General features: G+C 62.5%; 46 protein-coding genes, 1 tRNA gene and 4 pseudogenes (1 of these 51 running past the window's edge). 37 read left to right on the top strand and 14 right to left on the bottom strand.

Features of this window, described 5'->3' with window-relative positions; all coding sequences use genetic code 11:
* Together GWG65_RS33365 and GWG65_RS33360 are read left to right on the top strand one after the other, a co-directional pair.
* Positions 1 to 758: the 3' portion of a shikimate dehydrogenase gene (locus GWG65_RS33365; protein ID WP_275199736.1), read on the top strand. 82 nt of this gene lie to the left of the window's left edge; 758 of the gene's 840 nt are visible here — the last part of the coding sequence; its start codon lies beyond the left edge, outside the window; it ends in the stop codon at positions 756 to 758.
* A gap of 57 nt (positions 759 to 815) precedes the next feature.
* A complete protein-coding gene (locus GWG65_RS33360) occupies positions 816 to 1,442 on the top strand; it encodes a hypothetical protein (protein WP_275199735.1) in 627 nt (208 codons plus the stop codon).
* Between the two features lie 280 nt (positions 1,443 to 1,722).
* On the opposite strand, the gene GWG65_RS33355 is transcribed toward GWG65_RS33360, so the two are convergent.
* On the bottom strand, positions 1,723 to 2,859 hold the full coding sequence (locus GWG65_RS33355) for an alpha-hydroxy acid oxidase (RefSeq protein WP_275199734.1): 1,137 nt from the start codon (positions 2,857 to 2,859) through the stop codon (positions 1,723 to 1,725).
* A 101-nt stretch (positions 2,860 to 2,960) separates the two neighbouring features.
* Here GWG65_RS33355 and GWG65_RS33350 point away from each other — a divergent pair, with 101 nt between their 5' ends.
* The 11 genes and pseudogenes from GWG65_RS33350 (at position 2,961) to GWG65_RS33300 (ending at position 14,268) form a co-directional block, all read left to right on the top strand.
* Positions 2,961 to 3,128, top strand: a complete 168-nt coding sequence (locus tag GWG65_RS33350) for a hypothetical protein (protein WP_275199733.1) — start codon at positions 2,961 to 2,963, stop codon at positions 3,126 to 3,128.
* 225 nt (positions 3,129 to 3,353) lie between these two features.
* Positions 3,354 to 4,697, top strand: coding sequence for a phosphoglucosamine mutase (gene glmM, locus GWG65_RS33345; protein WP_275199732.1), 1,344 nt, complete (start codon positions 3,354 to 3,356; stop codon positions 4,695 to 4,697).
* 265 nt (positions 4,698 to 4,962) lie between these two features.
* Complete coding sequence (locus GWG65_RS33340) at positions 4,963 to 6,213, top strand: MFS transporter (RefSeq protein ID WP_275199731.1); 1,251 nt, start codon at positions 4,963 to 4,965, stop codon at positions 6,211 to 6,213.
* 225 nt (positions 6,214 to 6,438) lie between these two features.
* Positions 6,439 to 7,314 (top strand): outer membrane beta-barrel protein, encoded by an 876-nt coding sequence (locus GWG65_RS33335; protein ID WP_275199730.1) that lies wholly within the window; start codon positions 6,439 to 6,441, stop codon positions 7,312 to 7,314.
* A 169-nt stretch (positions 7,315 to 7,483) separates the two neighbouring features.
* Positions 7,484 to 8,245, top strand: a complete 762-nt coding sequence (locus GWG65_RS33330) for a porin family protein (protein WP_275199729.1) — start codon at positions 7,484 to 7,486, stop codon at positions 8,243 to 8,245.
* Between the two features lie 74 nt (positions 8,246 to 8,319).
* The gene (locus GWG65_RS33325; protein ID WP_275199728.1) at positions 8,320 to 8,910 is read left to right on the top strand and encodes a glutathione S-transferase family protein; all 591 of its coding nucleotides are present in this window, start codon (positions 8,320 to 8,322) and stop codon (positions 8,908 to 8,910) included.
* Between the two features lie 16 nt (positions 8,911 to 8,926).
* Positions 8,927 to 9,390 (top strand): annotated as a pseudogene (locus GWG65_RS33320) (GNAT family N-acetyltransferase).
* Between the two features lie 173 nt (positions 9,391 to 9,563).
* On the top strand, positions 9,564 to 9,755 hold the full coding sequence (locus GWG65_RS33315; protein ID WP_275199727.1) for a hypothetical protein: 192 nt from the start codon (positions 9,564 to 9,566) through the stop codon (positions 9,753 to 9,755).
* A 79-nt stretch (positions 9,756 to 9,834) separates the two neighbouring features.
* A complete protein-coding gene (locus tag GWG65_RS33310) occupies positions 9,835 to 11,007 on the top strand; it encodes a phosphoserine transaminase (RefSeq protein ID WP_275199726.1) in 1,173 nt (390 codons plus the stop codon).
* 170 nt (positions 11,008 to 11,177) lie between these two features.
* Complete coding sequence (gene serA / locus GWG65_RS33305; RefSeq protein WP_275199725.1) at positions 11,178 to 12,767, top strand: phosphoglycerate dehydrogenase; 1,590 nt, start codon at positions 11,178 to 11,180, stop codon at positions 12,765 to 12,767.
* A gap of 328 nt (positions 12,768 to 13,095) precedes the next feature.
* Positions 13,096 to 14,268 carry an acetyl-CoA C-acyltransferase gene (locus tag GWG65_RS33300; protein WP_275199724.1) on the top strand — a complete coding sequence of 391 codons (1,173 nt, stop codon included), beginning with the start codon at positions 13,096 to 13,098 and terminating at the stop codon, positions 14,266 to 14,268.
* Between the two features lie 282 nt (positions 14,269 to 14,550).
* On the opposite strand, the gene GWG65_RS33295 is transcribed toward GWG65_RS33300, so the two are convergent.
* The gene (locus GWG65_RS33295) at positions 14,551 to 17,979 is read right to left on the bottom strand and encodes a PAS domain-containing protein (RefSeq protein ID WP_275199723.1); all 3,429 of its coding nucleotides are present in this window, start codon (positions 17,977 to 17,979) and stop codon (positions 14,551 to 14,553) included.
* 658 nt (positions 17,980 to 18,637) lie between these two features.
* Here GWG65_RS33295 and GWG65_RS33290 point away from each other — a divergent pair.
* The 5 genes from GWG65_RS33290 (at position 18,638) to GWG65_RS33270 (ending at position 23,701) form a co-directional block, all read left to right on the top strand.
* Positions 18,638 to 19,072: a phasin gene (locus tag GWG65_RS33290; protein ID WP_275199722.1), complete on the top strand. Its 435-nt coding sequence runs from the start codon at positions 18,638 to 18,640 to the stop codon at positions 19,070 to 19,072.
* Between the two features lie 270 nt (positions 19,073 to 19,342).
* Positions 19,343 to 19,419: transfer RNA gene (locus GWG65_RS33285), tRNA-His, on the top strand.
* Between the two features lie 718 nt (positions 19,420 to 20,137).
* Complete coding sequence (locus tag GWG65_RS33280; protein ID WP_275199721.1) at positions 20,138 to 21,487, top strand: adenylate/guanylate cyclase domain-containing protein; 1,350 nt, start codon at positions 20,138 to 20,140, stop codon at positions 21,485 to 21,487.
* Positions 21,484 to 23,229, top strand: coding sequence for a ThiF family adenylyltransferase (locus tag GWG65_RS33275; protein ID WP_275199720.1), 1,746 nt, complete (start codon positions 21,484 to 21,486; stop codon positions 23,227 to 23,229). Before GWG65_RS33280 ends, GWG65_RS33275 begins: the two co-directional genes overlap by 4 nt.
* Complete coding sequence (locus GWG65_RS33270) at positions 23,183 to 23,701, top strand: Mov34/MPN/PAD-1 family protein (RefSeq protein WP_275199719.1); 519 nt, start codon at positions 23,183 to 23,185, stop codon at positions 23,699 to 23,701. The genes GWG65_RS33275 and GWG65_RS33270 overlap by 47 nt, the downstream gene beginning before the upstream one ends.
* Positions 23,702 to 23,824: 123 nt before the next feature.
* On the opposite strand, the gene GWG65_RS33265 is transcribed toward GWG65_RS33270, so the two are convergent.
* Both GWG65_RS33265 and GWG65_RS33260 read right to left on the bottom strand, forming a co-directional pair.
* Positions 23,825 to 24,706 (bottom strand): ImmA/IrrE family metallo-endopeptidase, encoded by an 882-nt coding sequence (locus tag GWG65_RS33265; protein ID WP_275199718.1) that lies wholly within the window; start codon positions 24,704 to 24,706, stop codon positions 23,825 to 23,827.
* A gap of 3 nt (positions 24,707 to 24,709) precedes the next feature.
* Positions 24,710 to 25,027 carry a helix-turn-helix transcriptional regulator gene (locus tag GWG65_RS33260; RefSeq protein WP_275199717.1) on the bottom strand — a complete coding sequence of 106 codons (318 nt, stop codon included), beginning with the start codon at positions 25,025 to 25,027 and terminating at the stop codon, positions 24,710 to 24,712.
* Between the two features lie 85 nt (positions 25,028 to 25,112).
* Here GWG65_RS33260 and GWG65_RS33255 point away from each other — a divergent pair, with 85 nt between their 5' ends.
* The 4 genes from GWG65_RS33255 (at position 25,113) to GWG65_RS33240 (ending at position 33,363) form a co-directional block, all read left to right on the top strand.
* Positions 25,113 to 26,282 (top strand): adenylate/guanylate cyclase domain-containing protein, encoded by a 1,170-nt coding sequence (locus GWG65_RS33255; RefSeq protein ID WP_275199716.1) that lies wholly within the window; start codon positions 25,113 to 25,115, stop codon positions 26,280 to 26,282.
* Positions 26,283 to 26,293: 11 nt separating this feature from the next.
* Positions 26,294 to 27,778 (top strand): adenylate/guanylate cyclase domain-containing protein, encoded by a 1,485-nt coding sequence (locus GWG65_RS33250; RefSeq protein ID WP_275199715.1) that lies wholly within the window; start codon positions 26,294 to 26,296, stop codon positions 27,776 to 27,778.
* 9 nt (positions 27,779 to 27,787) lie between these two features.
* Positions 27,788 to 28,501 (top strand): E2 domain-containing protein, encoded by a 714-nt coding sequence (locus tag GWG65_RS33245; protein WP_275199714.1) that lies wholly within the window; start codon positions 27,788 to 27,790, stop codon positions 28,499 to 28,501.
* 188 nt (positions 28,502 to 28,689) lie between these two features.
* Entirely contained in the window at positions 28,690 to 33,363 is a 4,674-nt protein-coding gene (locus tag GWG65_RS33240) for a hypothetical protein (RefSeq protein ID WP_275199713.1), read from the top strand.
* A 79-nt stretch (positions 33,364 to 33,442) separates the two neighbouring features.
* Here the strand turns inward: GWG65_RS33240 and GWG65_RS33235 are convergent, their stop codons facing one another.
* Positions 33,443 to 33,958, bottom strand: coding sequence for a hypothetical protein (locus tag GWG65_RS33235; protein WP_275199712.1), 516 nt, complete (start codon positions 33,956 to 33,958; stop codon positions 33,443 to 33,445).
* A 174-nt stretch (positions 33,959 to 34,132) separates the two neighbouring features.
* Between GWG65_RS33235 and GWG65_RS33230 the strand changes: the two genes are divergently transcribed.
* Positions 34,133 to 35,206 carry a hypothetical protein gene (locus GWG65_RS33230; RefSeq protein ID WP_275199711.1) on the top strand — a complete coding sequence of 358 codons (1,074 nt, stop codon included), beginning with the start codon at positions 34,133 to 34,135 and terminating at the stop codon, positions 35,204 to 35,206.
* 122 nt (positions 35,207 to 35,328) lie between these two features.
* Here GWG65_RS33230 and GWG65_RS33225 read toward each other — a convergent pair.
* A pseudogene (locus tag GWG65_RS33225) lies at positions 35,329 to 36,039 on the bottom strand (DNA polymerase IV); the annotation flags it as partial.
* A gap of 99 nt (positions 36,040 to 36,138) precedes the next feature.
* On the opposite strand from GWG65_RS33225, the gene GWG65_RS33220 reads away from it, so the two are divergent.
* A complete protein-coding gene (locus GWG65_RS33220; protein ID WP_275199710.1) occupies positions 36,139 to 37,257 on the top strand; it encodes an IS110 family transposase in 1,119 nt (372 codons plus the stop codon).
* Positions 37,258 to 37,627: 370 nt separating this feature from the next.
* Here GWG65_RS33220 and GWG65_RS33215 read toward each other — a convergent pair.
* The 4 genes and pseudogenes from GWG65_RS33215 to GWG65_RS33200 all read right to left on the bottom strand — a co-directional run.
* Positions 37,628 to 37,950: pseudogene (locus GWG65_RS33215) on the bottom strand (DNA polymerase IV); the annotation flags it as partial.
* The gene (locus GWG65_RS33210) at positions 37,950 to 38,675 is read right to left on the bottom strand and encodes an SOS response-associated peptidase family protein (RefSeq protein WP_275199709.1); all 726 of its coding nucleotides are present in this window, start codon (positions 38,673 to 38,675) and stop codon (positions 37,950 to 37,952) included. The pseudogene GWG65_RS33215 and the gene GWG65_RS33210, both read right to left, overlap by 1 nt.
* Before the next feature lie 3 nt (positions 38,676 to 38,678).
* Positions 38,679 to 39,128 (bottom strand): hypothetical protein, encoded by a 450-nt coding sequence (locus GWG65_RS33205; protein WP_275199708.1) that lies wholly within the window; start codon positions 39,126 to 39,128, stop codon positions 38,679 to 38,681.
* A gap of 46 nt (positions 39,129 to 39,174) precedes the next feature.
* Positions 39,175 to 39,570, bottom strand: a complete 396-nt coding sequence (locus tag GWG65_RS33200; RefSeq protein WP_275199707.1) for a hypothetical protein — start codon at positions 39,568 to 39,570, stop codon at positions 39,175 to 39,177.
* A 144-nt stretch (positions 39,571 to 39,714) separates the two neighbouring features.
* Here GWG65_RS33200 and GWG65_RS33195 point away from each other — a divergent pair, with 144 nt between their 5' ends.
* The 3 genes from GWG65_RS33195 to GWG65_RS33185 all read left to right on the top strand — a co-directional run bounded on the left by GWG65_RS33195 (position 39,715) and on the right by GWG65_RS33185 (position 41,676).
* Positions 39,715 to 40,647 (top strand): Ku protein, encoded by a 933-nt coding sequence (locus tag GWG65_RS33195; RefSeq protein WP_275199706.1) that lies wholly within the window; start codon positions 39,715 to 39,717, stop codon positions 40,645 to 40,647.
* Positions 40,648 to 40,711: 64 nt separating this feature from the next.
* On the top strand, positions 40,712 to 41,215 hold the full coding sequence (locus tag GWG65_RS33190; RefSeq protein ID WP_275199705.1) for an NUDIX domain-containing protein: 504 nt from the start codon (positions 40,712 to 40,714) through the stop codon (positions 41,213 to 41,215).
* Positions 41,212 to 41,676: a metallophosphoesterase family protein gene (locus GWG65_RS33185; protein ID WP_275199704.1), complete on the top strand. Its 465-nt coding sequence runs from the start codon at positions 41,212 to 41,214 to the stop codon at positions 41,674 to 41,676. Before GWG65_RS33190 ends, GWG65_RS33185 begins: the two co-directional genes overlap by 4 nt.
* A gap of 79 nt (positions 41,677 to 41,755) precedes the next feature.
* Here the strand turns inward: GWG65_RS33185 and ligD (GWG65_RS33180) are convergent, their stop codons facing one another.
* Positions 41,756 to 42,703: a non-homologous end-joining DNA ligase gene (gene ligD / locus GWG65_RS33180; protein ID WP_275199703.1), complete on the bottom strand. Its 948-nt coding sequence runs from the start codon at positions 42,701 to 42,703 to the stop codon at positions 41,756 to 41,758.
* 143 nt (positions 42,704 to 42,846) lie between these two features.
* Here ligD (GWG65_RS33180) and GWG65_RS33175 point away from each other — a divergent pair.
* Positions 42,847 to 43,460 (top strand): annotated as a pseudogene (locus GWG65_RS33175) (cell envelope biogenesis protein TolA).
* A 48-nt stretch (positions 43,461 to 43,508) separates the two neighbouring features.
* On the opposite strand, the gene GWG65_RS33170 reads toward GWG65_RS33175, so the two are convergent.
* Both GWG65_RS33170 and ligD (GWG65_RS33165) read right to left on the bottom strand, forming a co-directional pair.
* The gene (locus GWG65_RS33170) at positions 43,509 to 43,676 is read right to left on the bottom strand and encodes a hypothetical protein (protein ID WP_275199702.1); all 168 of its coding nucleotides are present in this window, start codon (positions 43,674 to 43,676) and stop codon (positions 43,509 to 43,511) included.
* Positions 43,676 to 44,596: a non-homologous end-joining DNA ligase gene (gene ligD / locus GWG65_RS33165; RefSeq protein ID WP_275199701.1), complete on the bottom strand. Its 921-nt coding sequence runs from the start codon at positions 44,594 to 44,596 to the stop codon at positions 43,676 to 43,678. Before ligD (GWG65_RS33165) ends, GWG65_RS33170 begins: the two co-directional genes overlap by 1 nt.
* 109 nt (positions 44,597 to 44,705) lie before the next feature.
* Between ligD (GWG65_RS33165) and GWG65_RS33160 the strand changes: the two genes are divergently transcribed.
* A complete protein-coding gene (locus tag GWG65_RS33160; protein ID WP_275199700.1) occupies positions 44,706 to 44,891 on the top strand; it encodes a DUF3606 domain-containing protein in 186 nt (61 codons plus the stop codon).
* A gap of 31 nt (positions 44,892 to 44,922) precedes the next feature.
* On the opposite strand, the gene GWG65_RS33155 is transcribed toward GWG65_RS33160, so the two are convergent.
* Positions 44,923 to 45,189 (bottom strand): hypothetical protein, encoded by a 267-nt coding sequence (locus GWG65_RS33155; protein ID WP_275199699.1) that lies wholly within the window; start codon positions 45,187 to 45,189, stop codon positions 44,923 to 44,925.
* A 272-nt stretch (positions 45,190 to 45,461) separates the two neighbouring features.
* On the opposite strand from GWG65_RS33155, the gene GWG65_RS33150 reads away from it, so the two are divergent.
* From GWG65_RS33150 to GWG65_RS33115, 8 genes are all read left to right on the top strand, one after another.
* Entirely contained in the window at positions 45,462 to 45,983 is a 522-nt protein-coding gene (locus tag GWG65_RS33150; protein WP_275199698.1) for a thermonuclease family protein, read from the top strand.
* 29 nt (positions 45,984 to 46,012) lie between these two features.
* On the top strand, positions 46,013 to 46,297 hold the full coding sequence (locus tag GWG65_RS33145; RefSeq protein WP_275199697.1) for a hypothetical protein: 285 nt from the start codon (positions 46,013 to 46,015) through the stop codon (positions 46,295 to 46,297).
* Between the two features lie 501 nt (positions 46,298 to 46,798).
* Positions 46,799 to 47,755: a zincin-like metallopeptidase domain-containing protein gene (locus GWG65_RS33140; protein ID WP_275199696.1), complete on the top strand. Its 957-nt coding sequence runs from the start codon at positions 46,799 to 46,801 to the stop codon at positions 47,753 to 47,755.
* A 107-nt stretch (positions 47,756 to 47,862) separates the two neighbouring features.
* Positions 47,863 to 49,980 (top strand): ParB/RepB/Spo0J family partition protein, encoded by a 2,118-nt coding sequence (locus GWG65_RS33135; protein WP_275199695.1) that lies wholly within the window; start codon positions 47,863 to 47,865, stop codon positions 49,978 to 49,980.
* A gap of 184 nt (positions 49,981 to 50,164) precedes the next feature.
* Positions 50,165 to 54,484, top strand: coding sequence for a strawberry notch-like NTP hydrolase domain-containing protein (locus GWG65_RS33130; RefSeq protein WP_275199694.1), 4,320 nt, complete (start codon positions 50,165 to 50,167; stop codon positions 54,482 to 54,484).
* Entirely contained in the window at positions 54,484 to 55,545 is a 1,062-nt protein-coding gene (locus tag GWG65_RS33125; protein WP_275199693.1) for a toprim domain-containing protein, read from the top strand. The genes GWG65_RS33130 and GWG65_RS33125 overlap by 1 nt, the downstream gene beginning before the upstream one ends.
* 330 nt (positions 55,546 to 55,875) lie before the next feature.
* Positions 55,876 to 56,799 (top strand): DUF2493 domain-containing protein, encoded by a 924-nt coding sequence (locus tag GWG65_RS33120; protein WP_275199692.1) that lies wholly within the window; start codon positions 55,876 to 55,878, stop codon positions 56,797 to 56,799.
* Positions 56,800 to 56,941: 142 nt separating this feature from the next.
* The gene (locus GWG65_RS33115) at positions 56,942 to 57,421 is read left to right on the top strand and encodes a hypothetical protein (RefSeq protein ID WP_275199754.1); all 480 of its coding nucleotides are present in this window, start codon (positions 56,942 to 56,944) and stop codon (positions 57,419 to 57,421) included.
* The last annotated feature ends 250 nt before the right edge of the window (positions 57,422 to 57,671 follow it).

Raw genomic sequence — 57,671 nt, 5'->3', positions numbered from 1 at the left:
GGCTGCGCACGCTTGGGATCGAAGGCGGCTACGTCATCGAGGCGGTGCCGCCCGACGACTTACGCGATTTCGTGCTGCGGCTGTCGCTGCGCGGCTTCGTCGGCGCCAATGTCACCATCCCGCACAAGGAAGCTGTGCTCGCGCTGTCGACACCCGATGCGCGCGCACAGGCCGTAGGCGCCGCCAACACGCTGTGGTTCGAGGGCGGCGAATTGCGCTCGACCAACACCGACGTCGAGGGCTTCATCAACAATCTCGACGCCAGCGCACCCGGCTGGGATCGGGCCGAAGAGGCGCTGGTGCTGGGGGCGGGCGGCTCCTCGCGCGCGGTCGTGTTCGGCCTGCTCGAACGCGGCGTCAGCCGCGTCCATCTCGCCAATCGAGCGATCGCCCGGGCCGAAGCGCTCGCAAGACAGTTCGGGCCGAACGTGCAGCCCGTGACGTGGGACGGAATCAATGACGTACTGCCGCGCGCAAAACTTCTCGTGAACACGACCTCGCTTGGCATGCACGGCCAGCCTCCACTCGATGTCGATGTGGCGCGCCTGGCGCAAGCGTCCGTCGTCGCCGATCTCGTCTATGTCCCCTTGGTCACGCCGCTGCTTGCGGCCGCAACGGGGCGCGGATTGCAGACCGCCGATGGGCTCGGCATGCTGCTGCATCAGGCCGTGCGCGGCTTCGAGCTGTGGTTCGGCCAGCGGCCAGAGGTCACGGCGGAACTGCGCGCGCTGGTCGAGGCCGATCTCACAAAGACTTGAGCGAATAGCGCGCAGTCTCCGGAGTTCTATGTCCGTAGGGACAATCCGGAGACCGACATGTCTGTTCAACGTGCAACGTTTACACGTCCGCTCATCGCTGTCGCGATGGTGGCCGTTTCCACCCTCTATGCACTCGCGCAAAGGGCGCCGGTGCCGACGCGCGTGCGCGGCACGATCGAAACCGTCGATGGCGACACGATGCAGGTCAAGTCGCGCAGCGGTGAAGACGTCAAGCTCCGCATCGCACCCGACATAAGCGTATCCGGTATTGCGAAGACTTCGCTTGCCGACATCAAGCCGGGTTCGTTCATCGGTGCGACCACTGTGCCGGGCCCGGACGGCGGCCAGAATGCCGTCGAGGTCCATGTGTTTCCCGAGAGCATGCGCGGCACCGGCGAAGGCTCGCGGCCCTATGACCTCAAGCCCAACTCCAGCATGACCAACGCGACGGTGGCCGAGAGTGTCGTCGGCAATGACGGCCACACCCTGCTCGTCAAATACAAGGACGGCGAGAAGAAGGTGTTCGTCGCCGACAACACGCCGGTGGTGACTTTCGTGCCCGGCGACAAATCCGACCTGAAGACCGGCGCCAAGGTTATCGCCTTCGTCAAGCCGCTGCCGGACGGCTCACTCGAAGCCAATCGCGTCAGCGTCGGCCGCGAGGGCCTGACGCCGCCGATGTGAGGGATGAACGGCCACCACTCGGAGGTCAGGGACGCACGGCTTCTCGCTCCCTCGCCCCGTTCTTACGGGGAGAGGGTGGGGTGAGGGGCCGTCTCCGCGAGTCGGCTTTGACTTGTGAGATGACTATCTAGTTCAGAGGTCATCACACGAGTCGAATGGACCTTCATTTCGGCAACCAGTCTGCCCTGCCCCTCACCCGGATGCGCCGGACGATGCTTCGCATCGCCGAGGCGATCCGACCTCTCCCCGCTGAAGAGCGGGGAGAGGTTAAGTACGGCCGTCACTCCGCAATGATGTGCTCGTCGATCTCGTCGATCCGGTTGACGCCGCACAGGCCCATGGTCGTGAGCAGTTCCTTCTGGATGATGTCGATCGCCTTGGCGACGCCGGCCTGGCCGCCGGCACCCAGGCCGTAGGCATAGGCGCGGCCGATCATGCAGGACTTTGCTCCGAGCGCGAGCGCGCGCATCACGTCCTGGCCGGAGCGGATGCCGCCGTCGAACATGATCTCCATCCTCTCACCGACGGCGTCGACGATCTCGGGCAGCACCTCGATCGAGGACGGCGCGCCGTCGAGTTGGCGGCCGCCATGGTTGGACACGACCAGCGCCTGCGCGCCGGTCTTGGCGGCAAGTTCGGCGTCCTCGACGTCGAGGATGCCCTTCAAAATCAGCTTGCCCGGCCAGATGCTGCGGATCCAGTCGATGTCCTTCCAGTTCAGCGAGGTGTCGAACTGCGAGTTGATCCAGGTCGACAGCGATGTGATGTCGTCGCTGATCTTCAGATGACCGGCGAGATTGCCGAAGGTGCGGCGCTTGCCCTGCAGCACGCCGGACACCCAGGCCGGCTTGGTCGCGAAATCGACCAGCTTCGACAGTGACCATTCCGGCGGCACCGTCATGCCGTTCTTGATGTCCTGATGACGTTGCCCGATCACCTGGAGGTCGACGGTGAGCACGAGCGCGCTGCACTTGGCCGCGATCGCGCGCTGGATCAGCTCCTTGATGAAACCGCGGTCCTTCATCACGTAGAGCTGGAACCAGAACGGCTTCTCGACACTGGCCGCGATGTCTTCGATCGAGCAGATCGACATCGTCGACTGCGTGAACGGGATGCCGGCGGCTTGCGCGGCGCGGCAGGCGTGGATCTCGCCGTCGCCATGCTGCATGCCCAGCAGGCCCACCGGCGCAAGTATCAGCGGCATGGTCGAGGGCTCGCCGAGAATGGTGGTCGCGGTATCGCGCTTGGAGACATCGACCAGGATGCGCTGGCGAAACTTGATGGCCTGCATGTCCTCGCGGTTGGCGCGCAGCGTTTCCTCGGCATACGAGCCGCGGTCGCAATAATCGAAGAACGCCTTCGGCACGCGGCGCTGATGCAGGGTGCGAAGATCGTCGATACAGGTGATGTGCTTCATGAACGTTTCCCCGCCCGTCTTGCATCGGAAGATTTAGGGGTCATCTAGCATGGTTGGACGCACAGCCAAATCGTTTGCAGATCCTCTGCAGGGAGGGCGCCATGACCAGACCGCGCAGCCAGCCGACGCCGGAAGAGATCAAGGAGAAGCTCCGGCTCGAAGAAGCGCTGGAAGAGGGACTGGAAGAGACCTTCCCCGGCTCCGATCCCGTCAGCGTCACCCAGCCGTCGCCAAGCCTTGGGGACAGCCACATCAAGCGCACCGACTAGGCGGCGGGTTCCGCTCCGTTCCGACCCCGGCGAGCCGTAACCATAATATTAACAACAAGTTATCAGGGCCGCGGCGACCCCGGTTCCGTAATGATTCATCATATTTTTTGAAGCCAAGTTAGCCGCAATGGCCTTATAAGACCTCAGCAAATCAGGGATGCGGGGCCCGTTCGGGCATCCGCGGGTTGTACAACGGGATTCCCTGGTTGTTGCCTGGGGGACGAGATGAGCCGCAAATATTTCGGGACGGACGGGATTCGGGGCCGCGCCAACGGACTGATCACGCCGGAGCTCGCGCTCAAGGTCGGCCAGGCCGCTGGCCTGGCGTTTCAGCGCGGTGATCATCGCCATCGGGTCGTGATCGGCAAGGACACGCGCCTGTCGGGCTACATGATCGAATATGCGATGGTCGCGGGCTTCACTTCGGTCGGCATGGACGTGCTGCTGGTCGGCCCGATGCCGACGCCGGCGGTCGCGATGCTGACCAAGTCGATGCGCGCCGACCTCGGCGTGATGATCTCGGCCTCGCACAATCTGTTCGAGGATAACGGCATCAAGCTGTTCGGCCCGCAAGGCTTCAAGCTCTCCGACGACGTCGAGAAGCAGATCGAGCTGCTGCTCGACGAATCGCTGGACAAGCGGCTGGCGCAGAGCGCCAGCCTGGGGCGCGCCCGCCGCATCGACGGCGTCCACGACCGCTACATCGAATTCGCCAAGCGCACGCTGCCGCGCGATCTGTCGCTCGACGGCCTGCGCGTCGTGGTCGATTGCGCCAATGGCGCCGCCTACAAGGTGGTGCCGGAGGCGCTGTGGGAGCTCGGCGCCGACGTGGTGCCGATCGGAGTGGAGCCGGACGGCTTCAACATCAACAAGGAATGCGGCTCGACCTCGCCGGAAGCGCTGTCCAGGAAGGTGCGCGAGATGCGCGCCGACATCGGCATCGCGCTCGACGGGGACGCCGATCGCGTCATCCTGGTCGACGAGCGCGGCCATCTCGTCGACGGCGACCAGTTGCTCGCGGTGATCGCGCAGAGCTGGAAGGAAGACGGGCGACTGTCGCGGCCCGGCATCGTCGCGACCGTGATGTCCAATCTCGGGCTGGAGCGTTTTCTGAACGGGCAGGGGCTCGAACTCGTGCGCACGCCGGTCGGCGACCGCTACGTGCTCGAGCAGATGCTGAGCGGCGGCTACAATCTTGGCGGCGAGCAGTCCGGCCACATTATCCTGTCCGATTATGCCACCACCGGCGATGGCTTCGTTGCTGCCTTGCAGGTGCTGGCAGTGGTGCAGAGGCTGCGCCGGCCCGTGTCCGAGGTCTGCCACCGCTTCGATCCGCTGCCGCAGATCCTCAAGAACGTCCGCCACAAGGGCGGCAAGCCGCTCGACGATAAGGACGTCAAATCGGCGATCTCCGACGGCGAGAACCGGCTCAACGGCCACGGCCGGCTCTTGATCCGCTCCTCCGGCACCGAGCCCGTGATCCGTGTCATGGGCGAGGGCGAGGATCGCGTCCTGGTCGAGGACGTCGTCGACACCATCGTCTCCGCGCTCGGCCACGCGGCGGCTTGAACTTCTTCCTTCTCCCCTTGTGGGAGAAGGTGGCGCGAAGCGCCGGATGAGGGGTTCTATCCGCGCATACCAATTGCAAGATGAGTTCGCGGAGGCAACCCCTCACCCGTCTCGCCGCTGCGCGGCGATCCACCCTCTCCCACAAGGGGAGAGGGACGAAGACACACGCGCATTCCAGCCATCGAGGATTGGCGGTGGTTCGGCCACAGCTTGCATCGTAACTAGCCGGATGCGGCGGTTCGCCGCGTCTGCCGGGATCGAGCCTTTGAACAAGCCTGTGGTGGTCTCCGAGGAAACGCTGACCGAGCCGGTCGTCGTCAGCGACATCGCGCCCGCTGCCAAGCCGGGCGCGGGGCCGGCCTATGTCGTGCTCGCCGGCATCAGCTTCTCGCACTTCCTCAACGACACCATGCAGTCGCTGATCGCATCGGTGTATCCGATCCTGAAGGACACCTACGCGCTGGACTTCGCGCAAATCGGCATGATCACGCTGGCCTTCCAATTTACCGCTTCGCTGCTCCAGCCGGTGGTCGGGCACTACACCGACAAGAAGGCGCAGCCTTATTCGCTGTCGATCGGCATGGCCTCGACCTTCTGCGGCCTGCTGCTGCTCAGCGCCGCGCACCAGTATCTCGTCATCCTCGTTGCAGCCGCGTTGGTCGGTCTCGGCTCGGCGGTGTTTCATCCCGAATCCGCGCGCATCGCGCGGCTTGCATCGGGCGGCCGCTACGGTTTTGCGCAGTCGGTGTTCCAGCTCGGCGGCAGCTTCGGCACGTCGATGGGACCGTTGCTGGCCGCGCTCATCGTCGTGCCATTCGGACAGGGCAGCATCGCCTGGTTCTCCTCGATTGCGTTCCTCGCAATTGTCATCCTCTGGCGCATCGGCCGCTGGTACGCGCCGCAGATCACGACAAGGAAGGCGGCACCGGTTCACACCCAGCCGGGCGGGCCGAGCTCGCGCCGCGTCGCGGTCGCGCTGGCCGTGCTGGTGGCGCTGCTGTTCTCAAAGCAGCTCTACGTCTCCAGCCTGTCGAGCTACTACATCTTCTACCTGATCGACCGCTTCGGCGTGTCGACGCAGACCGCCCAGATCTATCTCTTCATCTTCCTCGCGGCGAACGCGGTCGGCGCGTTTCTCGGGGGTCCCTTGGGCGATCGTTTCGGCCGCAAGATCGTGATCTGGATCTCTATTCTCGGCGCGCTGCCGTTCACGCTGGCGCTGCCCTATGCCGGGCTTGCCGGCAGTGCGGTGCTGTCCGTGATCGTCGGCCTGATCATCTCCTCGACGACGTCGTCGATCATCGTGTTCGCTCAGGAACTGGTGCCGCATCGCTTCGGCATGATCTCGGGCGTGTTCTTCGGCGTCGCGTTCGGCATCGGGGGCCTGGGCGCCGCCGCGCTCGGCAAGCTTGCCGACCACACCTCGATCGCGTTCGTCTACCAGGTCTGCGCCTGGCTGCCGGCGATCGGGCTGCTTGCAGTGTTCCTGCCCAGCCTGCCGCGGCACCCGCGTTAACGCATTCTTTCTTGCCGCAATGCGGCTTCATCAATCGTTAGCAATTGCGGCGCGCGGGCGCAGCAGTTTTGCAACGCTCGCGCCGCATCCGCGTGTGCGGTCAGAAAAAATCAACCTTAAAAATTAGGGTTAAGCGGCGCTTAAACATTTGGTGCCAACGTCCGGGCCGTGAGTTTCCAGAAAGTGAGGCGCCGTATTGCCTCACCGGCCAAAAGGACGAAGCCAATGCGTAGCGTTAAGTCTCTCCTTGCCGCGGGTGCGGCAACCCTGATCTCGTCGATGGCGTTCGCCGCCGATATGCCGATCGCGGCGCCCCCTCCCATGTACGCGCCGCCGGCCCCGCCCGCCGACTTCGGCGGCTGGTATCTCCGCGGCGATATCGGCATGACCAACCAGAGCATGAAGAGCCTGCACAGCGTGAGCATTGACAGGGTCAACACCAGCTTCCCTGGCTCGCTACAGGACAATGGTTTCGGCTTCGACAGCTCTCCCCTCTACAAGCTTGGCGTCGGCTATCAGTTTAACAACTGGTTCCGCGCTGATCTCACCGGCGAATATCGCGGCAAGGCGAACCTTCACGGTTCGCAGAACATCCCTGCGAACTCTGCCTATGCGGTCGCCAACAACCAGTTCCTTGTCGACAATTATTCCGGCAGCAAGTCGGAATGGGTGGTGATGGCCAACGCATATGTAGATCTCGGTACCTGGTGGTGCGTGACGCCCTATATCGGTGCCGGCATCGGCGGCGCATATAATCGCCTCAGCGGCTTCCGCGATGACGGCGTGATCTCGACCGGTGGCGTTCAGAGCAGCAGCGTCACCTATGCGGGTGACTCCGGAAAATGGAATCTCGCATGGGCCGTGCACGCTGGTCTTGCTTACAAGGTTACGCCGAACGTGACGCTGGACCTGGCTTACCGCTACATCAACCTGGGGGATGCAGTGACAGGGCCCACCCACTCCTTCGACGGCGTCACCGTGGTGAACGGCAGCCCATTTACGGTCAAGGACATCACCTCGCATGACCTGATGCTCGGCGTGCGCTGGAACCTTGATCAGCCGACGCCGGTCTACCATACGCCGCTCGTCACAAAAGGCTGATCGTTCGCCTTATCGCTTAAGACCTCTTAACGGCGCGGGATCATCCCGCGCCGTTTTCCTTTGCGGATTTTTCATGGCTCCACGGTGATGAAGGCGCCGCCGCAACCATTGGTTAAGGTTAACGGGCGATGATCATCGCAACAGTTCGAGTCCGATTTGGAGCGTTGTGATGCGTAGGCTTTTGTTGGCGGCGGCGATGTTGGGGACGGTGTCTACCGCGCACGCGGCCGATATGCCGGACCTGCCGATCCTGCGCGGCGGATTTACCGACGGCCTGAGCACCACCGCGGTCAACTGGCAGGGTTATTATGTCGGCGGCCAGGGCGACTATGGCACGATCACATCGAAGATCGCGTCAACCATCAACAGCGATATTCAGTCGACCTTCGTCACGCCGGGCCCGCCCTACAATTGGCAGCCGCTCGCCGCCGCACACAGCAACAGCGCCGGCTACGGCGCGTTCGCTGGATACAATGGGCAATGGGACGACGTCGTCCTCGGCCTCGAGGCGAACTACATTCACGGCGGCTTCAAGTCGACGTCGAGTTCGACGGGACAGACCTACAACAGCAGCAATGTTCTCGTTGCCACCACCGGTACATCCGCGGTTGTGGGTGTGTCCGACTTCGGATCGTTGCGCGTGCGTGCTGGCTATGCCTGGGGATGCTTCCTGCCCTATGCCTTCATCGGCGGTGGGGTGGGTAGCCAGACCGTCGACCGCTACGCCTCGGCGTCCCCGACTTCGGTGCTGCCGGCGACGACGTTCGCGAGCAAGAGTAAGCTGGTCTATGGATATTCCGGTGGCCTCGGCTTCGACGTCATGCTGGTCGGCGGCCTCTTTGTGCGTGCCGAATACGAGTTTCAGCGGGTGACGTCGGACATCGAGTCGAACATCAACACCGTTCGTGCCGGCCTTGGCTACAAGTTCTGATCCTGCGCGCCGCAGGCGGATTGACAGGTTCCCTTCGTCCTGATGCTCTGTCGCTCCAGAGCAGGGCGGCAGCGATGAAGATCTACGGCGACAGCAATTCCGGCAATTGTCTCAAGGTGAAGTGGGTCTGCGACAAGCTCGCGCTGCCCTACCAGTGGATCGAGATCGACACGCGCAAGGGCGAGACGCGCACACCGCAATTCCTGAAGATGAACGGCGCCGGCCAGGTGCCGACGGTCGAGCTCGACGACGGCCGCACGCTGGCGCAGTCCAATGCCATCATCCGCTACCTCGCCCGCGACAGCGCGCTCATTCCGCGCGACGCATATGCTGCCGCCAAGATGGACGAATGGCTGTTCTGGGAACAGTACAGCCACGAACCCTATATCGCGGTGTGCCGCTTCCAGCTGGTCTATCTCGGCAAGGGCGCCTCCGAACTCGATCCGGACAAGGTCAAGCGCGGCTATGCGGCGCTCGATCGTATGGAACAGCATCTTGCGACGAACCGCTTCTTTGCCGGCGAGCAGGTTTCGCTCGCCGACGTGTCGCTGCTCGCCTATACGCGTGTGGCACATGAAGGCGGCTTCGATCTCGGTCGCTTTGCTGCCGTTCGTCACTGGATCAGCGAGGCCGAAGCCTATCTCGGCCTTCCGCCGGCACGTTGAATTCGAGAGCATCCGCATGAACGCCGAGCGTATCTCCATTCGTCCCGCGCGCCGCGACGACGTTGCCGCGATCGTGGCGATGCTCGCCGACGATCATCTCGGGCGCGCCCGCGAGCGGGTCGAGGATCCGCTGCCTGCCTCCTATTTCGAGGCCTTCGAGCGGATCGAGCGCGATTCGAATCTCCAGCTCGTGGTTGCCGAGAGCGAGGGCAGGGTGGTCGGCTGCCTGCAACTGGCGATCCTGCCCGGTATCAGCTCGCAAGGCGGCTCGCGGGGCCTGCTCGAAGATGTCCGCGTTGCTTCCGATTGCCGCAGCCGCGGCATCGGCGAGCAATTGGTGCAATGGGCGGTCGCGGAAGCCAGAGCGCGAGGCTGCAATCTGGTCGAGCTGCTGACGCATGCAAGCCGCGTCGATGCGCAGCGTTCTACAAGCGGCTTGGATTCGCTGCGAGTCATGTCGGCATGACTGTTCGCTTTTGATGCAGCCCGGCGCGACCGTTGCGCCGTCAGCACAATTGGATCGCGCGTTCGTTCATCTTAATGGCTGGTAAACTACCCAGCCGTCGTTCACGTTGATCTCGGAACCAACGGTGCTACGGCAGCGTCGGACACCGAGCTCGGTCGGTTCGGGGATTTTCATGACAAGCTATTCGATGATCAAGGTCGGCAACGATTACGTTGTGCAGGCCAACGACAAATGCATTTTGAAAGTCGGCAGCCGCCGCAGAGCCGCGCAATTGATCAGCGAAGCCACGGACTTGCTGAATGCGCTTGCCGTGGTCGAATCCCCAAAAATCGCGCCGGAGGCGCCATCACTGGCGCGCGAGGCTCCGGAACTTCCTTGACGACCCGACCCGATTCCCGTATCAGCCGCGGCGGGACACCTCCCCCCAACGGGAGGCTTACTATCTGGAAGGGTAGACGATGACTGTAGCGAAGCCCGCGTCGCGGCCGACCGTGCCGCATTTCTCCTCCGGCCCCTGCGCCAAGCGCCCCGGCTGGAACGCCCAAAATCTCAAAGACGCAGCGCTCGGCCGTTCGCATCGCGCGAAGGTCGGCAAGACCAAGCTCAAGCTCGCGATCGATTTGACGCGCGAAGTGCTTGAAGTGCCCGCCGATTATCGCATCGGCATCGTGCCGGCCTCCGATACCGGCGCGGTCGAAATGGCGCTGTGGTCGCTGCTGGGAGCAAAGCCCGTCACCACGCTCGCCTGGGAATCCTTCGGCGAGGGCTGGGTCAGCGACATCGTCAAGGAATTGAAGCTCAAGGACGTCACCAAGCTCAACGCAGCTTACGGTGAAATCCCGGACCTTTCGAAGGTCGATCCCAAGTCCGATGTGGTCTTCACCTGGAACGGCACCACTTCGGGCGTGCGCGTGCCGAACGCCGACTGGATCAGCTCTGCCCGCGAAGGCCTGACCATTTGCGACGCGACCTCGGCGGCGTTCGCGCAAGCCCTCGACTGGGCCAAGCTCGATGTCGTCACCTTCTCCTGGCAGAAGGCGCTCGGCGGCGAAGCCGCGCACGGCATGCTGATCCTGTCGCCCCGCGCGGTGGAGCGGCTCGAGACCTACAAGCCGGCCTGGCCGCTGCCGAAAATCTTCCGCATGACCAAGGGCGGCAAGATCAACGAGGGCATCTTCGTCGGCGAGACCATCAACACGCCGTCGATGCTTTGCGTCGAGGATTATCTCGATGCGCTGAACTGGGCCAAATCGATCGGCGGCCTCAAGGCGCTGATCGCGCGCGCCGACGCCAACACCAAGGCGCTCGCCGACTGGAAAGCGAAGACGCCCTGGATCGATTTCCTGGCCAAGGACGCCTCGATCCGCTCCAACACCTCGGTGTGCCTGAAGTTCACCGATCCCGCGATCACCTCGCTGCCGGTGGATGCACAGGCCGACTTCTGCAAGAAGCTGGTCGCGCTGGTCGAGAAGGAAGGCGCAGGATACGACTTCGCGTATTACCGCGATGCCCCGGCCGGCCTGCGCATCTGGTGCGGCGCCACCGTCGAGGCCAGGGACGTCGAGCTTCTCACGCAGTGGATCGACTGGGCCTTTGCCGAGACCAAGGCCGCGTTGCCCAAGGCGGCGTGAGGTTCTGACTCTCCCCTGGAGGGGGAGGGTCGACGCACCGTCAGGTGCGTCGGGGTGGGGTGATCTCTCCACGCGGCGCACTGTTGAATTTCGCATTGATAGCTTCACCCCACCCCGGCGCTACGCGCCGACCCTCCCCCTCCAGGGGAGGGTGTGAAGGAAACGCTCCCATGACCAAGCCCAAAGTTCTCATTTCCGACGCGCTCTCTCCCGCCGCCGTGCAGATCTTCAAAGACCGCGGTGTCGAGGTCGACTTCCAGCCCAATCTCGGCAAGGACAAGGACAAGCTCGCCGAGATCATCGGCAATTACGATGGCCTCGCGATCCGCTCCGCGACCAAGGCCACGGCCAAGATCCTGGAGAAGGCGACCAACCTCAAGGTGATCGGCCGCGCCGGCATCGGTGTCGACAATGTCGAAATTCCCGCTGCTACGGCAAAAGGCATCATCGTGATGAACACGCCGTTCGGCAATTCGATCACGACCGCCGAGCACGCCATCACCCTGATGCTGGCGCTGGCGCGCGAAATCCCGCAGGCCGACGCCTCGACCCAGGCCGGCAAGTGGGAGAAGAACCGCTTCATGGGCGTCGAGATTACCGGCAAGGTGCTCGGCGTTGTCGGCTGCGGCAACATCGGCTCGATCGTCGCCGACCGCGCGCTCGGCCTGCGCATGAAGGTGATCGCCTTCGATCCGTTCCTGTCGCCGGAGCGCGCCAAGGACATCGGCGTCGAGAAGGTCGAGCTCGACGAGCTCTTGAAGCGCGCCGATTTCATCACGCTCCACACCCCGCTCACCGACAAGACCAGGAACATCATCGATGCGGCCGCGATCGCCAAGATGAAGAAGGGCGTGCGCCTGATCAATTGCGCCCGCGGCGGTCTGGTCGACGAGCAGGCGGTGGTCGATGCGCTCAATTCCAAGCATATCGCCGGCGCCGCCTTCGACGTTTTCGTCGAGGAGCCGGCAACCGAGAACGTGCTGTTCGGCCATCCCAACGTGATCTGCACGCCGCATCTCGGCGCCTCCACCACCGAAGCGCAGGAGAACGTCGCGCTTCAGGTCGCCGAGCAGATGTCTGACTATCTGCTCACCGGCGCGATCTCGAACGCCGTCAACTTCCCCTCGATCACCGCGGAAGAGGCGCCGAAGCTGAAGCCGTTCATCGCACTTGCCGAGAAGCTCGGCTCGTTCGCCGGCCAGCTCACCGAATCCGGCATCCTCAAGGTGCAGATCACCTATGAGGGCCATGTCGCCGAGATGAAGATCAAGGCGATCACCTCCGCCGTGCTGTCGGGCCTGCTGCGTCCGATGCTGGGCGAGGTCAACGTGGTGTCCGCGCCGGTCGTCGCCAAGGAGCGCGGCATGGTGGTGGACGAGATCGTGCGCGCCGCGCAAAGCGACTATGAGAGCCTGATCACCGTCACGGTGGCGACGGAGCGCCAGGAGCGCTCGGTCTCCGGCACCGTGTACCATGACGGCAAGCCGCGATTGGTTGACGTCAAGGGCATCCGCGTCGACGCCGAGTTCGGCAGATCGATGATCTACGTCACCAACGAGGACAAGCCCGGCTTCATCGGCAGGTTCGCGAGCCTCCTGGGCGATGCCAAGCTCAACATCGCCACTTTCCATCTCGGCCGCGTCGCGCCCGGCAGCGACGCCATCGCGCTGGTCGAGGTCGACGGCGCGGTGCCGGCCGACGTGCTCGCCAAGGTGCAGGCCCTGCCGCAGGTCAAGCAGGTCAAGGCCCTGAGGTTCTAGATCAACGATCTCGCCTCTTGCGTCATGGCCAGGCATAGCCGTCCAAAGGACGGCGTCGCTTCCGCTCGCCTATGTCCCGGCCATCCACGCGTCTCCGCACATGCGGAGCCAAAGACGTGGATGCCCGGGTCAAGCCCGGGCATGACGAGTGGATGGATCGAAAGACGCTCGCAGGATATTCCGACATGCGGAACAACGCCGCCCTTTTGCGAGGGCGGCGTTTTTGTTGAGGCTTCGCCACGCTTTATTTCTCCCGCCGCCGCCCAACTTTGTGTACCAATGGCGCGAGGACGCTCCGTTCAAAATCGTTTCGAAAAGGGAGAAAACAATGCGTGAAGCCGTCATCGTTTCCTATGCGCGCACAGGGCTGGCGAAGTCCGGCCGCGGCGGGTTCAACATCACGGCGCCGATGAGCCTCGCGGCGCACGCCATCCAACATGCGGTCGACCGCGCCGGCGTCGAGAAGGACTATGTCGAGGACAGCTATCTCGGCAATTGCGCCCATGGCGCGCCGAACATCGGCCGCCAGGCGGCGCTGCTCGCGGGTCTGCCGAAGACCACCGCGGGCGTGTCGGTGAACCGCTTCTGTTCCTCGGGCCTGCAGACCATCGCCATGGCCGCGAACTCGATCCGCTCCGACGGCGCCGATTGCATCGTCGCGGGCGGCGTCGAGAGCATCTCGATTCCGGGCGGCCCTCTGCCCAAGGAAGCGGTGGATCCGGAGCTGTTGAAGGTTGCGCCCGACATCTTCATGGCGATGATCGACACCGCCGACATTGTCGCGGAGCGCTACAAGGTCAGCCGCGAATATCAGGACGAGTTCTCGCTGGAATCGCAGCGCCGCATGGCCGCGGCCCAGCAGGCGAACAAGTACAAGGACGAGATCGTCCCGATGAAGACCAAGATGAAAGTGGTCGACAAAGCGACCAAGGCGGAGTCGATCGTCGACTACGTCGTCGATCGTGACGAGTGCAACCGGCCCGAGACCACGATGGAAGGCCTCGCCAAGCTCGAGCCGGTGAAAGGCCCCGGCAAGTCCGTCACCGCCGGCAATGCCAGCCAGCTCTCCGACGGCGCCGCTGCCGTGGTGCTGATGGAAGCCAAGGATGCCGAGAAGCGCGGCCTCAAGCCGCTCGGCCGCTTCGTCGCCTGGGCCACCGCCGGCTGCGAGCCGGACGAGATGGGCATCGGCCCGGTGTTTGCGATCCCGAAGCTGTTGAAGCGCACCGGCCTGAAGATCGACGACATCGATCTGTGGGAGCTCAACGAGGCCTTCGCCAGCCAGTGCCTGTATTGCCGCGACAAGCTCGGCATCGATCCCGAGAAGTACAACGTCAACGGCGGCTCGATCGCGATCGGCCATCCCTTCGGCATGACCGGCGCACGTCTCACCGGCCACATCCTCCTGGAAGGAGCGCGCCGCAAGGCCAAGTGGGGCGTGGTGACCATGTGCATCGGCGGCGGCCAGGGCGGCGCCGGCCTGTTCGAGATCTATAGCTGAGCAGCCCAGTGTGAATGCGAAAGGGCACGGCGCGAGCCGTGCCCTTTTTGTTTGCGCTGCTTCTAGCTGGCGAGCTCTCTCAACGCGGGTCGTCCCGGCGAAGGCCGGGACCCATAACCACCGAATTGAATTTGGCGAAGACACGTCGTTGCGGGACTAACACCGTGCGCAATCGATAGATTCCGCGGTATGGGTCCCGGCCTTCGCCGGGACGACGATGTGGTGGAAGCTATGCGCCACACACTCAAGCGTCATCGCCCGACTTGATACCGCATTTCGTGCTTACGCCCGTTCCAGCGTCGGTGCGAACACCACTTCGATCAGCGTGCCGGTGTTGGCCGCGCTCTTGATGTTGAACCGGGCGCGGTTGGCTTCGACCAGCGCCTTGGTCAGCGACAGGCTGAGGGCCGAACTGTCCGAGGCATCGCCGGGCGGCGGCGTGCGGAACGGCTCCATCGCGGCCGCGACTTCCCGCTCGGAGAGGCCATGACCGGTGTCGCGGATGCGCAGCGCAACCTCGCCGCGGTCATTCAGGGCGGTCGAGACGATGACCTGGCCGCCGGCACTGGCGAGCCTGATCGAGTTGGAGATCAGGTTGATGGTGACCTGCCGCAACGCGCGCGCGTCCGCCGTCACCTGCGGCAGCGCATGGGCGAGCGAGGTGCGGATGATGATGCGTTCGCGGTTGGCCTGCGGCTGCATCACCACGACGCAGGCTTCGACCAGGTCGTTGAGGTTGAGGTTGGCGAAGGTGAGGTCGAGCTTGCCGGTCTCGATGCGCGAGAGCTCGAGCAAATCGTCGATGATGGTGATCACGCGCTCGCCGGAGGCGCGGATGTCCTTCATGTATTCGCCGTAGCGCTCGTTGCCGAGCGTGCCGAAGCGCTCGGAGATCATCACTTCGGCAAAACCAATGATGGCGTTGAGCGGCGTGCGGATCTCGTGGCTGATCCGCGCCAGCATGTCGGCCTTGGCGTTGGCCGCGCCGTCGACGAGATGGCGTGCCCGCGTCAGCTCGCTCTCGCCCTGCTTGCTCTGCGACAGGTCGCGGAACACTGCGAAGAAGTTCGGGCCGTCGGGCCGGGTGCGGCCCATGATCATTGCGAGCGGAATGACGCCGCCGTTCTTCTCGCGTCCGAGCACCTCGCGGCCATGGTCGAGCAGGCTCGATATGTCCTGATTCTTCAGGCTGTCGAGATAGTCGACGACGATTTGCTGACTCTCGGGCGCGAACAGCGTCACCAGATTCGTTTGCAGCAAGGCTTCGCCGTCATGGCCGAACAGCGCCTCGGCGCTGCGGTTGCAGGCGTGGATGTTGCCTTCGGCATCGAACATGACGATGCCTTCGGCCGTGGTGTCGAGGATCGCGGCGAGATCTTCTGCTTCTGCATCGCCGGCCTCGAGCTCCGGCTCGGGAGCGACGGGGGCCGTTGCAACCGGTTCGGCGATGACAGGTGCGGCGACAACGGGCGCAGCCTGCGGCAGCGCGCAGATCAGCGCATGTGCGGATAGGCCATCCCAGTCGATCGTGTGCAGATGCGCCTCGGTGGTCGCGAGCGGCGCTTCACCGTTCGCCACCGTCGCGCTGATCGTCACCGGGGTGCCTGCTTGCGACGTGCTGCTGGCGGCGGACACGCCGGGCTCGACATAGAGCGCATCGAGCCCGCCGGCATCCTCCAGCGCGCTCAAATCGGCATAGCCCATGCGCGCGAGGAAGGCGGGGTTGGCGTAGAGCAGGCGGTCGAGCCGGTAGATCAAGATTCCCGTGGGCAGCAGGTCGAGCAGTGCGCGGTCGCGCGGGCTGTGGCCGCGTGCGGGCGGTGTAGGTTCGCTCAGCCATTCGGCCGGTCGTTGCGGCGCTTCCCGCGCCGGCATCGGCGGTTCGGACGCAATCGCCGTCGCCAGCGGCTCGGACGTTTCCGCCGCGATCGTCTCTCGGTCGCGTTCGAGGCGCTCGGACAATTGCCGCGCGAGCTCGTTGAACGCGCTGTTCTCGACCGGCGTCAGCGTCGGCGATCTCGTATCGCCGGGCGCTCGGAACGGCACGACATTGGGAGGCGTTTCCACGGATGTTTCCAGACCGGTTGGGTGTGAATTCGCTGCGGTGACGGGTTCGGGCAGTTCAGCTTCAGGCTCAGGCTTAGGTGCCGGCGGCTCGATCGGTGGAGGCGGCGCCTCCGGCTCGGGATCCGGCTCGATCACTTCGGCAGACAAGCTCTGCGGCACCTCCGGCTCGGTGAGCAGCTCGAAGCGCCGCAGCGCATCGAGCCGGTTGAGGCCGTCGAGATCGCGGCAGACGCCAAAACCCTTGAAGCCTGCGAAATTGCGCATCCCGTCATAGACGGGAAGCCCCGCGAGCTCGACCGGCAGGTGCTCGCCGCCGTCGGCCGGCCAGTTCACGGTGATGCCGGCCCAGGTGTCGTGGCTGGCCAGCGCCGCCGCGACTTGCCCCTCCGGATCGAGGCCGAACGCGTCGGCGATCTCGCGCCAGGGGCGGCCGAAGCCGGCGGCCGTGCGCGGGCCGATCAGGCCGATGAACTCGCCCGAGAGAAGCACAAAGCGGCCCTCCGCATCCATCTGCCACAGGAAGCGCAGCGGATGCTGACGCGGTGCGGACGGCTCCGCATGGCCCGACGGCGGCTCGACCATGCCCGCTGTATTCGGCTCAGCTTGGGGCGGCACGATGGCCTCGGCCAGGTTTTCAACCGGAGTTTTGGGCGCAGCTTCGATCGGGTCTTCGATCGCTTCTTGGACAGGCTCTTGAACAGTTTCTTGGACGGCGTCCTGGACCGGCGCGACGTCGGGCGCTGCGTCGCTTGCGGGCGGCGCGGGCACTTCCGCGATCGTCTCGGTCGGCGCCGGCGCGTCGGCCGGCTCGGCGAACGCATCGAACAGTGCGATACCGAACGGCATCTCGTTCGCCTGCGCCGGCTGTTCGTTATCTGGCGGCGCGGATGAAGCAGCTTGCATTGCGACGTCTTGCTGTGGCGCGGCCTGCACGATCTCTTCTGCAGTCTCGGGTGCAGCCTCGCGCGCGGCTTGCACAGGGGCGGGCTCGATCAGCGCGACGAGACCGATATCTGCACCAACTCCGACCCGTTGCAGCACCATCTGGCCGATGCCGATGGGGATCCGGGCGCTGCCCTGGGCCAACGCATCGCGTCGCGCCTGCTCGAGGCCGGCCTCGACGAGATCACGAAAGCCGAGCAGCGGGCGGGCGGCATCGCTTGCGCCGGCGAACAGGCCGTCGGGCGCGAACGCCGCCATCGGCACCGCAGCGCCCTCGACCAGCCGGTGCAGGCGTTCGACCAGCGGCATGGTGCGGCCGGCCGGATCCATCGCGGTGACCAGCACGCCATATCTTTCGGCAAAATGGCCGCCGTCGGCGAATGCGAGCCGCGCGCAGGCGCAGGTCATCAGGGTGCCGAGCGGGGCGCCGAAGCCGCGCAGCCGCTCGAGCCGCACCGTGCCGTTGGCAGCCAGCTGGCGCGCGAGGCGGACAATCTGGCGGCGATGGACGTCCGCCGGTCCGAAGGGCTTTTGCGCCAGCGCTGCGGCATGGGCCGCGCCGAAGAACTTTGCGCCGACTGGATTGGCCCAGAGCACGCGCGCGCCGTCGATCGACCAGAGCCAGGCGGGCAGCGCAGAGGTCGCGTGCACGGCCAGCCGCGGATCGCCCACGCCTCGCACCTGGAAATCAGAACTAGTCATCCAACCGGCTTGTATCTCGCTGTCACGCTTCAGGTGGGGCGGCTGCCGGGAATGACAGCCTTAAGAAAGGGTTAGTATCGCCCGCAGGCGCCGGCAGGTCCACGGTCCGGCCTAGAGGCAAAGACCTAAAGCCGCGATAACCTTAATGCTGCCGAACCCGCAAGCGGCAGCCCGGGTCGCATCCGCAGGATTCGCGGGGGCAAGCACTAGAGCTGGATGATTTTGGCTTGAACCGGTTGGGCCGCGGGCGGTCACCTCTCCCGCTTGCGGGAGAGGTCGACGCGCTCGAAGAGCGCGTCGGGTGAGGGCTCTCTCCCCACCGGGATTGTCCCGCTGCGGACGCACCCTCTCCCCAGCCCTCTCCCGCAAGCGGGAGAGGGAGCGGATCGCCCTCTGGTTCACGCTATGCGCGCCCTCAACCTCGGGTTCACCTCCCTAGGAACTTCATCCTCTCCGAGATTAAATTTTCGCAGGCGCCCTCCAATCACATTGCGGTGCACAATGTTGACATATTAGGCAGAGATGGTTGCGTCGCTGGGCGAGCCATCTCGTTTGTTTCGTGTTTCCAGTCTCCGTACCCGCCAACTTATGGCCCCGATCGGGCCGGCGGGCGCGCCAGAAGGCTCACTCCGTTTTTTCATTATCGTGAGGGACAACCATGACAGGTGCGACTGATCCGTTTTCTGCCTCGATCATTCCGTTCGAGGTCCCCGAGCAGATGCGTGCGTTCGCCGAAAAGGGCGTTTCGCAGGCCCGCGAGAGCTACGCCAAGTTCAAGGACGCTGCCGAAACCCACAACGGCACCGTCGAGGCCGTATTCACCACCGCCAGCAAGGGCGCGAGCGAGTACAGCGCCAAGCTGGTGGAGTTCATGAAGGCCAACACCACGGCCCAGCTGGACTTCGCCCAGGAGCTGTTCAGCCTCAAGTCGCCGTCGGAAGCGCTGGAGCTGTGGACCGGCCACACCCGCAAGCAGATCGAGACCTTCCAGGCCCAGGCCAAGGAGCTCGCTGAGATCGGCCAGCGGGTTGCCACCGCGACCGCCGAGCCGATCAAGGCCTCTGCCTCGAAGTTCTACCCGCCCGCGGCTTAAGCGAAGCGGCCTTGAATTGACGCCGCATGATCCGGACCGAAGAGCCGCGTGAGCGCAAAGTGCGAAGCGGTTTTCCGATAAGACCATGCCCAAGAACAAGAAACCCGGGCCGTGAGGTCCGGGTTTTCCTTTGGAAATAACGTTGTTTGAGGGGCGATTCTGCCCGTTTGCGGCCTTGCCAAAAACGGCCGTTGCACCTAGTTTCCGCCCCGTTCAGCCCCCTTGGTTCTCGGCCCGTTCAAGGCGCTCCCCGAGGCGGCTCGCAAGGATGCAGTTGTAGCTCAGTTGGTTAGAGCGCCTGTCTGTGGAACAGGAGGTCGGTGGTTCGAGCCCACCCAACTGTACCAAACAAATCAAATATTTAGAGAAAACACCGGAAGGCGGCGGGCTCTCGTAGCTACCCGATAGCTACCACAAGGTGATGGTGCGTTGCGCTCGCTCGTGCGCAACCGAATTTCACATGCCTGGCAGGTTATTCAGATGCCGCTTAGCCCGGCCTGAGACTCGACGATCCCAGCTTTCAGGAAGTCTCGCCGGTGAAGGTTGACGACGACGTGGAGTAAACCTTGATTTTTTCACGCCGCGCCGACGACCAACTAGGATCTCGGATGCCTTCGCGGCCGAAGCCGCGAAGAGGCAGCGTTCGGCCGGCGCTTAGTGGATCCGATCCCGACCGCGGGTGTCGGATGCTGAGCTTATGCCGAATACGCACTTGAGCCGGCGCCCGAAAAGTCAAAACATTTTCGCCAAAAAAGTGCGATAGCGCGCGGCTCTGGAAATTGCCTTTTTGCTACTTACTTATTCTCGATGGCCAATGGGTGAAGGCAACCACGGGCGATATCTGTCGAGAAAGCAGCTGAAGGCATGGGGACCTGGAATAAGGATCGTGCGACCAAGCGCATCGACGCGAAGATCGACGCACTACCGCTCAAGGACATCGAGATCAAGGAGTATGTCCGCGAGACGGACCTGTCGGGGCTTTCCGGCTCGACCGCCTACCGCGTCGATGGCGTCCATGTCTATGCCGACATTCTCAACCTGCGTGATCTGCTGAATGTCACCGGTGTGGAAGGCGAGGTCTGCCACAAGCGGACCCTTCGCTTTCTGAACATGCATTACCGCGCTGCGCACCGCATCATCGGCGCTGTCGGGTCGATCTTCGTCGATTTCCACAATCAACGTCTCCATACGGTCTTCCCCAAGCCGTATGACGATGCGGCCAAGCGCGTGCATCGGGCAGTCGCCACCGCGCAACTGATCATCGATGTCCTGGCGCGCACGGGCGAGGATGCGGATCACCCGGCAGCCAAGGTGCGGGTCGGCATCGACACGGGCAAGGCGCTCGCCGTCAACAATGGTCGAAGAGGTCACCGCGAACCGTTGTTTCTGGGGCCGCCCGCCAACTACGCCGCCAAGCGGTCAGGCGGCGGGTCGGCACCCGGCATCTTCCTGACCAACGAAGCTCGGAAGGCCATCGGTCTGCCAGAAGCGCGTGATGTTGATACGACGCCGCTGACCGCCGACGAAATCGCGGCGAGTAAGGCCGCGGCCAAGCTGGACGTGACCGTCGACAGCATCGTGAAGGAATGGGCCGAGGACCTGAAGAACAATCCCATCGGCGATTTCGTCTTTTCCGGACACACGCCTCCTTTCTCGACCCTTGATATCGAGGCTCTATCCGTCAAGAATTCGCGACGTCAGGATGCGGCATCGATCTACGGCGACCTGGACGGCTTCACGGCGTACGTCGGCGCCAACATCGGTACGGACGCGGGTGCCAAACACGTCGTCAGAGCGCTGCATGTGCTGCGGTCGGAACTCGACGCCGTTCTTCACGAAGATTTTCAGGGACGCAAGGTCAGATATATCGGCGACTGCATCCACGGCCTTTTGGCCGAGGGAACTGCCCAAACCACGGACGCGGTCGAAACCATCAGCAACATGACGCTCTGCGCCGCCGCGATGCGCAGCAGCTTCGACCTCGCATTGAAGAGGTTGAAGGAGAAGGGCACCGATGCGTCGAGCTTGGGCCTTCAGATCGGTTTCGAGTACGGGCCCGTAACAGTCACGCGTCTTGGAATGAAGGGTGCCCTGGTGCGCTGTTCGGTGAGTCGCGGAATTCTGGAAGCCGAACGCGAACAAGGGCGCTGCAAGGCCAATCAGACCGCGATCGGCAAAAACGCATATTCAAAGTGCAGCCATGGCGTGCATGCCATATTCGGCGACATGCGCATCCGCGGTAGCCTCGACTACGACACTGCGCTGAACGAGATGTCGGGGAAGGACGACAAGACCGCTCGGGCAATCAAGGCAGCAGCGGCAGTGCCGCTCCTGAAGCCGGCTTCGTCCGCTTCTACGCCGCTAAGTTTCCCCGACCGCCCGACCGGGCCCACCAAGCCTGGCGGATTTGCGTGACGTGGTACCTTACCGACGTGGCTAGATTCCGAGCCGAGCGGCAGGTAATCGAAATTCTCGCTCAGACGGTCGACTGGTTTTCCACCACGACTTGGCGGTTCGACGATCGGCTTCGGCTGGTGCTGGATGCGGAGATCGAGGCCGGCGGGCGGATCTATCCGATCTATCTGCAGTATCCGGACATGTTTCCGCATACCCCGCCGTCGGTGTTTCCGCGCGGCGATGGTACCAGGTGGTCGTCACATCAGTTCGGCGCCGGCGGCGAGCTCTGTCTCGAATATGGACCTGACACCTGGACACCTGACCTCGGGGGAAAGGACCTGATCGAGAGCTGTCATAGGCTTCTTCAGCTCGAGCGTCCTACCGGAGGCGAAAGGAGATTTGCGCCATCACGGCACGCGGAAACGCTCGGTCAGCAACTTCGCTCCCGATACAGCCGGTTTGTCGTTACGCGAGCTTTCCAAGCCTTCATCGAACAGCTTCCGCTGCGCATTCCACTGACCGCAAGTCTGGTCTCGATCTACCACAAGGAGGCCGTCGTTCACGTGGTCGAGAGTGTGAAGTTCTCGGAGGAGACGTCTTGGGCGGATCAAAGCGTGCCGAGCCAGCTGGCAAGCGAATACATGCAGCGCGAAATCCCGATTTGCCGCTGGCCCGCAAGCGATGGACCGCCTTCGACCGTGAGCCTCGATGCTTTCGGGAGCTGTTTCGCTGCCTTGGGCGCGCCACTGAAAGGAAGCCATGCGCTCGTCGTCCATGGGACCCAATTGAGCGTCTATTTCCTAGATCATGAACATAATGCCGTCATAGAGGTCGCCATCCTTCAGGCCGAGCCCGATCTGGCACGCCTGGACGCGGACCATGCTGCTCTCGTTGACAAGAAAGTAGGGTTGATTGGCTGCGGCTCATTGGGCAGCAAGGTCGGCAGTATGCTCGCGCGAGCCGGCGTCGCGCAGTTTCTTCTCATCGACGACGACATTCTTCTCCCCGACAACTTCGTACGCAACGACCTGGATTGGCGGGATGCGGGAGCCCATAAGGTACCGGCGCTGGCTAGGCGCCTGCAAATGGTAAATCCTTCGGCCGACGTGATCCAGTGGCGTGCCAGGCTGGCGGCGCAAGAGGCGAACGAAAGCGCCGAGGCAATGCTGAGCAGAATCTCGCAATGTGACCTGATCATCGACGCGACTGCAGATCCTAACGTACTGAACCTGGTCTCGGCGGTGGGCGCCGCGGCGAATAAGCCTATCCTGTGGGCCGAGGTTTTCGGCGGCGGGATCGGCGGGTTGATCGCCAGATCTCGGCCAGGTCTGGAACCTTCTCCACCATACATGCGGCGAGCCATCGAGAATTGGTTCGGTGAGCGCGGCGCGCCGCCCGCAAGGCCTGCCAGGCCCTATGAGGCCAACCCTGACGGGGCCGAGCCATTGATCGCCGACGATGCGGATGTATCGGCAATCGCTGCGCACGCCGCTAGGTTCGCCTTGGATCTTCTGATCGGTCGAACGCCATCAATGTTTCCGTATTCCGTCTATGCTATCGGCCTCGGCGTCGGCTCCGTATTTTCGCAACCCTTTGAAACTTTTCCGATCGACGTTGGTCCGCCTCCACCCGAACCGCCGACGAAAGAACTGTCGAGCGAGGAGACTGCCGCCGAATTCGCTGCGCTGGTTGCGCTGCTCAAGGATAAACTCGATGGAACTACTTCTGCCCCGCCAGGTCGTGGACCTGCTCAAATGTGAAATGCGTGGTAGGCGGAACGAGATTGGCGGTGTTCTCGTCGGGGAGCATGTTGAAGGAGAAACATTCCGAATCGTCGAAGCATCGGTGCAGCGGACCGGTGGCTCGGCCGTCCATTTCGTTCGTGATCCGAAGCATAGTCGGGAATTCCTGGACGATTTTTTCGTGCGAACCGGCAACGACTATCGTCGCTTCAACTACATCGGCGAATGGCATTCCCATCCATCCTTCGAGCCCGTTCCCAGCACTTCCGACATCAAGTCCATGTATGACATCGTCGAAGATCATGATGTGGGCGTGAATTTCGTCGTGCTCATCGTGGCGCGACTTCTACTGCGCAGCTCCCTGCAGTTGTCTGCGACCTTGTTTAGAGCTGGCGAGCCGCCCGAGGTGGTCAACGTCGTGATCGAAGCCGGCGCATCGAAGAAGGGGCGAACACTGATTTCGCGCATCTGCGACTTTTTCAGAACGTGAACGTGCGCACGCGCCGCATCCCGGCAAGATCGCAGATCTGGCTGCGGACCGGCTGGAGGCGCTCCTTGAGCGTTATTTCAAGGCCAATTCGGCGCAAGGCGCGTTACCTAGTCGTCGCACCTCCTAGGGGTTTCTCATAAAGCGTTCGTAAGTATCCTCGAGATGGGTCTCATCGCCGAACCAGCGCCGCGGCTCCGCGTCGCCCAAGTGGAGCAATGTGTAAGTGGTATCGTACTTCTCGCTCCGGAACGTGAGCTCGCGCACTCGCTCGTTGAACCAGACGCCGGCTTCATGCTGTATGCCCGCGCGCGCTTCCGGCGTAAAATAATCCTGACCCGCCGCAGATCCCGGGGGCAGAGGGACAGGTCCGCGGCTAGTGCGGATAACGGCGCCGCTAACGAGCGCAGGATTGCTGGACCAGGACCACTTCACGAACCCATCGACCGATGCAACGAGAAGCGCCCGTATCTCGGTGAAGCGCAGCCATCGCAAAACGGCAGCGACGAGCGACACCTCGTAGCGATCGGCGCATCGTCCCAAGACCTCGAAGTCCGGCTTGTCCTTGGGCAAGACCTGTTCTCTGAAATCGTCGAGCGGCATCAGCAGCCACGAAGCAAATTCGTTGGCTTCCCGTTCGACCTCGAATTTGGTCCGACCGTCGATATCGGCTTCGCTGGAGTGGATACCGTTCCGATATTTCCTTCGATGAAGCAGATAGTGGCCGAATTCGTGGGCCAATGTGAATCTACGCCGGCCGGAAGACTGTCCGGTCCCGTAAACGATGCCCCATCTGCTGCGAGACTCCGCCGGAATCAATGCGCCGACGAAACCGTCGAGTTCCTCTTCCGACACCTGCGTGATGGGATCGGCCGGAAACAAGGATCTCGATGTCTCGATAGCGAGCTTGCCGACGTCGAAACGATACCGGCCTGGCGGGTTCACCAAATTCAGCATCTGATTGAAGTGGTTCGCCCACCGCTGCGGACCCCAGTTCTCGAAGTCCATTGCCTACTCGTCCAGCGCCTTGGCCAGCCGTCGCAACCGGGCACGCGCTTCCGGCGACATCGCCTGATATTCCCTGAAGAAGGCCTTGTCTTCGGCGGCTTCCAGCTTCTCTGCCGGGTCTCCGCCCAGCAGGTAGTCGACAGTCACGTCCAACGCCTTCGCCAACCCGACCAATTTCTCGCCCGAGGGACGGGGCAACTCGCGATTTTCCAACTCCCAAAGGTAGGATTTGCTTAGACCAGCCTGCTCGGACAACTGGTCGAGCGTTAATTTTGCTTTTTTTCTCAGAGACTTGATGCGATCGCGGATCGTATCGGCCACGCGCGAACTCCTCCACTCTTTTTCCAAGTTCGGAGTAGCATCATATCCTGTCCTTGACTATCGGCAAGAATCGGATAAGTTCGGTATGGCGGTATTTTCCATGATCCAAGAGCGGATTCGCGGACGCCGACGGGGGCTTATTATGGTGTTCTCACCCGAAATCGACCAGCAGTTGGATAGGTTCCTTCAACAACATTGTCCCGAGCCGGACGTGATCCGCGCCGCGCTCTCGCGCGACCCACTCTGTGGCGTTGCCGAACTGGTGGCGGACGAGATCATCTGTCGTCACGGCGGCCGGGTGCAGGAATGTTGGCTCATCCTGAGCGGCCAAGTGGAGGTGCGCTCCGACGAACAGAACGTCACTTTCCGTCACGCCGGCGAGATGGTCGGCGAGCAGGGTCTCTTGCATTTCCTCTCCAAGAAGAACGCGGCACGGACCGCCGAGATCAAGGCGCGCGGTCCGGTGAAGTTGCTTCGGATAGACGCCGCCTTCCAAGAGAGCCTAGATGGGCCTGAAAGGATTGCCTGGATCCTGACCCTGGCCAGCGTGGTCAACGAGAAACTGGAGCAAGCAACGCAGGGGCGTTCGAAGCTCCGAAGCTCGGCGACCGACCAAGAATTGCTGCTGCGGCGGTTCACCGACGGCGATGCACTGGGTCTGGTTAAGATCGCTGCATCAGGGCAGACGTCCGCGATTCAGCGGCGCCGCGCGATCGTCTACTTCGCCGATATCGCCAATTTCAGCGTCTGGTCGGCCGAAAAGGATCCGATCGAAGTGGCGAAGCATCTACGCGCGCTGGCGACGATCCAGATCGATAGCATCAGGAAAGCCGGCGGCCAAGTCGACAAACTCATGGGCGACGGCGCGATGGGATACTGGTTCATCGACACGCCGGAGCGCGAGCAGCTCGAACCTCCTGCAGTCGTCAAGTGCGCCATGTCCATCGTTGAGCAGACGAGCCGATATTTCCAAGACCATCATCTGGACCTCGGGATCCGGATCGGCCTCCACGCTGGCGACGTTTCCTTCGGAGATTTCGGCGCCGACAACCGGATCGCCGTCACGGTTCTGGGAGCGACCGTCAACACGGCGGCCAGGTATGAGCAGGCGAAGTCGCCTGAGCTCGGTCACATCCGCCTCAGTCCCGTGCTGCGCGAACTGATCGTTCGCGCCGGCGTCGACCCCTCAACCTTCCGGGGCCCATCGAAGGTGGAAGTCAAGCACGGCGTCGAATTCGACGTCTTTTGCATCTGATGGAGCCATCGATGTCATGGAATGCGGATCGCGCGAAGACCAGAATTCGCGAACACATGAAGACGGTCCCGACCGTCGACGGCAACATCGCTCTGGACTCGGCAAAGGCGTTCGCCAGTGTCACGAAGAGCGGTCTGATCAGCCGGCTGCCGGTGCGCCAAGCGTTCCTCGTGGAAGGTGCCCATCTTTATGGGCAGCTGCTGGATTTTGATGATCTCGTCGCGGAAAGCGGCGTCGAGACGGAGGCGTCGCACCGCAAGCTCCTTCGGTTCTTGAGCATGCACTACCGCGTCTGGGATGCCATCGTCGACGGAGACGATGGTGACCGCATCGATTACCATGGCGCCAGGCTCCACGCCGTGGTCACGTCTCCAGCCGGCAACCCTGCAGCGCAAATCGCAAAGGCTGTCGCGCTCGCCCGCAAGCTCGCGGAGGCGGCCGAAAAACTGGGCCAAGCTCATGGTTTTCCTTCACGCATTCGCTTCGGCATCGATCATGGCCGTTGCCTCGCGATGACGACGGGACGTTCGCACGAAAAGGACACCCTGTTTCTCGGCCGCCCGGCAAACCACGCTGCCAAGCTCGCTGCCGCGGAACAAGAGGAAGGTATCTTCCTGACGGATGCCGCGCAGCGGCGCGCGAAACCGGGTGCGGTTAGAAAATCGGCAGGCAGAGACGTCCTGGACGAATCATATGTCGCCGAAGCGGTGCGCAATTTCGCATTCGACAAACTAGATCGCCGAGTGGCCGAAATCGCCACCGACGTTGTCGAACCCATCTTCCATTTCAAGCGGCCGACGCTGCCCCTTTCCAACGTGAAATTCGCAGATCTGACGCCGGCGAAATCGGTTCGGATGGGAATGGCGACGATCTTCGCAGACATCGACGGCTTCACCCGCTTCGTCGATGACGCAATCGAAGGTGGCGCCGATGAAATCCGCAAGGCAGTGACGACCGTCCACGTGATCAGAGAGGAGCTCAATTCCGTCCTGAAAGAGGATTTCGAGGGCAAGCGCATCCGCTTCATCGGCGACTGCATTCACGGATGCGTCGCCGAAAGCGAGCGTGTCGACGACGCTCCCAAGTCCGTACGGCAGGCTGTGATATGCGCGACCGCGATGCGATCTTCCTTCGACCTATGCCTGGAAGCCGTCGGTTCGGACGCGGACATCGATCTCGCGGTCGGCGTCGAGTACGGTCCCACGCCGATGACGCGGCTCGGTTACCGCGGCGACGACAGCGTCCGCTGTGCCGCCAGCAGGGCAACTATTGATGCCGAACGGACGCAACAAGGCATCGAAGGTGGTGGTATTCGGTTGGGGCCTGTCGCGCAGCGGGTGGCCGAACCGATGGTGCGCAAGGTATTCGCTTCGGGTCCGCTGATGTCGTTTGATGCCGCAAGTGATCTGCTCGCAGCCCCGCAATCTCCGACGGTTCAGATCCTTCGTAGCGAACCGTCAGCACGTTCGCATGTCATCTCCCCGAAGCGTGTTTAACGTTCAGCAATGTCCATTGCCGCACTGGTCCTCAACGCGCCGGACTGGGCTGAATTACGGTTGGTCGATGGACGCCAGGCCGAGATCGACGCGGTCTTAACCCGCAGTAGCGGCGCCTTTACCCGCTTGTTCGAACTCGTCGTCATCCATCTCGCTCACGAGGTGAAGGTGTTCGAGCGGGTGAGCGGCAAGATGCTGCCGACCTCGTGCCCCGATCGACACATCAACGACGACGGTTCGTTCTGTCTTGGCCTTCGCGCCGGAGAGGGCATCACGCGAGAGACTGCGGAAGCATGGTGGCGGAAGCTGCACGGCTTCCTGCTATGTCAGGAGACTGCCGCCCAGAGCGGATTCTGGCCAGCAGGCGCTCAAATATCCCATGGAGAAGCAGGCGAAATCGAACTCCTTGCCGAAGCGGCGGCGGATACTCTCGGACTGCTGCATGCATATCGCGAAGCGGTTGAGTTCGATATCGGTCCCATAGCGGCGAGCCTATACAAAATCAATCGGGCGACCGGGTTGCTGAGAAACGGGCGCAGTGCTTGCCTTTGCGGTCGCAAGGACAGGCGAAACAATACTCTCCTCCGACGAGATTGCCACCGTTTCAGTTGTCCGATCGTTCTCGAGCACGAAAGGCGCGCCGCGGCCGAGCGGTTCTGGCGTTCCATGCAGGGCCGGCCGTGTTGCGGCACAATGCGCGAGTGTCCGTTGAAGCGGACGTGATCCTACCAATTTCGTTGCTGCGCGAGCCCACATCTTCAACTGGGCGGATCTACCGCAATGTCCTGTGCTTCCGCGCACCTAGGCATTCGCCGGGCTACGCTGGACGATCTGCAGTGTTGAGATGTGCACGCCGGCAAAAAGCGCATAGAGTCCGGCCTCGAATCTTCCCATAGGCCGTCTCTGCTCCCATGACGCTGAAATCTTCCGACTTGGTCCACCAAAGAGAGCTGAAATTAGAGCTGCAGGCCGAAAAAGGCGGCCACAAACTGGAAGCGCTCGCGACCGCGTTGGTCGGTCGCCTTGTCGACATCTCGTTGCATTTGGCGCGGTCAGGGTTCCAGCACGGGGGAGATGCAGGTACTGCAGGGCAGGAGGGGCGCCGCCTCCGACTGGAGGCGAAGAAATACGCCGACACCACAGCCCTGAGCGATCGCGAGTTGCTCGGCGAGATCGATCATGCCTTGGCCCGGGACGAAGGGCTCGAGGCCTGGATTCTCGTCGCCACGCGCAGCGTTCCCGAACAGCTTGCGCACGATCTCATTCAGAAGGGGGAACGCATCGGCGTTCCGATCATCATTTTGGACTGGTCCGATACAGATTTAGCGCCGTTGGCCGCTCTGTGTGCGGGGCATTCCGATCTCGTAGATCTGCACATATCAGAGAAGGCGGCAGATAGCGCACGAGCGCTGCAGCCCGCCGCTTACGACGCAATCGAAGCGTTAAAAAGGAATCTGCAGGTATGGAGCCTCGGATTCGAAACGCTGCATGTTCGGTCGCATCGCAAACTCCACGACATATGGAACTCGCCGCGGACATCAACAGCGGAGCTCGGTCAAGACGCTGCTGGCGGAGCGCAGCCGAACAAAATCACTAGAGAAAAAGTTCATTCGGAGCTGGATGGGTGGTGGCAAGGGGCTGCCCGCGGCGACGCGCCAGCTGCAGTGATAGGGTATGATGGGGTCGGAAAGACCTGGAGCGCTCTGGATTGGCTTAGGGATCGTCAGGCCGACCAGCCCATCGTGCTCATCGTGCCTTCGTCGGCGCTGGCGCCGTCTGTCGGTATCTCGGAATCCGGCGTGAAGGAGATCCTTGCCAAGCGCCTGCATGATCTCGCGGGAGTTCGGGACGTCGAGCACTGGCTGCGCCGGCTTGAACTCTTGCTGAAGCGTCCACCCGAAGAGGGTGCCGTCGTCACCATACTGCTGGATGGACTGAACCAGGAGCCGTCGGTGCCGTGGCTGCCGCTCCTCAAGTCGCTGCAAGGCCCCGCGTTCGAAGGCCGCGTGCGGGTAATGATCACGACGCGCAGGCACCACTTCGAAGAAAGGCTATCGGAGCTTCGCGGGCTTGCAGTTCCTGCCATAACAATCGCGGTTGATCCCTACGAGCTGACGCCGGCAGGCGAGTTCGACCGCATGCTCGCATTCGAAGGTCTCGAGCGAAGCGACCTGCATGAGGATCTGGTGGAGCTCGCCAGCATACCGCGACTGTTCAAGCTCGTAATCCGCTTTCGTGCCAAGCTCGTCGAGGCCGGCCAGGTTACCGTGCATCGCCTGTTGTGGGAATATGGGCGCGACAGCTTCGGATACCGGGCCGGAAAATCCTTCAGCGAGACCGATTGGCGCGCCTGGCTCGCGGATATCGCGCACCGTCATAGGCAAGGCATCTCGGACTATTCGCTGAAGACCCTCAGCGAAACGGCCAGTAGGCCCGATTTAACCGAAGGTCAGGTCTACGCTCGGCTCAGCGATGTAATTGACGGACGTTTTGCGATCGCGGGTTCCGCCGGCCGAATAACCCTTGACCCGACTGTCGTCGCTCATGCGCTTGGTGCGGCTCTGCTGGCGAGACTGGACGACGCGAGTGCAGGGAGTTTTCAGGAGATCGAAGCGGAGGCGAACGAGTGGCTTGATCCGATCGCGGGCCTCGATCAGCGCGCAGAGATCTTGCGGGCTGCAGTATCGATCCTCGTCGAGCGGCAGCACTCCGCGCAAACTCCAGTCGCAGGTGTTCTCGTCAGCGCTTGGTTGCAATCCCAGAACGTCACGGACGGCCATCGGCGCGAACTCGCGATGCTCGCACCGAACATTCCGGAAGCGCTGCTCGATACAGTGGAGCATTCGGACGAACGTTCCCAGACGTCCGCACGATTGTGGGCGGTCAACGCGTTGCGCGCCATTCCGAGAGCCGTAGGCAGGCCCCTCGATGTCATCGTTGCGCGCGTCCGCAGATGGCTCTCGATCGTATCGCGCGACATCCACGAGGACACCGATTCCGCCGATATCGAGCGTCAACGCGCGGATCGCTACAGGGCCCGCATCGGAACCGACGCTTCGGGCGCTTTGACGGTGCTCGGGGTCGAGCTCCATCTAGTCGATCGCGATGATGGAAGTCTCGAGGCCGCAGTACCCTCTATCATCGAGGGTTTTCCGCTTGCCGAATTTATGCCTTGCTTCGAAGTTGCCGCGGTAGCATTCGCGATCCGTGGTCACAGCGAATGCTGGAGGGGGCTCAAGTGGCTCTGCTGTCTGAACGAAGTAGACCCGGATGAGACGGCGCGCGCACTGCGCACGCTGTCTGACGACATCACGAGGCGGGCCGTAGAACCCGGTGTTCATGAAAATCTATCAGGACGGGCCGCGGTGCTGTTACTTTGCATGACCGCGCTCGAGGTGGACGAGAATTCAGCCTGCTCGATCGACGGCAGGCTCGATGACCGCTACATTTATCAACGGGATTATCTTCCAAACCCGGCGCGCAGCATGTTCGCGCTCGAACGCCGGCATGCCGACCTTGCCCTGTTGGACCAGGAATGCTCGCTTCGGTATCGGATCCAGCGCACCCAGGAGCTTTGGTTAGATCCCACTTTTCGTCCACCGAACGATATGATCGCGGAATTGATGCGCGCGGCGGCCGAATTGGACGTCAACAAACTTAATCGAGAGATGGGAAACACGGATGAAGATTGGTTCTTCGAGCAGCTGGAGCTGGCGCTGGCGCGCTGCGCTCCGGATCTCCTCGCCGACATTATGAGGCGAAAGTTGCGGAGTTTCTCCACACGTTCGGCGGCGGCGCGTCATTTCAGTGCCGCCCATGCCAGCGATCACTACATTCTGGCGGCGGATGCGGAAGCTCAAGCGGCAAGCGACCTTCGCCTGAGCGCACGCGAAGGGGACGCGCGTCGGGAAACATTCGTGGCAAGCGATCTGGTCAGACTGGAAATCGCAAACATGGACAACGCGCCGCCGCAGTTCGATCGCATAATCGCCGCCGATCTCACCACCATACCCGCGGATTTCACGGCAGTGATGAAAGCCCCGACCCCCGACGAGATCGATCTGCTGATTGCTAGATACGGCGGCGAGGAGAGCAAGAAGCAGAGGGACTTGATCGTGCTGCTGTCCGTTCATCCGCGTGCATTCAGCGATGCCGCGTGGGAATGGCTGACAGGCAAGATCGCGAAATCAGACGATCGAATTCGCGGCGTATTGTTTCGAATGCTGACTTTGGCGGACGCCGCCCGTTTCGGGCGCAGGCTTGCTGCCGAAAATTGGTCGTGGAAGCCGGGCGCACCTCAGTGGATCAATCATTATGGATCGGGAGCGCTCATCAGGGCGGAAATCGCTTCGCCATTCGAGTTACTCGCGCCGCGGATCGCTCCTTGGCGGTTGCTAGAAGCGGTGCGAACGCGCGGCTCCGATCCTTTTGAGCTTGCTCTCGCAGCCGAGATGCTCGACCTGGTGATGATGGCAAGCGAGCTCTCCGCGCCGGATCCAGGGTCGAGCCTTACGGTGGACAGGACAGAAAGACGCTTCATTCCTTTCGTCGTATCCGCTCGCGCGCGGCGTGAAACGCAAGGCGACCCTGCTGCGTCCTTACGTGCGCAGATGAATGCCGACGCGCTGGTCAACGCGCAGATGCGCGCGTTCGATACGGCCAATGAGCGTATCGATGCGGCGCGAAAATCGGGGGCGAGCCTGTACTTTGCGAACATCGAGGCAGAAGACATCGAACTGATGGTTCGCCACCACCGCGACATCGTTCAACGATGGCTGCAGGGTCATCGCGAAGCTACGGCCGATTTCAAGCGACGGGTTCACCTCGCCGAGCCGGCCTACCTTGCTCTTTGCGAAGCATTGCTGAATCACGATCCGGCCGTCGGGGTCGAACTATGGCGTGCACTCCGATCCGTCCAGGCAACGCGGTACCTCGGCGCCGGAGGCATCGACGACCTGCTCCACATTCCGTTCCGCGTTGGTGACTCACCCGAAGTGATGGGGCTGCGCGACGATTTGTTGGGTTTCGCCTTCTGTCGGACGGACCGGGACCTACTCGAAATTGCCGCCGTCGCCGCCTACAACGGGAAGGCCGATTGGCTCGCTTCCAAGGCCTCGGCCGATACGGCGTCGCCGCTGGCGTGGCGACAAAGACGCGGTGTCTTGCTGGCGGGCCTCGGAGTGCGTAATGAGCTTCCCGAATCGGAGGCGTGGCCGGACGGTCCAGTTCAGACCGACCGCGCCGATCTGCGCCGATGCGCTGCACGGCTTCGGTGGTCGGAAGCCTGTGCCAGACATTGGTGGCTTGCCTATCTCGCTGCCGATAACGTCGAAGACGCTTACGCATCGTGGGTCCTGTTCGAGCGCTCGGCGGATATTCGCGCCTGGACGTGGATGCGCTTCGACGCGGCGCCGTCACATGCCAAAGGCGGCTTGATGGGGCGCAAAGTGGCTCACGTTCAACTCAACTTGTCCGATCTGAAATCGGCTATGAAGAAGCGTATGGACGGCGCCGAAAGGAAATTCCTCGACGAGGACATCGTCCAAGGCATCAGCCCTTGGGAGAGATCCTCGGAGACACTCTAGCCAGCTGCCTAGCGTCCGATCAATGCTGATTGCCCAAGAAGAGGTTAACGGTAGCGAATGCTTCGCGGGGCGTACGGTTTCAGGGCGCTTTGGGAGCCTTGTTCCATTCATTTATCTCGACGCGCGTTTTTAGCGCCCGGACGACGAGCGCCGTAGCCAGCAGAAATGGGCCCACGAATTCCGGTACGGATAATCTTTGGTCGACTACGTCGAGACGGTTCGTGGACATCGCTAGGCCAATGGCGCCAAGGGTAAGATAAACGTAGTCGAGCTCCTTGGCCCAGTGTTCGCCACGCCATTCCGTCAGATATAGAGCGCCGCCCCGGAGAAGCATCTCTCCGATCGCGACGTACAAAATTCCCGCATAGACGGTCGTTGCTGCGATGAGATCCAGATAGTGAATACGGTCTTGCCGCGAGAAATCGACGATGAAAAACACGACGATGCTCAGATATCCGATCCCAAGCAGGACATAGAGGTATGTCGGTATTTCGCGGCCAGGGCTGCGGAACACTTTCGCAAAGTGGAAATGCAATAGGGGTACCAAGTTTGCCAGAAAAGCAATAAGCGGAACGTTGTCCGGGAAGAATCGCATTTTGTCTCACCCATCCCAATCCAGCTCAGCGCCCGATCAAGCGGAGGCGAGCGTACGAATTTTAATATCCCAACGCCCCGAGTTGACGGTCGCTCATTCCTGTTTTGTCTCAATAGGCGTAGATACAACCGCGCCACGCGAACTTCTATAACCGATTAATGTTGAGAGCATGCGATGAAATGGGGAGACAACGCCCGAGATTATGATGCCGCACTGGCGGTGTGGCCGCACTATCGCCCGCTGTTCGATAACTGGTTGATGCAGGAACTGGTAGAGCAAGGCGACAAGGGTCCAATCTGGCGCGACCGCAGGGTGCCGACCGAGAATGGAGGCGTGCGCGGCGACGTCTATCCGGACCGAGAGGCCGCGCTATCGGCCGCCGCCATACTCAATCAGACGTTGCATGTCGCGCTCGCAGCGCGCGAGATGGATGCGGAGAGGAAACGTTCGCTCCAGCTTAAAGTCGCAAAGAACTTGCAATCCAAAGAACGCCTTCGCGACGAAGAGGAGCTTATGCTTGCAGAGGCACGCCGACGGCACGCCAAAGACCCGCGGCCGGATCCTTCTGCGATTGTGCTGCCTGCAGAGTCGGCTTCTTTCCGTCAGGAACTGAGCGAACAGCTTTCAGACATGCCCTATCTGAGGATCGCGATCGTGACGGTCCGGAAGACAGATCGCAGTTGGCACCGCTCCATTCTTTACCTCTCGCACGACAATAAATGGTCCAAGCCTTACATCGCCGGCGAGCGATCCGCGGCAAAAGCCTTGCGAGCACGGATCGCCAACGGCTTTGGCTACAGCGTCGACGACCATTGGGGAAAGACAAAGGCTAAGATTCGGCAGATCTTGTTGCCCCGCGCCAACCAGTTGCTTCAACTCGCAAGCGTACAGCGTATGCTGGCGGAAGCATTGGCCAATGGTCAAAAGGTGCTGGTCGCGAACGGCATCGTCTTCTGGTACGAAGATGATGGCGGCATCGGGTGGCAGGTCAAACAGACCACTTCCACCAAAGAGTCCGAGGGAAGCACCTTGTGGAAGGAAGGCACAATCCGCTCGACCAACCACGGCCGATTGGTCATTTTGCCCTATATCAAGGATAGCGGCGAGCATGTACGCGGGCACACTAGGAACGGTCCAAATGACGGCAGAGCCAAACCAAGGCACCCGGGTCATTATGTCGATATTCCGTTTGCTCAACTCCACGGGGACCTCATGATCGGTCTCTTCGGCGAATTGCCCTACGAATAGCCTGGATCGCGCGCTCGCGTTACTACAGAGCAAACGGAAGCCTTGGATTGTTCCGCTCATCGCGGGTTTGAGAAGGCTTCCGCGGCGGCGAGAGCAATACGATGATGCGTGCGCTGCGATCGTTAGATCGATAGACCAAGCTCCAGCTCTGCTTCGTTGTCTTGTAACGACGAAACCGACACCCCCAACAGCCGAACTGGCTTCGAAAAAGGCATCTCGTTCTGAAGCAACGCGACCGATAGGCGTTCGAGATCCGCGCGACTCGAAACGGCGACTGGTACCGACCTGCTGCGCGTAATCATCTTGAAGTCGTTGAACTTGACCTTCAGGGTTACCGTTCGTCCTCGCGCTCCCTTATCTTCGCAGTGCAGCCAGATCTTGTCGATCAATGGCTGCAGTTCGGCGACCATGGTTTTGAAATCAGTTAGGTCGTTGAAAAAGGTATTCTCTGCGCCGACCGATTTTCGTATTCGATCGGAGCGGACCTCGCGGTTGTCGACGCCTCGCGAGATCCAGTAATAATAGCTTCCGGCCTTCCCGAAGTTTGCCTGCATGAATTCGAGAGACTGATTGCGCATGTCGAGGCCGGTGTGGAGGCCGAGCGAGTTCATCTTCGCGCTGGTCGCCGGTCCGATACCATGGAATTTGCCGACCGGCAGGGCTTCTACAAATGCCGGGCCCATCTCGGGCGTGATGACGTACTGGCCGTTGGGCTTGCGGTGGTCGGATGCGAGCTTGGCGAGAAACTTGTTATAGGAGATGCCGGCAGAGGCGTTGAGGCCGGTTACCTCCTTGATCTTCGCGCGGATCGCGAGCGCGATATCCCGGGCTAGACTGTATGTCCCCCCACAAAATGAGGCGACTCACCCTCGATGTTGCGACGAGGGTTGCCCGGATGGACCGGGTAGAGCCTCAAACAAGGAGGGCGAGTCGTGGGTCATCATACCGAGGTCTTTGTCGGAATCGATACGTCAAAATCGCGCAATGCTATAGCCATTGCCGATGGCGGCCGTGGCGGCGAGGTACGATATCTCGGGGAGTTTCCTGCCACGGAGGCAGCGATCCGAAAGCTGGTGGCAAAGCTTGCAGCGAAATGCTGTCAGTTGACGTTTTGCTACGAAGCAGGGCCAACAGGATACGGTCTCTACAGACTGCTCAAGAGCCTCGGCCATGACTGCCTGGTGGTGGCCCCCTCGCTCGTTCCGAAGAAGGCCGGCGATCGAGTGAAGACGAACCGGCGCGATGCGGTAAGCCTCGCCAAGCTGTTGCGCGCGGACGAGCTCACGGCGGTGTGGGTGCCGGACGAGCGCCATGAGGCTATGCGCGATCTCTCGCGCGCCCGTCAAGCAGTGAAGAAGGACCTCCAGGGCAAGCGTCAACAGATCTCGTCATTGATGCTGCGGCTGGGACGCATCTATCCGGGCAAGACAACGTGGGGACCAGCCCACATGAGATGGCTCATGTCGCAGAAGCTCGAGCATCGCGAGCAGCGCATCGCATTCGAAGAGTTACTTGAGGGGATACGCCAGGAAAGTGAGCGGCTGGAGCGTTTGGAAGATGCCATCCGCGAGGTAGTACCCGAGTGGTCGCTCGCCGAGGTTGTGTCGGCCCTGCAGGCGGTGCGTGGGATTGATCTCATTGCGGCTGTGGGGGTGCTGGCCGAGATCGGTGATCTATCCCGCTTTCAAAATCCGCGCGAGCTGATGGGCTATCTGGGTCTGGTGCCCACAGAAAACTCGACTGGCGACCAAGTCAAGCGAGGCGGCATCACCAAAGCCGGTAATGGGCGGGCGCGACGTATTCTTGTAGAGGCGGCCTGGAGCTATCGATATCCGCCGCGCGTGAGCCGAGACAAGCAGCCAAAGGTGGAGGCCGCACCGAGAGTCGCGCGCGAGATTGCGTGGAAAGCGCAAACCAGGCTGTGCGGACGCTTCCGCTCACTCGAGCGGAAGGGCAAGCGGCGAACCGTAATCGTCACGGCGATTGCCCGAGAGCTATCCGCCTTCATTTGGGCGATCAATCGCGAGCTCATGCCACCTCGACAGGCGTGACATCGTTGGGGGCTGTGGACCGCTCGAGTCGTGAGGTGCGCTCGACCGGCCCACCGCCCCCTTTGTTGCAATCAAGATCAGGGGGCAGTCGCAGACATTAATCGTGCAGAAGTGAAGGCGGGACCACGGCAGGGGAAATCCTGAAATCCATTATGTGGCCGATCATCCGATCGACGCCCGACGCTAGACCAGGGACAGCCCCAGACGAAAAAACGGAAATGCGGTATCGAACCCGCGCATCAGAGCCTGTTCACCGACGTCTTTGAGTCCCGCCTTCTCCTCTGCACGATCCATCGGCACAAGAACTTCACGATGAGTCCTCGTGGAGATGAGAAACCGTGCGCTGTGTGCTTGACTGGGGACATCAGAATGGTATGCCCTGGAGATTTTCGGTGACGTCGAGGTAGGCCTCATCCAGCGACAGCGGCTCGATGATCGGAGTGTGCTCGGCAAAGATCTCGCGGATCTGCTGTGAGACCGCCTTGTAGACCTCGAAGCGAGGTTTCACGAAGATAAGCTCGGGGCACTGCCGCTTGGCCGTCACCGACGGCATGGCTGACCGGACACCAAATTTACGGGCTTCGTAGCTAGCGGCTGCCACCACGCCGCGCTCGCATAGAAAGCGTCCATGTCGATGTGGATGATCTTGCGTTGGCGGCCCGGGGAAACCGCCTGGTCGTCGTCCCCATCCATCACGTTGTCGGCCCGATCGGGTCTTCCTTGGCGCCGCGGGCGACGATCCGAAGCGTTCCGTCGGCGAGCGGCCGCTGCAGCTTCAAGGCCTCGTCCGAAGAGGCCGTCATCCAGGCCTCTACTTCGTCGGGCGTAGTAAGGATCACCGGCATCGCCTTCGGGTGGATGGCGCCGACTTCAGCGTTGGGCTCGGTTGTCAGGAACGCGAAGAGATCGTTGGTCGTCTCGCCTTCCTTCACCTTCCGGACGGAGGTCCAGTTGGTCCAAATGCCGGCAAAGCAGGCGAGGGGACGGGTCTCATCGAGCGCGAACCAGATATCGCCGCCCTCGGCCTTGTTGAACTCGCTGAAGGAGTTGAACGGCACCACGCAGCGATTTTCGGTCCCCAGCCATCGCGTCCAGTGCTTGCTTTGAACGTTGCGGATGTTTGTCGTTCCGCTGTCCGGCTCCATCCGCAGCAATTCCTTGAAATCCACTGCCTTGCCCTTGGCCTGCAGCTTCTCGGCGCGTTTCTTGGTGGCGTCCATCAGCGCATTTGACGACGACGGCATTCCCCAGCGCGCCGTAGCGAGTTCGCAGCCCTCGGCCCCGTTGCGCACGATCGGCGCCTTGTAATCGGGAAACACTCCCGGCATCGGCGCGAGATTACCAACGTATCGGTTCACGACGCGGAACAGCGCGCTGATGGCGGCTTGGTTGGTCGTGATCGAATAGAGATTGCACATCGGTCAGGCTTCAGTCCGAGGGTGGCGCGGCTGCCACGCCAACTGTAGTAGAGTCGCGGAAGGACGCCGGCCCACCTTGGCGCATTTGCGGCAGCGCAGCCGGCTGGCGAGATCGTGCACGAAGGTGGTCGGAGGATGTTTCATCGCCGCGAGGTCGACTTCGCTCGGCGTCTTGCACCGCGCGCACTGAATCTCAAGCCAAGGGAAGCCTCCATTCACCGCTTGGTCGATGGTAGGCGACGGATCTATTGGTTCGCCGTCTGACCACATCCGCTCGTTCCAGCTTTCGCAAAGCAGCTTGTCGGCCTGCTGGATAAGCGCTTCCCCTTTCGCGCGCGTCTCCGCCGACCGGGCGGCCAGGATGTTGGCCATTGCCCGCGCCTTGCCGAGCTCTTTCGCCAGAGCCTTGCGGTCGCCGCCCGACAGGGGCGTAGGGTGATACTTCGGGGCCATCCGGACATCCAAGCGCAAGAGATCGGATCGGCGATATTGGAAGCGGCTACGGCGTGTCGAACGCCGGCCAGCAGCCGTCTTCTTCATGCCTGCCGGTGCGCTGCTGGCAGGTGTTGTCGAGCAGCCGCTGCGCGACGTCCTTCCAGACCGCGTTGACGCCATACAACCGGACTGCATCGGCAGTCTGGATTTCCACGGTCCGCTCGCAGCGGCGGCAGCAGACGCGCAGGACGTGGCGCTGGATTTCCGACAGACGTCGCTGCTGCATCTGGGCCCCGGTCGCGCCGGCACGAGGGTCTTTGAGGACCGATTCCCAGTATTCGGCCGGAAGACGTGCATCTAGAGCCGCGGCGGGGGGAGCCGGCCTGCGAGCGGCCTCGGCGGCCAGTTTTTCCATCTGCTTTGGGGTCGGCATGCGCCAGCTCGCGGGTCGATCCGTCATGCCGGAATTAGAACATAAAGAGAACAAAAGTCGAGTCTGCTCAAGCCGCGGGAAGAAAAAATCACCCTGTTGGACGGGTCGCGATGTCGGAACCAAGCCAGGCCATTCGTCTTGAATCCGGCATCAGTATTGGAGTTCCCCGCCATGGCCCCCCGCGCTAACTGGAAAGGCTTCCTGCGTCTTTCCCTCGTCACCTGTCCGGTAGCGCTCTATCCCGCCACGTCGGAGTCCGAAAAGGTCTCCTTCAACCAGCTCAACCGAAAGACGGGCCACCGCATCAAGTACGCGAAGGTGGACGCGGACACGGGTGAGGAAGTTGAAAACGAAGACATCGTCAAGGGCTACAAGGTCGATACCGATACGTACATCGAGGTGACCAAGGAGGAGCTCGAGAATGTCGCGCTGGAATCGACGCGAACCATCGAGATCGACGAGTTCGTCGACCGCAGCGAGATCGATCCGCGATATCTGATCCGTCCCTACTATCTGCGTCCGGACGGTAAGGTCGGCCACGATGCCTTCGCCGTCATTCGCGAAACCATTCGCGAGATGAACAAGGTCGCGATAGGTCGAGTGGTGCTGACCAATCGCGAGCACATCATCGCGCTCGAGCCGCTCGACAAGGGGCTGATGGGAACGCTGCTGCGTTATCCCTACGAAGTCCGTTCTGCGGATGAGTATTTCGATGATATCCAGGACGTCAAAGTCACCAAGGACATGCTCGACCTCGCCAGGCACATCGTCAATCAGAAGGCGGGACATTTCGAGCCGGACAAGTTCGAAGACCAGTATGAAACCGCCCTCATCGATCTCATCAACCAGAAGCGCGCCGGTAAACCCATTACCGCGAAAGCGCGTCCCCGCGGCGAGAACGTGGTGGACCTGATGGACGCGCTGCGCAAGAGCATTGGAGCAGACGCGGCGACAGCGACAGAATCGCAGAAGAAGCCAGGCAAAAAGGCGCGCAAGGCGGCGGCCGGGCAGAAGGAAATGCTGATGCCAATCGCCGGCAAGAAACCGGCCAAGGAGGCCGCGGCGAAGAAGCCGGAGGCCAAACCGCAGCGGAAGTCAGCATAGCGGGTCGCTAAGCATCCAGTGGCGCCAGACGGCCGTTACTTCGTCGTCCGCGGCAGCGAGCGATATGGCTGCGCTGAAAAAGACTTCCAGAAAATCAATGTTGAGTGCGGGCATTCTCGCCTACCGCAAGGGCGCTCGCGGGCTCGAGGTTCTGCTCGTTCACCCCGGCGGTCCGTTCTGGCGCAAGAAGGATAATGGCGCTTGGTCGATTCCCAAGGGCGAAATCGATGCCGCGGATGCTCCGGAGCAGGTCGCGCGGCGCGAGTTTGCCGAAGAACTCGGCCCGAATGCTTCGATTGGTCCACTCCGGACGCTGGGGGAGATCCGACAGCGAGGAGGCAAGCGCGTTATCGCATTCGCCGGAGAAGGCCATTTTGATCCGGCGGCGCTGACCAGCAATACCTTCGATATCGAATGGCCGCCACGAAGCGGTCGACGGCAGAGCTTTCCCGAAGTCGACCGTGCGGAATGGTTCAATATCGAGTTCGCGCGGACGAAGATGCTGTCCGGGCAGGTAGAGCTTCTCGATCGTCTGTTGGCGATCGCGGTTGAGAGCGCCGGGAAATGACGTTCAGGATTGGAATCATTTCGGACACGCACGGCCTGTTGAGGCCCGAGGCGGAACGAGGCCTGACGGGTGTCAATCACATCATCCATGCCGGCGACATCGGGCGCCCAGAGATCGTCGACGCGCTTCGCCGGATCGCGCCCGTCACGGCCATCCGTGGAAACATGGACAGCGGCGAGTGGGCCCGCCAATACCCCGAGACGAAGCTCGTGTGCCTGGCGGGAAAGTCGATCTACGTTCTGCACGACCTGAAGACGCTGCAGGCCGATCCCGGCGCCGGCATCGACATCATCGTCTCCGGGCATTCACACGTGCCGAGGATCAACACGATGGGTGGCGTTCTTTACCTGAATCCCGGCAGCGCGGGACCGCGGCGCTTCAAGCTGCCGGTCACGCTTGCGACGCTCGAAGTCACGCGTGAGGGCGTGCGACCGGAAATCCACGACCTTGGAGGCGACTGAGCGCACCACCGCGCGGGAACTCACAGCGGAGGAGTCGAATGCGTTGATTCGTTCCGTTTGCCGGTTACGCCCGAAGGGATTATTTGCGCGGACGTTCTCGCTCGCGCACGACATCCTTCGCCTGCTTGTCGGACCTGAGCCCGAGGTAGACGGGCTGGCGCAGCTCGCCCTTGCTCGTCCACTCCGCGAATTTGACCGCGGCCACCAACGAGGGCCTGACCCAGGTCGTGGCGGCGTCGGCCTTCACTTTGGTAGGAAAGGGTGATTTAGGGGTTGTCAGCTTCACGAGCTTGGCATGGAGGTCTTCTAAGACCTTGTGGCTGAAGCCAGTGCCGACATGTCCGATGTAGCGCCATGCATCGTCTTCCCGCACGGCGAGGACCAGGGCGCCGAAGAACGGCCGGGTGCGCCTGGGCGCTGTGAAGCCGGCGATCACCACTTCCTGTCGCTTTGCCGTCTTGATCTTCAGCCAATCCTCCGTCCGGCTTCCGGACGCATACGCGCTGTCGGCGCGCTTCGCCATGACGCCTTCCAGACCCTTCCGCTCGGCCTCGGCGAAGAATTTGATACCATTCCCTTTGCGGTGAGGGCTGAAGGCAATCAGCTTGTCGGGCGGCAGAATCGCCTTTAGCCGCTTCTTGCGCTCGAGGAGAGGCTGCTTGCGCAAGTCCACTGCGTTCTCAAACATGAGATCGAAGGCGTAGTACTGGAGCTTCGCCTCATGGCGCAGCGCGTTTTGAAGCAGCTGGAAATGCGAGACGCCGTCCTTACCGATCGCGACAAGCTCACCATCGATCACCGCGTCGCCCTTCACGCCCTCCAGCGCTTTGGCGACCTCGATATAACTGCGGCTGATGATCTTGCCGTTGCGGCTGTAGAGCGCAACCTTGCCCCGCCGGATTTCCGCGATCATCCGGAAGCCGTCGTACTTGTCCTCGAAAACCCAGCCGGGGTCGTCGAATGGCGCGTCGGTGAGCGTAGCAAGCATCGGCTGCAGGCGCTTGGGCAGAGTCGACGTCCGGCTCATCCGAGGCCAATCCTTAAGAGCGCGTTCCGAAATGCATGGACGTCCTTCAAGGATTAGGGAACGCTACGAGGCCGCGTCATGTTCCGCAGGCGGGGCGGCGTGCGCGAGGTGGACGATCGATCGGGGGAGCGCGGATCAGACCGATGGCCAGAAAATTGAAGACCTATCAGACCTCGCTGGGCTTCTTCGATCAGGCGATCGCGGCGCCATCCATGACGGCAGCTCTGGAGGCGGGGGCGCCGACAGCAATCTCTTCCACCAGGGCGCTGCGAAGGAAAGCCACGATCCGGACGTCATCGCCGCGACGTTGGCAAAGCCTGGTGTCGTTCTCAGGCGCCCGGTTGGGACCAACCGGCCTTTCAGCGAACATGCCGAGCTGCCCACCGACCTTGCCGGCGGCCGACCAACGAAAGCCGCCCGCAAGTCGAAAGGCCCAAAGGCGAAGAAGCCATCCTCCCGCCCAATCGACAAGACTGCGGAGCGGAAGGCCGCTCTCGCCTACGAACGGGAGCAGACGCGCCGTGAACGTGAACGGGCGATGGAGGAGGCCGCCAGGCAGAAGGAGCGTGAACGCCGTCAGCAGGCGGTCGGCAAGGCGCAGGCTGCATTGGACAAGGCCGAGCAGAAGCGCGCGAAGCAGGCCGCCGCCATCCAGGCCGATATCGAGGCTCTTGAGAAGAAATCGCAAATCGAACAGGCCCGCTGGGACAAGGAGAAGGCGCAATTGGAAGCCGCGCTGCGGCGCGCGCGGGGTTAGTTTCTGTGGGGCGGCCCGGAGCGCAGGCCAGCGATCACCTTCAAGCGTTCAGCGTTCGGGATCTTGGACGCGTGCTGCGGCTTGGTTCACCGCCACGCGTTCTCGTCGCTTCTCAGGGTCAAGCTCCATCACGGCCTGATGTAGCTCGGCCGGTATCGTCAGTTCACTTTCCAACGGCTTGTTGGCCCACTGCCAGAAGCGGTCGAATGCATCCATCACAGGTCCTCCCGCAGGCCCCGGAAGAACGGGTGCCGAACCTTTCCCTCGGCCGACTTCGCGCGATATTCGATCTCTGCCAGAAGCTTGGGTTCAACCCAAATGCCCTTGTGGTCGATGCGCTTGGCATAGGGCTGGGTCTTTCGAATGAGGGGTTTAAGCCGCTTCTGCAGATCGGCGGCCGAGACCTTGTCAAAGCCGTGGTCGACCTTGCCGGCGTAGACCAGATCGTCGCCCTTGCACCGGCCGACATAGATGCCGTCCCACTTCGTTCCCTCGAGTGCGAAACCGGCAATGGTCAGCGTCTCCCGCTGGGCGCAGGTTTTCTTCACCCAGTCGCTTGTACGGCCCTTCGGATAGGGGCCGTCCCGGACTTTTGAGACGACGCCTTCGAGACCGACCTTGCAGGCGTGCGCGAACATCTCGCGTCCCTCGATCTCGAAGCTTTCGCTGAACTGAACGTCGGTGCCGATTAGGATCTTCTTGAGTTCGGTTTTGCGCTGAATGAGCGGCAGCTTCCGGAGATCGCGGCCGTTCAGATAGAGCAGATCGAACGCCACCAGCACGATCTTGATCGACTTGCCCTTGAGCTCGTTCTGTAGCACAGAGAAATCGGTGCTGCCGTCGGCGGCGGGAACGACGATCTCGCCGTCGATCACGGCCGAGCTCGCCTTGATGCGCCAGGCATCGTGGGCGACCTTCTTGAAGCGGTGCGTCCAATCGTGGCCGCGCCGGGTGAAGATCCTGGCCAGCTCGTTGGCCAGATGCACCTGGACCCGATAGCCGTCGAACTTGATTTCGTGAATCCATCGCCTGCCGGACGGCACCTTCTCGATCGAGGTAGCCAAGGCCGGTTCGATGAAGCCGGGGATGGGCGCCTTCACGCCGATGGCCGCGGGTCCTTTACGCTGAAACGCCACTGAAGCACTCCACGCGACAGCTGATTCAAACTGACACAGTTCGAATCGTTCCGGAACCCGTGAATCCTTTGCTGCGTTGGTCTGCTATCAAATCCGACAGGAGGAGCCTATGGCGGCAGCGAAGAAGAAGACGGCGCGCGGGCGCAAGCAGGACCGGGCTCGTGTGGCCGGCGGGCAAAAGTATGAAGTGGGGTACGAGTCCAAAAAGACAGGGCGGTCCGCTTCAGCGGTCAAGAAAGCTGTCAAGAAGGTCGGCAACAGCCGGAAGCGGGTCGAGAAGCGTCTGGGGCGCTAGGTCTTTGCTCGCTCGATTGTCCGACGCGTGCCTAGACCTCGGGCGGGCATTCGGGACAGGTGTCGCCGATCGAGTCCAGGACCTCGATCATCGCGTCGGCGGCGGCCTCGGGCGAAAGACCCGGAGGCGCATCCTGGCGGACGATTTCGAACGCCCGCTCACGGGCGTGCGGATCTGCTCGGTCCCGCATCCAGCCGTGGTACTCGCACTCGCGGATCGCGCCTGTCTCCTGCAGCACGGCTATCGCCCACCCCCGTACCGTGCGGATCGCCGTCCGCCTCTCCTTGGTCATCAGCATCAAGATCGCTCCCCCGCGAGAATCCTTGCAGCCCTCGATTCGTTCCGGCTGCTAACACAGAGCAGGGATTCCAAAACGTCTGGGCAGGTGCTTTTCCACGTATTCTGCCGCCCTGTGTAAAACCAAACACGCAGCAATCTTGTCTTCCTTTTGCGAGTCGCGCATGACGACTTTCAGCGCCTCGTCTGGCAGAGGGCGCTGGAGCGCCTTTTGCCTCAACCGGCTATACGACGGCGGTCGGTGAGATTTACGGTAGCCTCAAGGACATTGGAATGTGTCGAACCGCTGTCGCATTGATTCTCGCCATTCTGTCGAGCGCGGCGCTGGCCGATCAGTTTGTCGGACAGGCCAGCGTGATCGACGGCGACACGTTGGAAATGCATGGAGTGCGCATCCGGCTTTGGGGCATCGATGCACCGGAGAGCAGCCAGCTGTGCCGCGGCGAAGACAGCTTGCAATATCGTTGCGGCGCGCAGGCCGCGAACGACCTTGACGCCTTCATTGCCCGCCGTCCTGTCAATTGTGTCCCAGTCAGCCTCGACCCGTATGGCCGCACGGTTGCGACCTGCTCGGTCGCAGGTAGGGATCTCGGGGAATGGCTTGTACGCAACGGCCTTGCGTTGGATTGGCCCCAATACTCGAAGGGCAGGTATCGTGAAGCTCAGCGCGGGGCTGAGCGCACCGGCCAGGGACTCTGGAAGGGCAGCTACGTCGAGCCGTGGCTCTATCGTGCATGCATCCGCGCACGTGGAAGGCCGTCCGCCTGTTCGGATGATGCAAATGCCCATCCTTGATCGATCCCTGCGAGGCGCCAGTCCACAACATGGGTTGGCCAATCACCGGACTTGGGCAGGTGGCTCTGGCGCGGTTTGGGCGACTCACGCTACTCATCATTCCCAACACCTCACTGTACAATGGGAATGAAATGGTTGCAGCCACCCGTGAATTGCCGGCCTCTGGTTACGCGCTTGAAGTGGACGGCCGGCTGAAAGCCGAATTTGCAACCAGGGACGGCGCCAGGGCAGGTGGCGAAGAACTAAAGAGGCGTTTTCCCATGCTTGAGATCAGGATCTATGACGCGCAGACCAATGCGCGCGAGGAAATCTAAATCCACTGATTCAAGTATTGGCGGAGTTGGTCGGCCAGAGCGCGTGCGGCTGTCGCCGCACCGGGCTCTCGTGAACCGAGCCGCTTTGCGTCTCGGCCATCCGGCTTCGATCCCTCGCGCAAGCGGATGCGGAGCTCCTCGCCGGGGGCACTCGGAAAAGGGGCTCGCCTGCGGCGACCGCTATCACTGCCCCGTTCCCGGGTGCCGCTATTAAACCGGTCTTGTCGCTGCACTCGGACCCGCGTGCCCCTTCGGGTCGCTATGCTCACGCTCTCCGGGTACCATTTCCGTTGTGGCGATGCGCCCCTGGCGCACGCCTGGTCGGGCCTGCGGCCCTAGGTAGCTCAAAGCAATTCCCATGAACACCCGATGGAAGGCGGGCTGCGTCGCAGATGTCGCATCCTCTCGGGTAGAGGCGAGAGTCAGAGTGTCGGCGCGGTTTTGCCGTGACGGGTTACAGGCTGCGAGAGAGGCTCGCGGCGCCCGTCGCGGAGATCCGCGATGCCCAGACACTATCCTCAGGCGCGCACCGGTGAGGACCGGGCAAGCCTTTATGACGACATCACCAACAAGATCATCGCCGAGCTCGAGGCTGGCCGAGTGCCGTGGGTGCAGCCTTGGGGCACCGCGGCGGCGAAGAGGCCACTGGCCTTGCCGAAGAGCGCGGCGTCCGGCCGTCAATACAGCGGCATAAACATCTTGATTTTATGGGGTGCCGCGACCGAACACGGTTTTACAGGTCAGAGCTGGCTTACATTCCGCCAGGCGCTGTCGCTCGGTGGTCACGTCCGCAAGGGCGAGCGAGGCACCACCGTCGTCTATGCCGACCGCTTTGTGCCGGTCGACGAAAAACGCCGCGCGAGCGAGAGCGGTGAGGAAGCGCAGGCCATTCCGTTTCTCAAGCGCTTTACGGTCTTCAACTGCGATCAATGCGACGGCTTGCCTCCAGAGATCGCAACAACGGCGCCGCCTCCGCCGCCAGGCCTGATCGAGCCCCAGGTCGGACACCTAATCAGAGCAACAGGCATCGACTTCCGCATCGGCGGCAACCACGCCTTCTATGCGCCAACGGAAGATTATGTGCAGGTGCCGCCACCGCAAGCCTATTTCGACCCGATCAATTGGCATCGAACGGCCTTGCATGAATTGGCGCATGCCAGCGGTCATTCATCACGTCTCAACCGTGACCTGTCAGGCAGCTACGGTACCAGGAAGTATGCGTTCGAGGAGTTGGTTGCGGAAATCTCATCTGCGTTCAGTTGCGCCTCGCTCGGCATCGTGCCGACGGTGCGGCACGCCGACTATATCGGCTCGTGGCTGGAGGTGCTGCGAGAGGATAATCGCGCGATCGTGCGGGCGGCGTCGCAGGCCAGCAAGGTTGCTGATTACCTCCTTGGCTTCCTGCCGGAAGTGGTTGTCGACATGACGACCGATGGAGCGGAGCAGGAGGCGGCGTGAGTTTCTCACCTGTTGCCTCGAACAAGAGAGTGAGAGGTGGCGGCGGTTTTCGCGACGGGTTGGAGGCCGAGAGAGAGGCTCCCGGCCGCCCGTCGAGGAGAATCGATATGACGAAGGCTGTCCAAAAGATCACGCTGTCCCCCTCACGTGACATTCCGTTCAACAAGCTGGTCCTCAGCCAGTCCAACGTCCGGCATGTGAAGGCGGGCGTTTCCATCGAGCAGCTCGCCGAAAGTATCGCGCAGCGCACGCTGCTGCAAAGTCTCAACGTGCGGGCGGTTGTGGACGCCGAAGGCAATGAGACCGGCATGTTCGAGGTGCCGGCCGGAGGCCGCCGTTATCGTGCGTTGGAACTTCTGGTGAAGCAGAAGCGCATGGCAAAGACGCAGGCCGTTCCTTGTGTCGTGCGTGAGGGCGGCATCGCTGAAGACGACTCGCTTGCAGAGAATGACGAGCGGGTTGGGCTTCATCCGCTCGATCAGTTCCGAGCCTTTCAGACCATGAGTGGCGCCGGCATGTCCGAGGAGGATATCGCGGCTCGGCATTTCGTGACACCTGCCATCGTGAAGCAACGGCTCCGGCTGGCGTCCGTGTCGCCAAAGCTCCACGACGTCTATGTCGAAGACGGCATGACCCTCGAGCAGCTCATGGCCTTCTCTGTGACAGCCGACCATGCCAGGCAGGAGCAGGTCTGGGAGAACGTCAGCCGATCCGGCTATGACGAACCGTATCAGATTCGGCGAATGCTCACGGAGAATACGGTGCGCGCGTCCGATCGCCGCGTTCAGTTCATTGGGCTGGATGCTTACGAGCAGGCCGGCGGCGGCGTGTTGCGGGATCTGTTTGAGCACGACGATGGAGGCTGGCTCCAGGACGTCGCCTTGCTCGATCGTCTCGTGACAGAAAAGCTCAAAGCTGAAGCCGAGTCGATTGCAGCCGAAGGCTGGAAGTGGATATCGCTCGCTGTCGATTTCGCCTTCGATCACACTAGGGGCCTGCGCGAGCTCGAGGGCAAACCCGTCGATTTATCCCCCGAGGAGCAGGCCACCATCGATGCTCTGAACGCCGAGCAGGCCAAGCTTGAAGCCGATTACCAGGATGCCGACGAGTTGCCCGATGAGGTCGATCAGCGTCTCGGCGAAATCGAGACGGCACTGATGGCGCTCGAAGACCGGCCGATGATTTACGATCCGGCCGAGATCGCCCGCGCCGGTGTCTTCATCAGCATCGATTCCGAGGGGCGCCTCTCGGTGGATCGGGGTTACGTCCGGCCGGAGGACGATTTGTCGGCAGACGATCCTGAGGTCGGACATGCCGACGACACCCAGTCGATCGAGGGGAAGGCGGCTGGTACTTCCGTCCAGCGCTCGGTCATTGCGGTGGCCGGCGGCGCTGCTGACGCGGAAGAAGATGATGAGGACGCGACAAAACCTCTGCCGGATCGGCTGATCACGGAGCTGACAGCGCATCGCACGCTGGCGTTGCGGGATGCGCTGGCAGAAAATCCTGCGATCGCGTTCCAGGCGGTGCTGCACAACTTCGTGCTGACGGCCTTTTACCGGTTCGCATCGTCCGGGAGCTGCCTCGAGATCGGACTTCGCACGCCGACCTTTCCGGCTCAAGCGCCCGGCTTAAGGGAAAGCGCGTCGGCGAAGGCCGTCGAGGCGCGGCATGAGTCCTGGAAGGCACGTTTGCCGAAGGGTGAGAGCGATCTCTGGGAAGTTCTTTCAGCCCTCGATGGCGACGCACAGGCATCCCTGTTCGCTCACTGCGCGTCATTTGCGGTCAACGCTCTCTACGAGCCGGCCAACCGCTACAATCAGGCCCGCGTCTCCGCGCACGGTGTCCGCACCCGGCTCGACCACGCCGATGTGCTGGCGCGCGCCGTCGGGCTCGACATGGTGCAAGCGGCGTGGAAGCCCTCCGTCGACAACTATCTCGGCCGGGTCACCAAGCCTCGCATTCTGGAGGCGGTGCGGGAAGCGCGAGGCGAATCTTCCGCGCAATTGATCGATCACCTGAAGAAGGCCGACATGGCCAAGGAGGCCGAGCGTCTTCTCGACGGTTCAGGCTGGTTGCCGGAGCCGCTGCGTCTGATCGATCCAGATGCGGCGTCAGGGGAGCAGGAGGGTGAAGCGGGCCCGCTGCCCGAATTCCTCGCCGATGACGAGGATCGGGAGAACGCGAGCGACGATGATCCGCAACAGCTCGACGCGGCTGAATGATGTCTAGAACGGGATGGCTCCCGCCATCCCACAATTGCTCGGGGACCGGTGTGCCGCGCCGGTCCCCATTTTTATGGGTGAGGACTGAGAGGGAGAGCCGGGCCGGGAAGGGTTTGAGCCGTCGGGTCTTAAGGAGAGCGCCTGATGGTTCGACCCGCTTCTGCTCTCCGAAAGAAATCCTGCCATGACCGAATCTCTCGCCGGCGGCGCTGCCGCCGCGCCGCTCTCGATGCGTGCCGCTGCAACTCTCACCTCCGCCGCCGTCAGGGCCGCGCGACAGCTCGTGATTGATCTCGAGCGCAGCCGTCGCATCGATGCCGCTGTGCTGCGCGGCGCCATGGAAGCTGCCTTCGGCGCTTCCGACGCCTCTGGCGTCTGGAACTGGAAGACCGCCTACGATGTCTGCGAGGCGGCAACCGTTCTGTTCCTTCGCAAGTTTGGCCCGGCTATCCGCGTCAAGGCCGGCTCGACGGCCGCGATGCTGCCGATGCTCGCGAGATTCGCCGTTCTCCTGCCGACCCACACGCGGCGCTCCGAAGACAGCCAGACCCTTCAACAATTCTCGACGCCAATCCCGCTTGGGCTTGCCGCATGCACTGCTGCCGGCATCACGCCGTCCGATCGGGTTTTGGAGCCCTCCGCAGGGACCGGCTTGCTCGCCATCTTTGCCGAGCTCGCCGGCGGCGCCTTGGTATTGAACGAGTTGGCCGAGACACGCGCGGCGTTGCTCGACCAACTATTTCCCAACGTTAAGGTCACTCGGTTCGACGCCGCCCAGATCAATGATCACCTCGATGCGGGTGTTGTACCGAGCGTCGTCTTGATGAACCCGCCGTTCTCGGCGTTGGCGAACGTCGATCGGCGGATGGCCGACGCGGCTTTCCGGAACATCGCCTCAGCCTTGGCGCGTCTTTGCGACGGCGGGCGTCTGGTCGCCATCACCGGCGCGAGCCTTGCTTCGGATAACCCTGCATGGCGAGATGCCTTTGTTCGTCTTCAGGAACGCGGGCGGGTGGTGTTTTCTGCCGCCATCGATGGCGCAGTCTACGCCAAGCACGGAACGCAGACTGACACACGACTGCTTGTGATCGACAAGCAGCCCGCCGCAAACCCGAACGTCCTTCCTGCTTCACTTGGCATGGCCGGCGATGTCGCCGCGTTGCTTGACTGGGTGACCCAGTATGTGCCCCCGAGGCTGCCTGTTCTCACCCCCGTCATGGTCGACGTCATCCGGCGCCCCGCGGCGCTGCGGCCGGTCAGCGCCTTTGCGCCACGGCCGTCGTCCACTTCGGGAGAGGGTGCGCCAGAGGACGTCGAACTCACCTACGAGACGGTCGAGTGGACACCTCCGGAAGGCGCTCGACTGACCGATACGCTTTATGAGGAATATGGACTGCAGGCGATCCATATTCCGGACGCGCATGCGCATCCGACCAAACTTGTTCAGTCCGCCGCGATGGCCTCGGTCGCGCCGCCCCAGCCGTCTTACCGGCCACATCTGCCGGCCAAACTCGTGACAGACGGACTTCTGTCGGACGCCCAGCTTGAGAGCGTCATCTACGCCGGCGAGGCGCATTCCGAGTTTCTTGCGGGCTCCTGGACGGTCGACGCGACCTTTGATGTCGCGGCGGCCGCGCGCGACGATGCAGAAAATGCTGTCCGCTTTCGGCGCGGCTGGTTCTTGGGCGACGGCACCGGCGCGGGCAAGGGTCGGCAGGTCGCCGGTATCCTGCTCGACAACCGGCTCAAGGGCCGCCGCCGCGCGGTCTGGATCAGTAAATCCGACAAGCTGATCGAAGACGCGCAGCGCGACTGGTCCGCGCTCGGTATGGAGCGGTTGCTCGTGACGCCGCTGTCCCGTTTCCGGCAGGGCACACCGATCCGGCTCGCGGAAGGCGTCCTTTTCACCACCTACGCTACGCTGCGCACCGACGAGCGCGGCGAGAAGCTTTCGCGCGTTCGGCAGATCGTCGAATGGTTGGGCTCCGACTTCGATGGAGTGATCGTCTTCGACGAGAGCCACGCGATGCAGAACGCGGCAGCCCAGAAGGGCGAGCGCGGCGACCAGGCGGCCTCTCAGCAGGGGCGCGCGGGGCTGAGGCTCCAGCACGCCTTGCCGAATGCCCGCGTCGTCTATGTCTCGGCAACCGGCGCCACGACCGTGCACAATCTCGCCTACGCCCAGCGGCTGGGATTGTGGGGTGGAGCCAATTTCCCGTTCGCCACCCGCGCCGAGTTCGTCGAGGCGATCGAGGAGGGCGGCGTGGCGGCGATGGAGGTGCTCGCGCGCGACCTCAAGGCGCTCGGTCTCTATGCGGCGAGGTCTCTATCTTACGAGGGCGTCGCGTACGAGCTCGTCGAGCACCAGCTCACGCCCGAGCAGGTTCGCATCTATGACGCCTATGCCGATGCGTTCAGCATCATCCATAATAATCTCGACGCCGCAATGCGGGCCGCCAACATCACCGGCGCGACGGGAACGCTAAACCGGCAGGCAAAATCCGCGGCACGATCTGCTTTCGAAAGCGCCAAGCAGCGCTTCTTCGGGCATCTCCTGACCTCGATGAAGACGCCGTCGCTGATCCGATCGATCGACCGCGATCTTGAGGCTGGCCACGCCGCGGTCATCCAAATCGTGTCCACCGGCGAAGCGCTGATGGAGCGCCGGCTCGCCGAGATCCCGACCGAGGAGTGGGGCGACGTCCAGGTCGACATCACGCCGCGCGAGTATGTCCTCGACTATCTCGCCCATTCCTTTCCGGTCCAGCTCTACGAGCTATTCACGGATTCTGAGGGCAACCTCTGCTCCCGGCCTGTCTATCGTGACGGCCAACCGGTCGAGAGCCGGGAGGCCGTCGCCCGCCGCGACCGTCTGATCGAGAAGCTCGCCTCGCTCCCGCCGGTGCCTGGGGCGCTGGATCAAATCGTGCAGCGCTTCGGCACCGATATGGTCGCCGAAGTGACCGGCCGCTCGCGCCGCATCATTCGCAAGGGCGACCGGCTGGTCGTCGAAAACCGGGCCGCTTCGGCCAACCTCGCCGAGACGTCGGCCTTCATGGACGACGCCAAGCGGATCCTCGTGTTCTCCGACGCGGGCGGCACGGGGAGGAGCTACCATGCCGAGCTGTCGGCGCGGAATCGCCGGCTGCGGGTCCACTATTTGCTCGAGCCCGGCTGGAAGGCGGACGCCGCGATCCAGGGGCTCGGCCGCACCAACCGGACCAACCAGGCGCAGCCGCCGCTGTTTCGCCCGATCGCAACCGATGTGAAGGCCGAAAAGCGTTTCTTGAGCACCATTGCGCGCCGGCTCGACACTTTGGGAGCCATCACCCGCGGCCAGCGCCAGACCGGCGGGCAGGGCCTGTTCCGGCCCGAGGACAACCTCGAAAGCCAGTACGGCCGCGACGCGTTGCGCCAACTCTATACGCTGCTCGCACGCGGCAAGGTCGAGGGCTGCTCTCTCAAGAGGTTCGAGGATGCGACCGGCCTGAAGCTGACGGACGCCAACGGTCTCAGGGATGACCTGCCGCCGATCACGACGTTCCTGAACCGGTTGCTGGCGCTCACGATCGATCTTCAGAATATCCTGTTCACCGTGTTCGAGCAGCTATTGACGGCTCGGATCGAAGGTGCGGTTGCCTCGGGCAGCTATGACGTCGGGCTGGAAACGCTCCGGGCCGAAATCTTTGTCGTCACTGACCGGCGCACGATCTACGACCATCCCGGCACCGGCGCCGAGACCCGGCTTCTCACGATCACCCAGCGCCAGCGTAATCATCCAGTGAGCCTGGATGATGCTCTTCGTGTCTCCGATTGCCATTCCGTCCTGTTGGTCAATGAGCGCTCTGGACGGGCCGCCGTGCAAGTCCCGGCGGCGAGCGTGATGCTCGATGACGGCGAAATCGAGAGGCGCGTCCGCCTGATCCGGCCGATGGAGCAGCACAACGTTTCCTTGAACATGATGGCAGAGAGTCATTGGGTCCAAGCAGAGCGTGAACGCTTCGCCACAGCCTGGCTGGCGGAGCTTGCCGAAGTGCCCGAGTTCACGGAAAGCACGATCCACGTCGTGGCCGGCTTGCTGTTGCCCATCTGGAAGCGGCTGCCGAACGAGTCGACCCGGGTCTATCGGCTGCAGACCGATTCGGGCGAGCGGATCGTCGGCCGCAAGGTCTCGGGTACCTGGGTCGCGAATGTCCTTGCGGCTGGCGCGCCGGCGTTGACGCCGGACGCTGCCTTTGCCGCGCTCATGGAGGGGCGGACCGTCCTTGAGCTTGCGGAGGGGCTCCAGCTTCGCCGCGTCCGGGTGATGGGCACACATCGCATCGAATTGTCCGGCTTCAACGACACGATGCGCGATCGCTTGCGGGCCTACGGCCTCTTCGGAGAGATCATCTCCTGGAAGCTGCGCATGTTCGTGCCGTCGGACGCAAGCGGCGTCGAGATCCTGTCGAGGGTGCTCGACGCCTATCCGCTTGTGCGCATCGCTCAGCGGGAGGCAGTGTGATGTCCCGCGATGCTTCCGAACTGGCTGGCCGCCTCGCGCGCGAAGCGGAGGCGGTGTGCCGACACTATCTCTCCAATGGCAAGCGGGCGGGGCGGTACTGGGTGGTCGGCGACGTGCACAACACCGCGGGCCGCTCACTGTTCGTGCGGCTCCAGGAATCGCCGAAGGGGCCGGCGGGCAAGTGGACCGATGCCGCAACTGGTGAGCATGGCGACCTCCTTGACATCATTCGCGAAAGTCTGGCGTTGCAAGACTTTCGTGAGGTCGCCGAGGAGGCGAGGCGCTTTCTCAAGCTTCCTCGTTCTGAGCAGCAACCGATCCCGAAACCGGTTCGTTCGCCAGCGCCGACCGGATCACAAGAGGCGGCTCGTCGGCTCTTTGCGATGTCCAGCCCGGTTGAAGGGACGGTAGCCGAGAGGTGCTTACAGCGTCGCGGAATAGCCCGCATCCACCATGGTGGCAGTCTGCGCTTCCACCCACGCTGCTACTATCGGCCGGACGACCATCTGCCGATCGAGATCTGGCCGGCGATGATTGCCTGCGTCACGGATCTCGATGGACGGATCACCGGCGTGCACCGCACCTGGCTCGATCCGGATGGCTTTGATCGGGTTCGGCTCGGCAAGGCTCCGATCGATACACCACGACGCGCGATGGGCGACCTGCTCGGCAACGCCGTTCGGTTCGGTGTGGTGGACGACGTGCTCGCTGCCGGCGAGGGTATCGAAACCATGCTTTCGCTACGCTACATGCTGCCGACGATGCCGATGGCGGCTGCGCTTTCGGCCAATCACCTCTCGGCCATGTTGCTCCCGACTGGCCTGCGTCGCCTTTACATCGCCCTCGATGCCGATGCCGCTGGCGACACGGTGCACGCGGTTCTAACCCAGCGCGCAACAGACGCCGGCATTGAGGCGATCGCGCTGTCGCCCCGGCTGGGCGATTTCAACGAAGATCTGCAGGTCTTCGGTGTCGATGCCCTCCGAGCAGCCCTGCGGTTTCAGCTTGCGCCAGAGGACGTCGTTCGCTTCCTGCATTCGTCGACGGTGGCCGCGGAATAGCTCCCGGTGTTCGATCAATGTTGATAGGCCGGTCATAGGCGAGGCCAATACCGAAGAGGACGCGACCTCGGCCTTCTAGAGGGCGATCGGACGGCAAGCGGCCCGGGCCGGCAATGGCTGCGTCCGGCTATTTTCCGCCGCGCGCCGGCGACGAGAAGACACAATAGCCATCAAATCGGCGCGCTTTGCATCGCGAAGCAAAATAGCCGGCCTCCGCCATCCTCCGCTGTCGCTTCGGCCCTGTCGGGTTCTGGTCCGTTCCGCCCGCCGTCAGAGGATCGCCACGAAGGCCGCGAAGGTCGCGGCCCATCCGGCAAAGGACCTCTTCCCATGACCGACCATGACGACATCGAACCGCAGCACGCCTCGTCTCCAACGGACCACGTCCTCACCGAACTACAGCTCTTCGGCTATCGTCCCTTCGACGACCAGCCCGATCCAAGACCGCTCCCCGAGGGCAAGATGATCGCCGGCGCCATAGCGGACATCTTTGATGCCCTGGTCGCGACCCTGAGCGACACGCGGCTTGAACCGGACCTTGACGACCTGCTTTGGTCGACCGTCAACCTGTTCCATCGAGCCGTCGACCGCGTCGAACGCCAACTCGATGACAACGAACAAGCGCAGCATAAGAGCCAGCGCGAGCAGAACGGCTCGGAAGTGCGATCGGTCGAACTCGAGCGCCTGACGGCCGAAGGCATCTCACTGATCGAGCGTCGCAATTGCCTGGAGCTGTTCCGGGATCAGGCCATCGAGCGATTTGAGGTCCACACCGGCTCGGCCTGGCGTCCTCGGTCGGGATCATTGGTCAATCACCGAACGCTCACCGCGGCAATGATCGATTCCCGTGACTTCATCGCAGCAAAACGCCGCGCCGAGACTGAGGTCATGTTGCCGCCGGGGCCGAAGATCGCACTCACCGGCGGGCTCGATTTCAACGACCATCATCTGATCTGGGATCGGCTCGACAAGGTTCATGCCAAGCATCCCGACATGGTCCTCCTCCATGGCGGCTCCCCGAAAGGCGCTGAACTGATGGCTGCGAAATGGGCGACCAATCGCAAGGTGCCACAGATCGCCTTCAAGCCCGATTGGACGAAGCACGCCAAGGCGGCGCCGTTCAAGCGCAACGATGCCCTGCTCCAGCTTCTGCCGATCGGCGTTATGCATTTCCCGGGCACGGGAATTCAGGATAATCTCGCTGACAAGGCGAAGCGGCTCGGCATCCCGGTGTGGAGGTTCGGCGGCGCGTGAGCGCCGTCGTGCTTGACCTCGAGACAACTAGGCCGGAGTTGCACGCCGCAACTCCGCCTCGTTTCGATTTTACGTCCGAATCCGCGCCGTGGTGGTGGTGGAAAGGCGCGACCGGTACATCTATGCACATGGAGCCACCACCATGCTCGCGCTTGGGCTTGTTCTCAATACACTCGGCATTGGCTTGTTCTGCTGGGCGATCTTTGCGCTCGCTGTGTATCCCCTGCCGTTTTTCGTCGCACTCAGTGTCGGGATGTTGGCATTTCGCGATGGCGCCGGCGTCGTCGGCGCGCTGCTGATCGGAATTGCTTCTGGTGCGCTGACACTTGCCGCTGGTCAGGTCGCCGTTGCCGTTAGTCGGTCCTTGATCTTGCGCATCGCGATCGCAACCGCGTTCGCCGTCCCCGCGGCAATCGCCGGCTATCATCTGGTGTTTGCCTTATCGCAGATCGGGGTGCCTTCGCTAGCTTGGCGCGAGGCCTTCGCTTGCGGAGGTGCGGTTTGCATCGGCGGCACGGCATGGACGCGCTTGATCGCGTTCGCGGGGACCCGCCCGTCGGAGTCGGCCGGGGTGGCGGAGAATATGCCTCAACCAGTTCTCACAGCCGCCACGCATGAGTGATGACGCTTCGACGCCATCGGTTGGGCAAGATCGCACGGGGCGCCACGTTGAACGAGGGGGCTCGAGCTTGAAAGAGAGGTAGCCGCGCTTCTCCTCGGAAAGCTTTAAGCAAGACGTACCGATCTCGACGTTATGCGGTGCACCGCATAACGCGGATTATGCGTAGCGCGGGATTATGCGGAGTCGTTGGCTGATAGCCGGGGCTTTCCCGGGCTTTTGTGGCTGCGCCGCTCCGCATAATCCCGTGGAG

The organism is Bradyrhizobium sp. CSA207, from assembly GCF_029051685.1.
In the GTDB taxonomy this organism is placed as follows: Bacteria; Pseudomonadota; Alphaproteobacteria; order Rhizobiales; family Xanthobacteraceae; genus Bradyrhizobium.
The sequence above is the reverse complement of the archived record's forward strand: the minus strand, read 5'-3'. Positions and strand labels throughout refer to the sequence as shown.

Excerpts from the sequence above, each read along its gene's own strand:
- GWG65_RS33190 (WP_275199705.1), top strand. The coding sequence starts at position 40,712 with ATGGCTGCGCTGAAAAAGACTTCCAGAAAATCAATGTTGAGTGCGGGC.
- GWG65_RS33205 (WP_275199708.1), bottom strand. The coding sequence starts at position 39,128 with ATGGCCCCGAAGTATCACCCTACGCCCCTGTCGGGCGGCGACCGCAAG.
- GWG65_RS33300 (WP_275199724.1), top strand. The coding sequence starts at position 13,096 with ATGCGTGAAGCCGTCATCGTTTCCTATGCGCGCACAGGGCTGGCGAAG.
- GWG65_RS33130 (WP_275199694.1), top strand. The coding sequence starts at position 50,165 with ATGACCGAATCTCTCGCCGGCGGCGCTGCCGCCGCGCCGCTCTCGATG.
- serA (WP_275199725.1), top strand. The coding sequence starts at position 11,178 with ATGACCAAGCCCAAAGTTCTCATTTCCGACGCGCTCTCTCCCGCCGCC.
- GWG65_RS33160 (WP_275199700.1), top strand. The coding sequence starts at position 44,706 with ATGGCGGCAGCGAAGAAGAAGACGGCGCGCGGGCGCAAGCAGGACCGG.
- GWG65_RS33155 (WP_275199699.1), bottom strand. The coding sequence starts at position 45,189 with ATGCTGATGACCAAGGAGAGGCGGACGGCGATCCGCACGGTACGGGGG.
- GWG65_RS33360 (WP_275199735.1), top strand. The coding sequence starts at position 816 with ATGTCTGTTCAACGTGCAACGTTTACACGTCCGCTCATCGCTGTCGCG.
- GWG65_RS33230 (WP_275199711.1), top strand. The coding sequence starts at position 34,133 with ATGAAATGGGGAGACAACGCCCGAGATTATGATGCCGCACTGGCGGTG.
- GWG65_RS33235 (WP_275199712.1), bottom strand. The coding sequence starts at position 33,958 with ATGCGATTCTTCCCGGACAACGTTCCGCTTATTGCTTTTCTGGCAAAC.
- GWG65_RS33200 (WP_275199707.1), bottom strand. The coding sequence starts at position 39,570 with ATGACGGATCGACCCGCGAGCTGGCGCATGCCGACCCCAAAGCAGATG.
- GWG65_RS33330 (WP_275199729.1), top strand. The coding sequence starts at position 7,484 with ATGCGTAGGCTTTTGTTGGCGGCGGCGATGTTGGGGACGGTGTCTACC.
- GWG65_RS33150 (WP_275199698.1), top strand. The coding sequence starts at position 45,462 with ATGTGTCGAACCGCTGTCGCATTGATTCTCGCCATTCTGTCGAGCGCG.
- GWG65_RS33125 (WP_275199693.1), top strand. The coding sequence starts at position 54,484 with ATGTCCCGCGATGCTTCCGAACTGGCTGGCCGCCTCGCGCGCGAAGCG.
- GWG65_RS33120 (WP_275199692.1), top strand. The coding sequence starts at position 55,876 with ATGACCGACCATGACGACATCGAACCGCAGCACGCCTCGTCTCCAACG.
- GWG65_RS33195 (WP_275199706.1), top strand. The coding sequence starts at position 39,715 with ATGGCCCCCCGCGCTAACTGGAAAGGCTTCCTGCGTCTTTCCCTCGTC.
- GWG65_RS33350 (WP_275199733.1), top strand. The coding sequence starts at position 2,961 with ATGACCAGACCGCGCAGCCAGCCGACGCCGGAAGAGATCAAGGAGAAG.
- GWG65_RS33265 (WP_275199718.1), bottom strand. The coding sequence starts at position 24,706 with ATGGACTTCGAGAACTGGGGTCCGCAGCGGTGGGCGAACCACTTCAAT.
- GWG65_RS33325 (WP_275199728.1), top strand. The coding sequence starts at position 8,320 with ATGAAGATCTACGGCGACAGCAATTCCGGCAATTGTCTCAAGGTGAAG.
- GWG65_RS33290 (WP_275199722.1), top strand. The coding sequence starts at position 18,638 with ATGACAGGTGCGACTGATCCGTTTTCTGCCTCGATCATTCCGTTCGAG.
- GWG65_RS33240 (WP_275199713.1), top strand. The coding sequence starts at position 28,690 with ATGACGCTGAAATCTTCCGACTTGGTCCACCAAAGAGAGCTGAAATTA.
- GWG65_RS33210 (WP_275199709.1), bottom strand. The coding sequence starts at position 38,675 with ATGTGCAATCTCTATTCGATCACGACCAACCAAGCCGCCATCAGCGCG.
- glmM (WP_275199732.1), top strand. The coding sequence starts at position 3,354 with ATGAGCCGCAAATATTTCGGGACGGACGGGATTCGGGGCCGCGCCAAC.
- GWG65_RS33135 (WP_275199695.1), top strand. The coding sequence starts at position 47,863 with ATGACGAAGGCTGTCCAAAAGATCACGCTGTCCCCCTCACGTGACATT.
- GWG65_RS33255 (WP_275199716.1), top strand. The coding sequence starts at position 25,113 with ATGGCGGTATTTTCCATGATCCAAGAGCGGATTCGCGGACGCCGACGG.
- GWG65_RS33270 (WP_275199719.1), top strand. The coding sequence starts at position 23,183 with ATGGAACTACTTCTGCCCCGCCAGGTCGTGGACCTGCTCAAATGTGAA.
- GWG65_RS33335 (WP_275199730.1), top strand. The coding sequence starts at position 6,439 with ATGCGTAGCGTTAAGTCTCTCCTTGCCGCGGGTGCGGCAACCCTGATC.
- GWG65_RS33185 (WP_275199704.1), top strand. The coding sequence starts at position 41,212 with ATGACGTTCAGGATTGGAATCATTTCGGACACGCACGGCCTGTTGAGG.
- GWG65_RS33355 (WP_275199734.1), bottom strand. The coding sequence starts at position 2,859 with ATGAAGCACATCACCTGTATCGACGATCTTCGCACCCTGCATCAGCGC.
- GWG65_RS33315 (WP_275199727.1), top strand. The coding sequence starts at position 9,564 with ATGATCAAGGTCGGCAACGATTACGTTGTGCAGGCCAACGACAAATGC.
- GWG65_RS33140 (WP_275199696.1), top strand. The coding sequence starts at position 46,799 with ATGCCCAGACACTATCCTCAGGCGCGCACCGGTGAGGACCGGGCAAGC.
- GWG65_RS33115 (WP_275199754.1), top strand. The coding sequence starts at position 56,942 with ATGCTCGCGCTTGGGCTTGTTCTCAATACACTCGGCATTGGCTTGTTC.
- GWG65_RS33145 (WP_275199697.1), top strand. The coding sequence starts at position 46,013 with ATGGGTTGGCCAATCACCGGACTTGGGCAGGTGGCTCTGGCGCGGTTT.
- GWG65_RS33250 (WP_275199715.1), top strand. The coding sequence starts at position 26,294 with ATGTCATGGAATGCGGATCGCGCGAAGACCAGAATTCGCGAACACATG.
- GWG65_RS33295 (WP_275199723.1), bottom strand. The coding sequence starts at position 17,979 with ATGACTAGTTCTGATTTCCAGGTGCGAGGCGTGGGCGATCCGCGGCTG.
- ligD (WP_275199703.1), bottom strand. The coding sequence starts at position 42,703 with ATGAGCCGGACGTCGACTCTGCCCAAGCGCCTGCAGCCGATGCTTGCT.
- GWG65_RS33310 (WP_275199726.1), top strand. The coding sequence starts at position 9,835 with ATGACTGTAGCGAAGCCCGCGTCGCGGCCGACCGTGCCGCATTTCTCC.
- GWG65_RS33170 (WP_275199702.1), bottom strand. The coding sequence starts at position 43,676 with ATGGATGCATTCGACCGCTTCTGGCAGTGGGCCAACAAGCCGTTGGAA.
- GWG65_RS33245 (WP_275199714.1), top strand. The coding sequence starts at position 27,788 with ATGTCCATTGCCGCACTGGTCCTCAACGCGCCGGACTGGGCTGAATTA.